Origin of the sequence: Streptomyces sp. NBC_01298 (genome assembly GCF_035978755.1) — a bacterium.
Lineage (GTDB): Bacteria > Actinomycetota > Actinomycetes > Streptomycetales > Streptomycetaceae > Streptomyces.
On record NZ_CP108414.1, the window covers coordinates 343190 to 400860 of the forward strand.

Annotated in this window: 42 protein-coding genes and 2 pseudogenes (2 of these 44 running past the window's edge); 24 read left to right on the plus strand and 20 right to left on the minus strand. The window is 73.5% G+C overall.

The features are described 5' to 3' along the window. Positions 1-2990, minus strand: the 5' portion of a protein-coding gene (locus OG730_RS01575; protein WP_327302394.1) for an endo-alpha-N-acetylgalactosaminidase family protein. 412 nt of this gene lie to the left of the window's left edge; only the first 2990 of its 3402 coding nucleotides appear in the window; its start codon is at positions 2988-2990; its stop codon lies beyond the left edge, outside the window. Positions 2991-3119: 129 nt separating this feature from the next. Continuing rightward, positions 3120-5135 (minus strand): hypothetical protein, encoded by a 2016-nt coding sequence (locus tag OG730_RS01580; protein ID WP_327302395.1) that lies wholly within the window; start codon positions 5133-5135, stop codon positions 3120-3122. 218 nt (positions 5136-5353) lie between these two features. Here OG730_RS01580 and OG730_RS01585 point away from each other — a divergent pair, with 218 nt between their 5' ends. Beyond that, entirely contained in the window at positions 5354-6673 is a 1320-nt protein-coding gene (locus OG730_RS01585; protein ID WP_327302396.1) for an ROK family protein, read from the plus strand. 140 nt (positions 6674-6813) lie between these two features. Here the strand turns inward: OG730_RS01585 and OG730_RS01590 are convergent, their stop codons facing one another. Beyond that, entirely contained in the window at positions 6814-7419 is a 606-nt protein-coding gene (locus OG730_RS01590) for a hypothetical protein (protein WP_327302397.1), read from the minus strand. Positions 7420-7721: 302 nt separating this feature from the next. Between OG730_RS01590 and OG730_RS01595 the strand changes: the two genes are divergently transcribed. Together OG730_RS01595 and OG730_RS01600 are read left to right on the plus strand one after the other, a co-directional pair. Beyond that, positions 7722-9479 (plus strand): glycosyltransferase family 2 protein, encoded by a 1758-nt coding sequence (locus OG730_RS01595; protein WP_327302398.1) that lies wholly within the window; start codon positions 7722-7724, stop codon positions 9477-9479. A gap of 17 nt (positions 9480-9496) precedes the next feature. After that, entirely contained in the window at positions 9497-12565 is a 3069-nt protein-coding gene (locus tag OG730_RS01600; protein WP_327309118.1) for an SGNH hydrolase domain-containing protein, read from the plus strand. Positions 12566-12606: 41 nt separating this feature from the next. On the opposite strand, the gene OG730_RS01605 is transcribed toward OG730_RS01600, so the two are convergent. After that, complete coding sequence (locus OG730_RS01605; protein WP_327309625.1) at positions 12607-12912, minus strand: hypothetical protein; 306 nt, start codon at positions 12910-12912, stop codon at positions 12607-12609. Continuing rightward, positions 12903-13172, minus strand: a pseudogene (locus OG730_RS01610) (class I SAM-dependent methyltransferase); the annotation flags it as partial. The pseudogene OG730_RS01610 and the gene OG730_RS01605, both read right to left, overlap by 10 nt. Before the next feature lie 110 nt (positions 13173-13282). Here OG730_RS01610 and OG730_RS01615 point away from each other — a divergent pair. Continuing rightward, positions 13283-14011, plus strand: coding sequence for an SOS response-associated peptidase (locus OG730_RS01615; protein WP_327302399.1), 729 nt, complete (start codon positions 13283-13285; stop codon positions 14009-14011). A 414-nt stretch (positions 14012-14425) separates the two neighbouring features. Then, positions 14426-16195 (plus strand): IPT/TIG domain-containing protein, encoded by a 1770-nt coding sequence (locus tag OG730_RS01620; RefSeq protein ID WP_327302400.1) that lies wholly within the window; start codon positions 14426-14428, stop codon positions 16193-16195. A gap of 109 nt (positions 16196-16304) precedes the next feature. Here the strand turns inward: OG730_RS01620 and OG730_RS01625 are convergent, their stop codons facing one another. Then, on the minus strand, positions 16305-16928 hold the full coding sequence (locus OG730_RS01625; RefSeq protein ID WP_327302401.1) for a TetR/AcrR family transcriptional regulator: 624 nt from the start codon (positions 16926-16928) through the stop codon (positions 16305-16307). A gap of 174 nt (positions 16929-17102) precedes the next feature. Between OG730_RS01625 and OG730_RS01630 the strand changes: the two genes are divergently transcribed. The 3 genes and pseudogenes from OG730_RS01630 to OG730_RS01640 all read left to right on the plus strand — a co-directional run bounded on the left by OG730_RS01630 (position 17103) and on the right by OG730_RS01640 (position 20413). Beyond that, positions 17103-18611, plus strand: coding sequence for an APC family permease (locus OG730_RS01630; protein WP_327302402.1), 1509 nt, complete (start codon positions 17103-17105; stop codon positions 18609-18611). Positions 18612-18618: 7 nt separating this feature from the next. Then, on the plus strand, positions 18619-19515 hold the full coding sequence (locus OG730_RS01635; RefSeq protein ID WP_327302403.1) for a carbon-nitrogen hydrolase family protein: 897 nt from the start codon (positions 18619-18621) through the stop codon (positions 19513-19515). 110 nt (positions 19516-19625) lie between these two features. Further along, a pseudogene (locus OG730_RS01640) lies at positions 19626-20413 on the plus strand (phosphotransferase). Between the two features lie 5 nt (positions 20414-20418). Here OG730_RS01640 and OG730_RS01645 read toward each other — a convergent pair. Next, positions 20419-21381, minus strand: coding sequence for an ABC transporter substrate-binding protein (locus OG730_RS01645; protein ID WP_327302404.1), 963 nt, complete (start codon positions 21379-21381; stop codon positions 20419-20421). After that, positions 21378-22598: an LLM class flavin-dependent oxidoreductase gene (locus OG730_RS01650; RefSeq protein ID WP_327302405.1), complete on the minus strand. Its 1221-nt coding sequence runs from the start codon at positions 22596-22598 to the stop codon at positions 21378-21380. The genes OG730_RS01645 and OG730_RS01650 overlap by 4 nt, the downstream gene beginning before the upstream one ends. A 619-nt stretch (positions 22599-23217) precedes the next feature. On the opposite strand from OG730_RS01650, the gene OG730_RS01655 reads away from it, so the two are divergent. From OG730_RS01655 to OG730_RS01700, 10 genes are all read left to right on the plus strand, one after another. Continuing rightward, entirely contained in the window at positions 23218-24282 is a 1065-nt protein-coding gene (locus OG730_RS01655; protein ID WP_442815168.1) for an amino acid ABC transporter permease, read from the plus strand. A gap of 200 nt (positions 24283-24482) precedes the next feature. Further along, positions 24483-25445, plus strand: coding sequence for an amino acid ABC transporter permease (locus OG730_RS01660; RefSeq protein ID WP_327302407.1), 963 nt, complete (start codon positions 24483-24485; stop codon positions 25443-25445). Beyond that, positions 25442-26242 (plus strand): amino acid ABC transporter ATP-binding protein, encoded by an 801-nt coding sequence (locus tag OG730_RS01665; protein WP_327302408.1) that lies wholly within the window; start codon positions 25442-25444, stop codon positions 26240-26242. The genes OG730_RS01660 and OG730_RS01665 overlap by 4 nt, the downstream gene beginning before the upstream one ends. 66 nt (positions 26243-26308) lie before the next feature. After that, entirely contained in the window at positions 26309-27337 is a 1029-nt protein-coding gene (locus tag OG730_RS01670; RefSeq protein WP_327302409.1) for a transporter substrate-binding domain-containing protein, read from the plus strand. Between the two features lie 59 nt (positions 27338-27396). Continuing rightward, entirely contained in the window at positions 27397-28179 is a 783-nt protein-coding gene (locus OG730_RS01675; protein WP_327302410.1) for a GNAT family N-acetyltransferase, read from the plus strand. A gap of 78 nt (positions 28180-28257) precedes the next feature. Further along, positions 28258-29298, plus strand: a complete 1041-nt coding sequence (locus tag OG730_RS01680) for an LLM class flavin-dependent oxidoreductase (RefSeq protein WP_327302411.1) — start codon at positions 28258-28260, stop codon at positions 29296-29298. Positions 29299-29377: 79 nt separating this feature from the next. Next, the gene (locus tag OG730_RS01685; protein ID WP_327302412.1) at positions 29378-29767 is read left to right on the plus strand and encodes a GntR family transcriptional regulator; all 390 of its coding nucleotides are present in this window, start codon (positions 29378-29380) and stop codon (positions 29765-29767) included. Continuing rightward, positions 29764-30651: an ABC transporter ATP-binding protein gene (locus OG730_RS01690; RefSeq protein ID WP_327302413.1), complete on the plus strand. Its 888-nt coding sequence runs from the start codon at positions 29764-29766 to the stop codon at positions 30649-30651. Before OG730_RS01685 ends, OG730_RS01690 begins: the two co-directional genes overlap by 4 nt. Beyond that, the gene (locus OG730_RS01695; RefSeq protein WP_327302414.1) at positions 30648-31580 is read left to right on the plus strand and encodes an ABC-2 membrane transporter-related protein; all 933 of its coding nucleotides are present in this window, start codon (positions 30648-30650) and stop codon (positions 31578-31580) included. Before OG730_RS01690 ends, OG730_RS01695 begins: the two co-directional genes overlap by 4 nt. Before the next feature lie 152 nt (positions 31581-31732). Continuing rightward, positions 31733-35146 carry a molybdopterin-dependent oxidoreductase gene (locus tag OG730_RS01700; RefSeq protein WP_327302415.1) on the plus strand — a complete coding sequence of 1138 codons (3414 nt, stop codon included), beginning with the start codon at positions 31733-31735 and terminating at the stop codon, positions 35144-35146. 138 nt (positions 35147-35284) lie between these two features. Here OG730_RS01700 and OG730_RS01705 read toward each other — a convergent pair whose 3' ends face one another. Both OG730_RS01705 and OG730_RS01710 read right to left on the minus strand, forming a co-directional pair. Next, positions 35285-36628, minus strand: a complete 1344-nt coding sequence (locus OG730_RS01705; protein ID WP_327302416.1) for a radical SAM protein — start codon at positions 36626-36628, stop codon at positions 35285-35287. Positions 36629-36767: 139 nt separating this feature from the next. After that, positions 36768-38315, minus strand: a complete 1548-nt coding sequence (locus OG730_RS01710) for an aldehyde dehydrogenase family protein (protein WP_327302417.1) — start codon at positions 38313-38315, stop codon at positions 36768-36770. A 474-nt stretch (positions 38316-38789) separates the two neighbouring features. Between OG730_RS01710 and OG730_RS01715 the strand changes: the two genes are divergently transcribed. Next, entirely contained in the window at positions 38790-40244 is a 1455-nt protein-coding gene (locus OG730_RS01715; protein ID WP_327302418.1) for a hypothetical protein, read from the plus strand. On the opposite strand, the gene OG730_RS01720 is transcribed toward OG730_RS01715, so the two are convergent. The 4 genes from OG730_RS01720 to OG730_RS01735 all read right to left on the minus strand — a co-directional run bounded on the left by OG730_RS01720 (position 40202) and on the right by OG730_RS01735 (position 44457). Continuing rightward, complete coding sequence (locus OG730_RS01720; RefSeq protein WP_327302419.1) at positions 40202-40708, minus strand: hypothetical protein; 507 nt, start codon at positions 40706-40708, stop codon at positions 40202-40204. The two genes, OG730_RS01715 and OG730_RS01720, sit on opposite strands and share 43 nt — an antisense overlap. Positions 40709-40714: 6 nt before the next feature. Continuing rightward, the gene (locus OG730_RS01725; protein ID WP_327302420.1) at positions 40715-41752 is read right to left on the minus strand and encodes an SCO0930 family lipoprotein; all 1038 of its coding nucleotides are present in this window, start codon (positions 41750-41752) and stop codon (positions 40715-40717) included. Positions 41753-41866: 114 nt separating this feature from the next. Then, positions 41867-43318, minus strand: coding sequence for an NADH-ubiquinone oxidoreductase-F iron-sulfur binding region domain-containing protein (locus OG730_RS01730; RefSeq protein ID WP_327302421.1), 1452 nt, complete (start codon positions 43316-43318; stop codon positions 41867-41869). Further along, positions 43315-44457, minus strand: a complete 1143-nt coding sequence (locus OG730_RS01735) for a ferric reductase-like transmembrane domain-containing protein (protein WP_327302422.1) — start codon at positions 44455-44457, stop codon at positions 43315-43317. The genes OG730_RS01730 and OG730_RS01735 overlap by 4 nt, the downstream gene beginning before the upstream one ends. Positions 44458-44837: 380 nt before the next feature. Between OG730_RS01735 and OG730_RS01740 the strand changes: the two genes are divergently transcribed. Continuing rightward, entirely contained in the window at positions 44838-46136 is a 1299-nt protein-coding gene (locus OG730_RS01740; RefSeq protein WP_327302423.1) for a PucR family transcriptional regulator, read from the plus strand. Between the two features lie 66 nt (positions 46137-46202). On the opposite strand, the gene OG730_RS01745 is transcribed toward OG730_RS01740, so the two are convergent. Beyond that, the gene (locus OG730_RS01745) at positions 46203-47600 is read right to left on the minus strand and encodes a DUF1996 domain-containing protein (protein ID WP_327302424.1); all 1398 of its coding nucleotides are present in this window, start codon (positions 47598-47600) and stop codon (positions 46203-46205) included. A gap of 9 nt (positions 47601-47609) precedes the next feature. Continuing rightward, a complete protein-coding gene (locus OG730_RS01750) occupies positions 47610-48353 on the minus strand; it encodes a DUF4142 domain-containing protein (RefSeq protein ID WP_327302425.1) in 744 nt (247 codons plus the stop codon). Positions 48354-48709: 356 nt separating this feature from the next. Here OG730_RS01750 and OG730_RS01755 point away from each other — a divergent pair, with 356 nt between their 5' ends. Next, a complete protein-coding gene (locus tag OG730_RS01755; protein ID WP_327302426.1) occupies positions 48710-50338 on the plus strand; it encodes an alpha/beta hydrolase in 1629 nt (542 codons plus the stop codon). Positions 50339-50424: 86 nt separating this feature from the next. On the opposite strand, the gene OG730_RS01760 is transcribed toward OG730_RS01755, so the two are convergent. Together OG730_RS01760 and OG730_RS01765 are read right to left on the minus strand one after the other, a co-directional pair. Further along, a complete protein-coding gene (locus OG730_RS01760) occupies positions 50425-50880 on the minus strand; it encodes an SRPBCC family protein (protein WP_327302427.1) in 456 nt (151 codons plus the stop codon). Positions 50881-50988: 108 nt separating this feature from the next. After that, entirely contained in the window at positions 50989-53133 is a 2145-nt protein-coding gene (locus OG730_RS01765; protein WP_327302428.1) for an FUSC family protein, read from the minus strand. A gap of 124 nt (positions 53134-53257) precedes the next feature. Between OG730_RS01765 and OG730_RS01770 the strand changes: the two genes are divergently transcribed. The 3 genes from OG730_RS01770 (at position 53258) to OG730_RS01780 (ending at position 56176) form a co-directional block, all read left to right on the plus strand. Continuing rightward, positions 53258-53899 carry a TetR/AcrR family transcriptional regulator gene (locus OG730_RS01770; RefSeq protein WP_327302429.1) on the plus strand — a complete coding sequence of 214 codons (642 nt, stop codon included), beginning with the start codon at positions 53258-53260 and terminating at the stop codon, positions 53897-53899. A gap of 146 nt (positions 53900-54045) precedes the next feature. Next, positions 54046-55263, plus strand: coding sequence for a cytochrome P450 (locus OG730_RS01775; protein WP_327302430.1), 1218 nt, complete (start codon positions 54046-54048; stop codon positions 55261-55263). Between the two features lie 328 nt (positions 55264-55591). Next, on the plus strand, positions 55592-56176 hold the full coding sequence (locus tag OG730_RS01780) for a TMEM165/GDT1 family protein (protein ID WP_327302431.1): 585 nt from the start codon (positions 55592-55594) through the stop codon (positions 56174-56176). Positions 56177-56197: 21 nt separating this feature from the next. Here OG730_RS01780 and OG730_RS01785 read toward each other — a convergent pair whose 3' ends face one another. Both OG730_RS01785 and OG730_RS01790 read right to left on the minus strand, forming a co-directional pair. Then, a complete protein-coding gene (locus OG730_RS01785) occupies positions 56198-56980 on the minus strand; it encodes a VOC family protein (RefSeq protein ID WP_327302432.1) in 783 nt (260 codons plus the stop codon). Positions 56981-57162: 182 nt separating this feature from the next. Beyond that, positions 57163-57671: the 3' portion of a hypothetical protein gene (locus OG730_RS01790; RefSeq protein ID WP_327302433.1), read on the minus strand. 169 nt of this gene lie beyond the right edge of the window; the window shows 509 of its 678 coding nt (coding positions 170-678); the start codon falls outside the window, past its right edge; its stop codon occupies positions 57163-57165.

Genomic DNA, 57671 nt, shown 5'->3' on the forward strand with positions numbered 1-57671 from the left:
ACGGCCAGGTCGTCGACGACCAGGTCCCGGTCGGAGTCGGAGGTCTCCGCCGTGAGCTTGCGCATGCCGATCCAGGCGTCCGCCCCGGCCGTGAAGGTCTTGGTGAAGGTGTTCGTGGTGCGGGCCTGCGGCAGCGTGTCGGAGGAGACCTGGGCCGTACCGGCGCCCAGGGTGAAGGCGTAGTCCCCGGCCACGGACTGCTGGTACTCGAAGGTCACCTTGTACTGGTGGCCGGGCTCGAAGCGCAGGGTCTGCGGGATGGTCTGGTAGAGCAGTCCGGGGCGTTCCTCGTGGGATTTGAGGGAGTTGGCGCCGGCGAGCACGTCGTCGATCAGCTTGCCGTTCCAGCCGGCCTGCGTGTACGGGGCGTTGAGCTGGGCCAGGTGCGTGCGCGGGTCGGCCGCAGCTCCGCCCGCCGGGCCGACGACGAAGGGGTACCAGCCGGAGTCGACGTGCTCGAAGTCCTCCGCGAAGGTGTGGCCGCCCTGCGGACCGCGGGCCGTGCGCACCACGCGCACGTCGTCGAAGCCGGCCGTTCCCGTCGCCGCGTCGGCGCGCAGGGCCAGGGTGGCGGTGGACTGGCCCGCCGGGACGTCGAACAGCACCCGCATCCGCTGCATGGTGCTGCCGTTCTTCTCGTCCGCCCCGACGTTGTTCCGGTACGGGGAACTCGTGGCGTAGGCGCTCTGCTCGGCGCCGCCCGCCGGGGTGACGGCCAGGGTGGCCTTGCGGCCGGTGGCGGTGGAGACGTACACGCTCGCCGCGTAGGTGCCCAGGGTCAGGCCCGTGAGCTGCTGCGACACGGAGGTGGCGCCCTGGCCGACGGTCAGCTGCGACTGGCCCACGGCGTTGCGGGTGACGGACGCGGAGCCGGCGACCGTCCACTTCGACAGGTCGCCGGAGGTGAAACCGGGGTCCCGGACCGGGCCGCCCTCACCGAATCCGGCGTCCGCCTGGACCGGCGCGGCCGAGGGGTAGACGACGTAGGGGGTCTTCGCGGTGGCGGTGACGGTGACCTTGCCGCCGGTCACCGGGAGGTCGGAGACCGGGACCCGGCCCTGGTCGGTGAGCTTGTACAGCTTGGCCGTGCCGTTCTGGGCCCAGGAGGTGGGCACGTTCCAGGTGGAGGTGCCGCCCGCGCCGCTCCAGTGGTACAGCTTCGACTCGCCGCTCTGGTTCCAGGGCAGCAAGTAGCTGTCGCCGATCAGGACGGGGTGGCCGTCCTTGCTGATGGTGCGGGTGGCGCCGCTGAGGGTGGCGCTGACCCCGCCGTCGAAGTTGATGCGGTTGGCGGCCCATTTGCGGATGGTGAAGCCCTGGAGGTACTTGGTGGGCAGGTTGGTGGTGAAGGTGGTGGAGATGAAGTTGGCGAAGTCCTTCGTGCCCTGCCAGCCCTCGTAGGCGGTCAGGGTGCCGCCGCCGAGCAGCGGGTCTCCGGCGATCCAGTCGTCGCGCTGCTGGTTGCGGATGAAGCGCACCACCTGGGAGTTGACCCCCTTGTAGTTGCTGCCTCCGTAGTTGAGGTCGTTGGCCCAGTGCGACCAGAGGGACTGGTCCTCGAACTTGTCGGGGAACTCGGTGGTGAGCTGGTAGCCGAGGCCGTTGATCTCGCGGGCCAGGGCCTGGGAGGTGTAGCCGTCCCCGTACCAGGTGTCCACGTAGAGGAACTTGAGGTCGGGGGCGACCGCTTTGAGTTCCTGGAGGCGGGCCAGGCGCTTGCCGCTGGTGCCGTCCAGGCGGTAGTTCAGGTGGTAGGACTGGTCCAGGTAGTCCCATCCCTTGTCCGCGCCCCCGCTGTTGAGGAGCGCCGGGTCGAAGCCGCGGGCGACCGGGTAGGCCTCGGTGTCGTTGATGTGCACGCCGATGTCGGCGTTGTAACCGGCGCCCGCCGCGATCAGGGTGTTCAGGTCGGCGGCGCCGCCCTGCCGGGTGCCGACCAGCCCGTAGTCGGGGTGGGCCGAGTCGTGGCCCTCGGAGCCGTAGCCCTTGAGCAGGACGAACTGGCCCAGCCCGTCCGTGGCCCGGGCCACGCGCTTGGTCTCGTCCAGGGTCTGGAGGAAGGGATGCGTGGCCTGGGAGGCGAAGTTGTACGGGATGCGCTGCACGACCCGGCGGGCGGTGTCCTGCCAGCCCTGGGGGCTGGTCATGATCGAGCGGAAGGCGACGGCTCCGTCCTGCCAGTCGACGGCGGCGTCGGCGTTGCGGTCGCCGGTCACCACGACCTTGGCGTACGGCAGCGGTTCGGTGCCCGGAGCTCCGGCCGCGCGGTGCAGCCAGTCGCCGCTCCACAGACCGGCCCGCCGGTAGCCGGACTTGGCCACCGTCTGCTTCTGGATCCGGCCGCTGTCCGCCGCGTTCTGGCCGGACGGACTGTCGTAGTACGAGTTGGTGGCGATCGAGGCGGCGAGGGAACCGGTGTTGAGGATCGCGTACATGGCGCCCTGCGGGGCGGCGTCCGCGGTCGTGCCGGAGGTGAGCGGGGTGAAGGTGTCCCCGGTGCCGGTGGTGTTGGTGTTCATCCGGGTGGTCTCCACGGCGGCTCCGGGCTGGGAGCTGCGCACCGAGACGAGGTTGTGCTGCGGGATCGAGAGCGAGGTGACGGGTACGGCGCTGTCGGCGATCGAGGTGACGGCGAAGGTGAGGGCGCTGCCGCTGACCGACAGGGTGGCCTTGACCGTGTCCCCGTTGGCGAAGGCCATCGTGTAGTCGACGTGGTCGGCGGCGACGGTGCTGGTCACGATCGGGGTCTGCGCGGAGCCGTTGAGGTTCACCTGGGTGAGGGGGTCCTCGTTGCCGTGGAGGACGGCGCCGGTGGCCTGGTCGGTGAACTGGACGACCCGGGGGAAGGCGGTGTCGACCTGGACCGCGAGGGCGGGTGAGGCGATGGTGACGGTTCCGGCGGCGGTGGCGGGCGCGATCCCGGCCACCAGCGTGGTGCCGAGGCCGAGGACGGCGGCGCAGAGGAGGGACGTGGGGCGGAGCGGTCTCATGGGGCTCCCTGGTGGCGGGTCCGGTACGGGGTCCTTGTGGGGCGGGGCGGTACGGGGCCTTGCGGGGGCGGGGCCTTGCGGGACGGCCGGTACGGGGCCTTGCGGGGCGGGGCGTCCCGGCCGGTGGGGTCACCAGCGCAGGACGGCCCAGCCCCGGTGCGGCAGTTCGGTGTCCGGCCGCACGGTCCGGCCCTGGCTGCCGGTGTCCGCGCGGCGGGGTTCGGCGAGGGGGGCCAGGAGGGTCGCCGCGACCACTGCCGCGTCCGGGAGGGCGGGCAGGTCCACCACGGGCCGGGCGGGGTCCTGGCAGCCGTTGGCCACGGTCAGGGTGGTGACACCGTCGGCGTGGGAGAGGTGCGGGATAAGGTGGGGGCCGCCGCTGACCAGCGGGAGGCGGGCGTCCTCCCCCTCCAGGAAGCGGACCGTGCGGTGCAGCAGAAGCTGCGCGTGGTCGTCGGCCGGCAGCGTGTGGGGCTCGGTCGCGGCGAGTACGGCGACGCGTCCGCCGAGGGCGTTGGTGAAGGCGGTGCGGCCCGCCCCCCAGGTGCGGCCGTCCGGAGTGCGGACCTCGCTCCACCGCCGCGTCCCGGGTGCTTCCCGGAGCCGGGCCAGGGCGGGTTGGGTGTTGACGCTGAGGAGCAGCCCCGCCAGGTCCTCGCCCGCCGCGCCGCACAGCCGCTCGGTGGCGTACGGGCCCGGCCCGCCGGTGGCGGCGGGAGCCTCGCGGTCCACCTGTTCGGCCCCGGTCAGCCCGATGAGGGGGCCGAAGCCGCGCCGGTGCAGGATCACCGCGGCGGTCCCGTCGAGCAGCAGACCGCCGGCGAGCATGGCCCGTACCGCCGGATCGCCGAAGGCCCAGGCCGACGGGCCGAACAGGGCTCGCACGGGAGCGGGTTCGGCCGTCACGGGTACTCCGTAGCGCAGCAGGAACTCGGCCGCCGGGCCCGGATCGACCGCCAGCTCGGTCAGGTCGCCGCCGTGTGCCCGTACGTGGGCCGCGGCGTCCTGGGCGAAGGGAAGGCCGACGCCGAGCGTGCGCTGCCCGCGCGGATGCTGCCGGCTGACGAGGTCCAGCGCGGGGCGGGCCCGGCGCAGGAGTTCCGCGGTCCGGGGGTGGTGGCCGGGGCGCGCTCCGTGCAGGGGGTAGAGGTTGAGCAGGAGGGCGTCCGCCCCGGAGAGCTGGGCGGCGACCATCTCCGACCAGGTCTGGACATCGGATTTGGACCAGGCGGTGTGCGGCCAGTTCTCGATCTCGGGTTCGCTGTCCACGAACTCCGGCCGCAGGGAGCGCTGCAGTTCCGGCATCCACACCTGCCGGGCGAGCTCGCGTCCGGGGGCGTCCGCGTACGGGGCGAAGTGCGGGCGGTGCGCGGCGCCCCCTCCGGGGGCCAGGGCCCCGAAGAGCGCGCTCCAGTCCCGGCCCTCCACGGAGGCGGCGTCCAGTCCGGAGCTCATCAGCCCGGTGCGGGAGCGGCCGGCCGAGCGCCGGTGCACCTCGCCGGCCACCTGCGCGGCCACCTCCTGCTGCGCGGTCCGCCACACCCGCTGCCACAGCTCGCGCAGTGGGTGCGGGGGGCCGGGGGCGGTGAGTGCGGCGACCAGTTCGGGGCGCGGGACCGGGCGTCCGGCGAGGGCGGCCAGCCGTTCCAGCATGAGGGGTTCGAAGCCGCCGCCCCAGTCCAGCGGGGCGTGGTTGTGGAAGCGGAAGTCGTCCTCCAGCCACAGCACGCGGAAGCCCAGCTCGGCGAAGCGCCCGTAGTGTCCGGTCAGCCAGGCGCGCCAGCGCGGGCAGGCGAAGGAGGCCTGGGCCGTGGCCACTTGTCCGGCCGGGGAGACCATCGGGGCGAAGCCGCGGGTGTCGCGGCGGCCCCGGTCGGCGTGTCCGGTGGTCACCCAGGGGTTGAGGCTCACCTCGAGTCCGGCGCCGAGGAGGACCTCCTGGGCGGTGGCCGCCGCTTCGAACCAGAGGTCCTCGTCGGGTCCGGAGAGGTGGCCGGTGAAGTGCTCCTCGGCCCCGAGGAGGAGCACCACTTCGGCAACGCCCGCGTCGGTGCAGGTCTTGGCCAGTTCGGCCGCCGTGGCCCTGACGGCGTCCGGGCCTTCGTACGGGTGGATCTGGAACCGCAGGTGGTACCGGGCACTCACGCCGTCGGCCTCCTCGCCGTCAGCTCGCGGCCGCACTCACTCACCGCCGAGCAATTAGTTTGGTTAGGATCTGAATTAATGAGAGCCGCGTCAACCCCGCGTGCCGCATCCACTCCGGACGCGTGCCGCATCCGCTCCCGAAGGGAAGCCGGGACGGGACGGGCGGGGCCCGGGTCCACGGGTGGCAGACTCTCGGGGGACGGCAGTGAGGAGTACCGGTGAGGACAGATCCGCGAAGCGTGCGGCGCGGCGGCGACGAGGGCGGGCAGGGGGATGCCGGCATCGGCCCCGTCGTGATCAACGGCCCGGCCAGGCCCGCCGGCCGGGCCTCCATCCGCCGCGCCAATCTCGGTCTCGTGCTGCGCCTCCTGCGCGACACCGGACCGCGTTCCCGGGCCCGGATCGCCGATGACGCGGGGCTGCCGCGGCCCACGGTCACCGGGCTGGTCACCGAGCTCATCGAACTCGGCCTGGTCCGCGAGGGGGACGCCGAGCGGGACGGCTCGGTCGGGCGCCCCGGCCAGAGCGTCCGGATCGACGGCCGCGCGCTGTGCGGGATCGGCCTGGAGATCAACGTCGACTACCTGGCCGCCGTGGCCCTGACCCTGGGCGGGGACACCGTCTTCGAGCGGCGGGTCGCCCTGGACGTCCGCGGCGCCGGGCCCGAGGCCGTCCTGGACTGCGCCGCCGGGCTGGTCCGCGAAGCCCTCGCCACCCTCGACGCGGCCGCGATCGCCACGGCCGGGGTCACCGTCGCCGCTCCCGGAGTCGTGGACATCGCGTCGGGCACCGTCGTCTACGCCGCGAACATCGGCTGGCGCGACATCGCCGCGGTCAGCGGGATCCGCGCCCGCCTGGGGCGCGGGGCGCCCCCGCTGCGCCTGGAGAACGACGCCAAACTCGGTGCCGTGGCCGAGTACTTGGAGGCCTCCGCGGCCGGCATCCACGACCTCATCTACGTCACCGGCGAGACGGGCGTGGGCGGCGGGATCATCAGCGGCGGCCGGCTCCACCGCGGCGCCGCCGGGTTCGCGGGGGAGATCGGCCACATGCCGCTCGACCCGGGCGGGGCGCTCTGCGCCTGCGGGCGCCGGGGCTGCTGGGAGACCATGGTCGGGCTCACGGCCCTGTTGCGGCACGCCGCCGCCCCGGAGGATCCCGTCCACGACCCCTCCCTCGACCTCGAGGCCCGGCTGACGGACCTCCAGGCGCGGGCGGCCGCCGGGGACTCCCGCACGCTGGAGGCCCTGGACCGGATCGCCGACGGCCTGGGCCTCGGGCTGGCGCTGCTGGCGGACGTCCTGAATCCGCGCGCCGTGGTGCTCGGCGGCTACTTCACCTACTTCGGCGACCGGCTGGGCCCACGGGTGGAGCGGCTGATGGCCGAGCGGGTCATGGCACCGGACACGGGCGGCTGCCGCCTGCTGCTCTCCACCCTGGGCTTCACCGCGCCGGCCCGCGGCGGGGCGCTGCTCGCCCTCGACCCGGTGTACGAGGACCCGGCCCGGACGGTGGCGGCGGCGGCGACGGGGGCCTGAGGGCCCGGGACCCCGACCCCGTGCGGCGGGGCCGGGGTTCCGCCGCCCGGGCAGCCGCCACGGGCCGCCTCTGGCTTCCGCGACCCGTCCGCGCCTCTGCCTCCCGACCGCGCCTCCGCCCCCTGCGTCCCGCCCGCGCCTCAGACCCCTGACGCCCCTGAGGCCCCTCCGGTCCAGAACGGCCGGGCAAGGAGGGCCGCGGCGCGCACCGCGGCCCCGTCCAGGACCAGCGCGGCATCCCGCAGTCCGCGTTCCGGCCAGGCGCACGCCACCGTGAGCGGGCCCGGCGGCGGCAGCGGCCAGGTCCACAGCGTCATGCGCACGTCCCCGCCGCCGTCCGGGCCGCCCCAGGAGCCCTCGTACCCGCTGACGACCATCACGGGTCCGCGCCCGTCCCGCAGCCCGGTCTCGTCGTCCTGCTCCACGACACCGCCGTCACCGAGCCGGAGGCGGAAAGCCGGCCAGGCGGGCCCGGTGGAATCCGCGGGGCCGTACGCCGGCCCGCCGGGAAACGGGGCGAGGCCGGGAGCCGAGGACGGGTCAGGAGGCGAGGAGGCACCGCGCGCGTGGGCCTCCACCTCGATCTCCAGCCCTGCCGGGTAGGCGAGTACGTGCCGGGCCACCACCACGACCCCGTCCGTCCGGGCGATCACCACCGGTCCCGCGACGTGTCCACCGACCATCCGCGGCGGCGCGTGCCACTCGGGCGGGTCGTACGCACTTTCCCTGTCCGGTTCCTCAAGCACGGGCAGAGCGTAGCTGGTTGGGGCCGGGGCGGGTATGGCCGGAGGAGAGGGAAACCGCGCGGCGGCCGGGCCACGCAAGTCTTCGGTGTCTGTTCACTCCCCCGTGACCTGCATCTTCCCGGCGGTAGGCGGCACTGCCGATGGAATGACCGAAGCAAAGGTCTAGACCGCTGGAGATGCGCCAATCCCGTGGCCGATTAACCGTGTTGGCCGTGCGGAAACAATTGGTCTATACCTCTGGCGCTATGGTGGCCATGGTCAGGCCATCCGAAACGGGCGCATAGACAGCCGTGGGGGGCTTTATGAGCTTTCATCATCTTCCGCAACCACCTTCCGACGAGGAGCTCTACTGGTACTTCGGCCCGCAACGACGCTGGGTCCTCATCAGCACGAGCCTCGCCTTCGTCTTCACCGCGGCGACCATGTTCACCTTCGCGCTGCGCACTCCGGCCCTGTGGGCCTTCCTCGCCGTCCTCGGGCTCAACCTCGTCGCCCTCGTCCTCTCCTCGGTGAACAGCCTGCGGCAGCGCAGGCTGACCCGGCCCTCGCACGAGGTGCTCGTGCGCGCCTGGCAGCCCGCCCGACTGCCCGGCGTGGACCTGTACCTGCCGACCTGCGGCGAGCCCCTCCCCGTTCTGGACAACGCCTACCGCGCCGTGGCATCGGTCGACTGGCCCGGCGCGCTGACCACATGGGTCCTGGACGACGCCGACCGGCCCGAAGTCGCCGCGCTGGCGGCCTCGTACGGGTACGAGTACGTCGTACGGCCCGACCGGGGACATCTGAAGAAGGCCGGGAACCTCAATCACGCGCTGACCCTGAGCAGCGCCGAGTTCATCGCCATCCTCGACGCCGACTTCGCACCCCGGCCGGACTTCCTGCGTCATCTCGTGCCCTATCTGGCCGACCCGGCCGTCGGGATCGTGCAGAGCCCGCAGTGCTTCGACACCGACGGGTCCATGGGCTGGATCCAGCGCGCCGCGGGCTCCGCCCAGGAGTGGTTCTTCCGCTGGATCCAGCCGTCCCGGGACGCGAGCGACGCCGCCATCTGCTGCGGCAGCAACGCCGTCTACCGGCGCGCCGCCATCGACCTGGCCGGCGGCTTCGCCCGCCTCGACCACAGTGAGGACCTGTACACCGGCCTCGCCCTGCACGCCCGGGGGTTCCGCACCCTGTACGTGCCGGTGCTGGTCGCCAAGGGCACCTCCCCCGATGAGGTCACCTCCTTCGTCAACCAGCAGTACCGGTGGGCGATGGGCAACCTCCACCTCCTCACCTCGCCCGTCCTGCGGAAGATGGGCGCGCCCTGGCGGATGCGCCTGTGCTTCTACGAGGGAGTCGTCGGCTACCTGGCCGCCGCCGTGAACACCTTCGCGGCGCCGCTGCCGCCCCTGGTGATGATGTTCTGGTACCCCGACGACATCCGGCCCTGGCACGTCCTGCCGCTCCTCGCCCCGCTGTGGCTCTGGCACGTGCTGCTGCCGCGGATCAGCAGGACCCGCTGGCGGGTGGAGGTCATCCGGGCGAACGTCCTGACGAGCGTCGCCGCCACCACCGCCTTCCTGCACACCCTGCGCGGCCGCAGCGCCGACTGGGTGCCCACCGGCACCCGGGGCCCCGCCCGCTCCGGCGGGATGGCCCGCCGGGTGGTGGGCGTCTCGCTGCTCTGGCTGGTCCTCTCCAACGGGGCTGCCGGGGCGGGCCTGGCGCTGGCCGTGGCCCGCAACGGCTGGGAGCCCAACTGGGGTCTGCTCCTCTACTTCCTGGTGCAGTGCCAGATCAACGGCCCGCTGGTCCGGGACCTGATCTCCGAGCTGCGGCCGGCGGCGGCCGCCGGGAAGTCCACCGGGGCCGCCCTCTCCGGGGACACCGCCGCCGGGCCCGGACCGGAGCCGCGCGGCGGCCGTCGCCGCAGCCTCGTACGGGCCTTCGGCGGCCACTCCCCCAGCGGCGTGCTGCCGCGCCGCTGGCCCGAGACCCTCGCCGCCTCGGCGGTGCTCCTGCTCACCGGCCTGCTGGCATCCGGGTGGGTCAACCCCATGCTTCCCTGGCTGAGTTGAAAGGCTCCACGACCACCATGCACTCCCCCGTCCCCTCCTCCCTTCCCGTCCCCGCACCGCCCCCCGAAGCCCCTGGAGCCCCAGGAGCCCCTGCGCCGTCCGCGCCGTCCGCCCCGCCGGCGAGCTCCGCGGGCGAGTCCGGGCCCAGTCCGCACCGGTCCGCGTTCCGGCCCGACATCGAGGGGCTGCGCGCCGTCGCCGTCCTCGCGGTCCTCGCCTTCCACGCCGGGGTGCCGGGGCTCGCGGGCGGATTCGTCGGCGTGGACGTCTTCTTCGTCGTGTCCGGCTACCTCATCACCGGCCTGCTCGTCCGCGAGGCGATCACCACCGGCCGGATCCGGCTCCTGGACTTCTTCTCCCGGCGGGCCCGCCGGCTCCTGCCCTCCGCCGCCGTCGTCCTCGGCGCGGTGGCGCTGGCCGGCGCCTGGCTGACCGTGCCCCTGCGCCGCGCCGACCTGGAGCACGACGTGGTCGCGGCGGCGCTCTCCGTCGCCAACTGGCGGTTCGTCGCCCAGCGGACCGACTACCTCGCCGCCGGGCACGAGCAGAGCCCGCTGCTGCACTTCTGGTCCCTCGCCGTCGAGGAGCAGTTCTACCTCCTCTGGGCGCCGCTGCTCGCCCTGATCGTGCTCGCCGCGGCCCGTGCCGTACGCCGCGGCCGCGCCGTGCGTGCCACCGTGGCACTGGCCGCCGTACCGCTGGTGCTGGCTTCGTTCGCGCTGTCGCTGCGCTGGACGGACCACTCACCTTCGCTCGCGTACCTCGCCACGCCCTCGCGGGTCTGGCAGTTCGGGGTCGGCGCGCTGGTGGCCCTGCTGCCCTGGCACCTCCTGCGCGGCCCGCGCCCGCTGCGGCTGCTGTGCGGCTGGGCCGGGGGCACGGCGATCGTCTGGAGCGCACTCGCCTACGACGCGTCCACGCCCTATCCCGGCTACCCGGCCCTGGTACCGACCCTGGGGGCCGCTGCCGTGATCCTCGCCGCGATACCCGGCCGGGGCGAACGCAGCGCGCCCGGCCACTACGGGATCGGCCGGCTCCTCGCGGGGCGGGCGCCCCGGGCGGTGGGGCGGCTCTCCTACACCCTGTACCTGTGGCACTGGCCGGTGCTCGTCCTCGCCGAGGCCCGCTTCGGCCCCCAGGACTGGCCGGTGAAGGCCGCCCTCACCCTGGCCGCCGCACTGCCCGCCTACGCCACCATGCGCTGGGTCGAGCAGCCGCTGCGCCGCAGCCGTACCGTCTCCGAACTCCCGCGCCGGGGGCTGTCGGTGGGCATCACGGCCGTGGTCCTGCCGTTGGTCCTCGCGCTCGTGGTGGGGACGACCACGCTGAACCTGCTGGGCCCGGCGACGCCCGTCCAGTCGGCCGGACTGCCCCCGGGCGCCGTCTCCGGCCCGCACCTGCTCGCCCGTACGGGCTCCGCGCCGCTGGAGGCGGGCCCGGTCGTGCCCGCCCCCGCGCAGGCGCGGGCCGACTTCCCCCCGGACGGCGCCTGCGAGGTGGCACCGGCCGTGACCCGCAGCCCGGACTGCCTGTTCGGCGCGGTGGACAGCCCGGACCGGATCGTGCTGCTCGGCGATTCGCACGCCGGCCAGTGGTTCTCCGCGATGCTCGCCATGGCCTCCCAACGCGGCTGGGCGCTACAGGAGTTGGTGAAACAGGGCTGCCCGCTGCCGCAGCTCGCGGTGGACAGCCCCCAGCTCGGCCGCGCCTATCGGGAGTGCGACACCTGGCGGGCCGACGCCCTGGAGCGGCTGCGGCGGCAGCCGAAGCCGCGGCTCATCGTGATCTCCTCGCTCAACCGCTACACCGACGATTCCGGACTGCTCGCCGAGGCCTGGGAGAAGACCCTCGAACCCCTGCGGGCCATCGGTGCGCCGATCGTCTACGTCGAAGACACGCCCGTGCCCGGTACGGACGTCCCCGCGTGCGTGTCCGGCAGCCCCGAGGACCCCGCCGCCTGCGCGTTCAGCCGTACGGACGCCCGGCAGCCCGACCCGCTGGCCCGGCGGATCGCCGCCGGCTCCCTGCCCGGCGTACGGGCCGTGAGCGTGAACCCGGTGCTGTGCCCGGGTGACGGGCCGACCTGCCCGGCCGTGCTGGACCGCATCATGCTCTACCGGGACGACGCGCACCTGACTAACGCGGCGGTCGTCGTGCTGACCCCCCGGCTCGAGCGGCTGCTCACGGACTCGGGGGCACTGCCCGCCGTGGGCGCGTCCGCCACCGCACCCGGACAGGCCCGGCCGACGGGGCCTACGGGGCCGACGGGGTGGACCGAGGTCTTCCGGGAGGAGTTCGACGGCCCCGCGGGCAGCCCGCCGTCCTCCGCGAACTGGCTGCACGACACCGGCACGTGCTACCCGGGCTGCCCCGCGGCCCAGTGGGGCACGGGTGAGATCGAGACGATGACCGACTCCACCGACAACGTCCGCCTCGACGGCAAGGGCGCGCTGGAGATCGTCCCCACCCGCACGGACGGCGCGTGGAAGTCGGGCCGCATCGAGACCCGGCGCTCCGATTTCGCGCCCCCGGCCGGCGGGACCCTGCGGATCGAGGCCGCGATCGCCCTGCCCGGGGTGACCGGCGCCGGGGCGGCGGGCTACTGGCCGGCGTTCTGGACGCTCGGGGCGCCGCTGCGCGACGGGTACACGGGCTGGCCGGGCGTCGGTGAGCTCGACATCATGGAATCGGTCAACGGCCGGGACAGCGTCTTCGCCACCATGCACTGCGGAACCCTGGAAGGCGGCCCGTGCCGCGAACCGGCGGGCCTGAGCTCGGGCCCGCGGCCGTGCGGGGACTGCCGTACGGGCTTCCACACGTACGCCGTCGAGGTTGACCTCTCCCCGGGCGCCGAGGAGGTGCGCTGGTACCTGGACGGTCGCGTGCACCACCGGGTGGCCGCCTCGGAGATGGACCCGGGCACCTGGAAGCGGGCGGTGGACCACGGCCTCTTCCTGATCCTCAACGTGGCCATCGGCGGCAACCTCCCCCTGGCCGACGGCGCGACCCCCGGCCCGGCCACCGAACCGGGCCACCCGATGCGGGTCGACCGGGTAACGGTCTCCACGCGGGCCCGGCCCGCCTGAGCGCGCGGGTCGGCCAATAGGCCCGTCGGCCCGGGAGCCCCTCAGCTCTGGGGGGCGGGGCCGACGGTCTGAGTGACGCGCCACAGCCTGCGCGGGAGGTCGCCTTCCTCGAAGGGGGCGACCTCCTCCAGGGTCCAGCTCTCGGCGAGGGCGTCGACCAGGTCGCGGGAGAAGAAGTGGACGGCGAAGCCGCCGTGTTCCCAGATGCCGTCCCCGTGCCCGGTACCGGCCCGGTAGTGGGCGTCCCCGGTGTGGCGGACGGTGTAGACGAAGGAACGCCCGGCCGCAGTACCCGTCGCACCTCGGCCACCAGGGCACGGATCTCCCGGGTGGACAAGGCCATGCACAGCAGCATGTGCGCGTCCACGGCGTCCATCGAGGCGTCCGCGAGCGGCAGCGGCTCGCGGACGTCGTGCACGGCCGTGGTGACCCGTCCGGACAGGCCCTGGGCCGCGGCGGCCGCGCGCAGTTGGTCCAGCCCCACCGGGCTGAAGTCGGTGGCCGTCACGGTGAAGCCCGCGCGGGCGAGGTACAGCGCGTCGCGACCGTGGCCGGCGCCCAGCTCCAGCACCGGGCCGGCATCGTGCCACCGGCCCCGTCGGGCCACCCTAGAAGGCTCGGGCCGTCACGGAACGCCCCGCATCGCCGCCCCGCCTACGGGCCACCCGTACGGCGAGCTCCGCCCCGCCCGCCCGGGAAGGGTGGGACAGTGGAGGCATGTGTGGTCGATATGCCTCCTCCCGCGCGCCGGAAGACCTCTCGGGACTCTTCGATGCCCGGCTCGATCCCGGACGGGAAATCGGGCCCTCGTGGAACGTCGCGCCCACCGACGAGGTGTGGGCGGTGCTGGAGCGGGCCGACCGGGACACCGGGGAGATCGGGCGGCAGCTGCGTCCGGTGCGGTGGGGTCTGGTGCCGTCCTGGGCCAAGGACCCAGCCGTGGGATCGCGGATGATCAACGCGCGGGTGGAGACCGTCCACGAGAAGCCGGCCTACCGCAAGGCCCTGGCAAAACGGCGCTGCCTGCTGCCCGCGGACGGCTTCTTCGAGTGGGTCGCCGTACCCGCCACCGGGTCGGCCAAGGCCTACAAGCAGCCCTATTTCATCCGCCCCGAGACGGGCTCCGTCATGGCCATGGCCGGTCTGTACGAATTCTGGCGCGACCCCGCCGTCGAGGACCGGGACGATCCGGCCGCCTGGCTCACCACGGCCACGATCATCACCACCGAGGCCACCGACGCGGCCGGCAGCATCCATCCCCGGATGCCGCTCGCCCTCGATCCCGGTGACTACGAGGCCTGGCTCGACCCCGCCCACGAGGACACGGCGGATCTCCGTGCCCTGCTCCACACCCCCGCCGGCGGGCGGCTCGCGGTGACCCCGGTCTCCACCGCCGTCAACAGCGTCCGCAACAACGGCCCCCACCTCGTCGATCCCGCCGGCTGACCACAGCACGACACCGCGGCATCTCGGCACCGCAGCAACACGGCACCGCGGCATCACGACGCGGCAACCCCCCATCTTGTCGGACATCCATACGAGTTCGGTGGCTGATTTCGGGGTTTCCAACGGTTTGGCGGGACGATCCGGCATTTGGTGCCCGCGGCGCCCCGGCCGCTGCGATGCTTCCGCCGGTATCACTGGGCGTCGTCTTCCAACGCGCCCTGGAATACCGGCGAACGGGCGGCACCGCCGGACGAGACCGCGTTCCGGTTCGTCGTACGGGAGCGTCCGGCCGCGGCTTCCCGGGAGTATGCGACTCCGGCCGCTGCCGGGCGGAGGCGAGAGGGGGAGACTTCGATGTCTTCGACTGCTGTGTTACATGGTCCGCGTTCCCCATGGCGGCGACGCCTGCTGGCGGTGGCCGCCTCCTCGGCCCTGGCCGCGGGCGGCCTGACGGTTCTGGCGCCCCCGGCTTCGGCCGAAGGGGTGTGCGCCGCCCCGGTCCTGGTGGGTGCCACGACCACGATCACCTGCTCCGCCGGCGGTTCCGGAAGCGTGACGGTGCCCGACGGCGTCGTGAGCGGTGTGGTGACCCTGGACGGTGCCGGGGGCGGGAACGCCGCCGACGGCACCGCCGGCGGCAGGGGCGCGCACCTCGTCGCGACCCTTCCCGCCACGCCCGGGCAGACCTTCAACGTCACGGTCGGCCGCCGCGGTGCCCATGGCACCCCGAGCGCGCAGTTCGGTGTGCCGGGATTCGGAGGCGCACTCGTCGCGGTGACCACGGCCACCAACGCATTGCTGCTGACGGCCGGTTCGGGTGGCGGAGCGGGCGGAGCGGGCATCGGATCGCCCGCCTTCCGGGGCGCTGCCGGAGGTGACAGCGGCAGCGCTGGAGCCCACGGCAACGGCCTGGTCCCCGACGCCGAGGGCGGTACGGGCGGCGGCCCGGGCAGCGACACCGCCGGCGGGGCCGCCGGCATCGGAGGGCCCGGCGCGGACAACGAGGGCCCGGACGGCTCCCCGGGCGCCTATCCGAACGGGGCCGGCGGCGCCGCCGGCCAGGGCGTGTTCAACCCGACGGGCGCGGGCGGCCGCGGCGGCGCCGGGTACGGCGGCGGAGGCCGGGGCGGGGCCGGCGGCAGATACGGCTCCACCGGTGGGGGCGGAGGAGGTGGCGGCGGAGGGTCCAGCCTGGTCTCCGGGACGGTTCCCGACTCCCCCGTCACCCTGACGGAGGGAGTCAACTCCGGTGACGGGCGGATCGTGTTCGCCTTCACCCTCCCGCCCACGGTCACGTCCGTCGGCCCGGCCGCCGGACCCACGGCCGGGGGTACGCCCGTGACGGTCACCGGCACCAACCTGACCGGCGCCGCACTCACCTTCGGCGCGGGCAACCCGGCCACCGACGTCACGTGCACGGCGAGCTCCTGCACCGCCACCGCTCCCGCCGGGACCGGCACCGTGGACGTCCAGGCCACCACCGCCGGCGGCACCAGCGCCCCGTCGCCCGGCGGCCGGTACACCTACGTCCCCGTCCCCGTGGTGACCTCCCTCAGCCCGTCCACGGGCACGACGGCCGGCGGTACGGTCGTCACCGTCACCGGCACCGGCCTGGACGGCGCCACCGCCATCGTCTTCGGTCCCGGCAACCCGGGCACCGGCCTCTCCTGCACCGCCACGAGCTGCACGGCCACCGCGCCCGCCCACGCCGCCGGCTCCGTGGACGTCCAGGTCACCACGCCCGGCGGCACCAGCGCGGTGACCGGCGCGGGCCGGTACACGTACCAGCTCCCGCCCGCCGACATCGACGTGGACCTGACGGCGCAGCCCGGACTCGGGCTGCTGGTCCCCTACCTCACCTACACCCTGACCACCCGCAACACCGGTCCCGGTACGGTCACTTCGGCCACCGTCAGCGCGAGCCTGCCGCCGGGCGCGTCCGCCAACACGCTGTCCCCGGGCTGCACGGCCGCCGGATCCACCGTGACCTGCGCCTACGGGAACATCGCCAACGGGGCCGCCGTCACCAAGACGTTCCGGGTACCGCTGGGGCTGCTCTCGCTGGGGCGCGTCTCGGTCTCCGCCACCCGTACGGCATCCTCGCCGACCGACCCCAACCCGCTCAACGACAGCGCGACCGCGAGCTGCACGGTCGTCTCCGTCCTCCTGGCCACCTGCCCCTGACCCGTAGCCTCCCTCCCGCACCAACGGGATTCCGTACCCGCCCGATCGCCGCCGGCCCGCCTCGTCACGAGGCGGGCCGGCGGTGCGTCCGGGCCGGGTCCGCCGGCGGTCAGGAGCCTTCCGCCGGCTCACCGTCGGTCAGTTCGTGCCCCGTGACCGCCCGGGCGTACGAGCGCAGGGCGGTGATCACCTCGGGCCGCGTGCGCCGTCCCGCGAGGACCTCCATCTGGTAGCCGTCCTCCATGGCGACGAAGTTCGCGGCGAGCAGCCGGGGCGGATCCTGGAGCAGGAAGTGCCCCTGGGCCTGGCCCAGCACCAAGATGCCGGAGTACACCGCGATCTGGCGCTCCGTCAGGGCGCTGTCGAGCGCCGCCGCGCGGGCGTCGCGCAGGCAGCGGGGCCAGTACTCGAAGAGCAGCCGGGTCAGTGCGTCGTCGGGGCCGCCGGCCACTCCGTGGTCGATGCAGGCCCGCAGTTTGTCGCGGGCGTCGGCGAAGCGGTCGGCGGCTTCCTCGCGCTCCTGGCTGTAGCGCTCGATGGCCTGCTGGTAGGTGGCGTGGACCAGGGCGTCGAGATCGCCGTAGTAGAGCACGGCGGCGGGGGTGACCCCGGCCTGGTCGGCGACATCGCGCAGCCGCAGGCCCTCCAGTCCGCGTACCAGTACGGCGCGCTCCACCGCCTTGCCCAGCTCGGTCCGGCGGTTCTCCTTGCCGGTCCCCTTCCTGGCTGCCACGCCGTCTCCTCCACAAGTTGATCATCTAAATCTGAGTTTAACGATATCGCTCGACCTATTGACGGTCCAGGACCCCGGGTCTTAAATCTCGGTTTAACGCAGGGGCTCCTCCTCACGCCCTGCCGGCTCCGCCCCACGCTCTGGGCACCACACCTGCGGCCTCCAGGAGGCATCATGACCAACCCGACCGACACCGGGGCCAGAACCGGGCCCGCGCCGGCGCCCGTCCCCGTCGGCAAGGGGCTGCGCGGCGGCTCCGTGGGCCTGCTCGCCTCGGTCACCCTCGGGCTCTCGTCCGTGGCCCCGGCCTACAGCATCGCGGTCACCCTCGGCTTCGTGACGCTCGCCGTGGGAGACCTGGCTCCGGCCGCCCTGCTCCTGGGCTTCCTACCGATCCTGCTCACCGCGTTCGCGTTCCGCGAGCTGAACCGCGAGATGCCGGACTGCGGCACCAATTTCGTCTGGACCACCCGCGCCTTCGGGCCGGTGGCCGGCTGGTTCACCGGGGGCTGGGTCGTGATCGTCGCCACCCTGATCGCGATGACCGCCCTGTCCCAGGTCGGCGCCGTGTACCTGCTGAACCTGCTCGGTCTGCACTCCCTCGCCGGGAACGACGCCGCCGTCACGGCGACCGCCCTCCTCCTGCTGGCCGCGTGCACCCTGGTCTCCGTCCGCGGGCTGCACCTGGCGGCCTCCGTGCAGTACGTGCTCCTCGGCCTGCAGATGACGGCCCTGGTCGGTTTCGGTGTGGCCGCCTTCGCCCGCGACGGCGCCGCCACCCCCTCCCTGGAGTGGCTCGACCCCAGCGCCTTCGACGGATTCGGGCCCTTCGCCGAAGCCGTCCTGCTCTGTCTGTTCATCTACTGGGGGTGGGACTCGCTGCTCGCCGCGAACGAGGAGACCCGGGACGGCGAGCGCGTGGCCGGGCAGGCCGCCGTCATCTCCACCCTCCTGCTCCTGGGCACCTACCTGTTCACCGCGTTCGCGGCGATCAGCTTCGCCGGCACCGGAACCGCGGGCCTGGGCCTCGGCAACCCGGAGAACGCAGCCGACGTCCTCACGACCCTCGCGCCTCCCGTGCTCGGCGGGCCGCTCGCCAAGGTGATGGAGCTCGCCGTCTGCGTCTCGGCGGTCTCGGCCCTGCTCACCTGTCTCGTCGGCAACTCCCGCGGCACCTTGTCCATGGCCTCCCACGGCGCCCTGCCCCGCGCCTTCGCCCGGGTCCACCCCCGGCACCGCACGCCCGCCTTCGGAACCCTGGCCTGCGGAGCGGCGGCGGCCGGCACCCTGATCCTGCTCCGGCTCGTCTCCGCGGACATCCTCGGCGACGCCGTCCTCTGCGTCGGGCTGCTCATCGCCTGCTACTACGGCACCACCGCCCTCAGCTGCGTCTGGTACTTCCGGCGCAGCCTTCGCGACTCCCCGCGCGACCTCTTCCTGCGCGGGCTCCTGCCCCTGCTGGGCGGTCTGCTGATGCTGGCGGCCTTCGCCCGCAGCGCCTACGACATGTACGACCCCGCCTACGGCAGCACCTCCTTCCACGGCGTCGGCGGGGTCTTCCTGCTCGGCGCCGGGTCCCTCGCCGCGGGCGCCCTGGCCCTGCTGATCGCCCGCACCCGCTTCAGCCGCTTCTTCCGCGAAGGCCGTACCTCGGTCGCGGCGCTCACCGTCACCGAGGACTGACCCCACCATGCGCACTCTCGCCATCGCCGCACTGCAGACCACTCCCGTGGCCCACGACCTCGAAGCGAGCTGGCAGCGCTTCAGCGATCAGGTCCGCGCCACGCACGAGCTCTTCCCCCACGTCCAGCTCGTCGTCGCCCCCGAACTGCTGCTCGCCGCCGAGGGCCCGCTGCTGCGTCCCGCGCCCGACGACTGGATGGAGCGGGCGGCCGTCACGATCCCCGGACCGCTCACCGACCGGATCTGCGCCCTCGCCAGGGAGACCGAGCTGTGGCTGGTCCCCGGCAGCCTCTACGAGCGCGCGCAGGACGGCCACGTCTACAACACGGCCCTCGCGGTCTCGCCCGAGGGCGAGATCGTCGCCCGCTACCGCAAGATCTTCCCCTGGCAGCCCTACGAAAGGGCCCGGCCCGGCCACGAGTTCACCGTCTTCGACCTCCCCGGCATCGGCCGGGCGGGCCTCGCCATCTGCTACGACGGCTCCTTCCCCGAGACGGTCCGCCAACTCGCCTGGCTGGGAGCGGAGATCGTCATCCAGCCCACCCTGACGCCCACCCGGGACCGGGAGATGGAACTCGTCTGCGCCCGCGCCAACGCCTGGACCAACCAGGTGTACGTGGTCAACGTCAACGCCGCCGACCCGGCGGGGGTCGGCGCCAGCACGATCGTCGACCCCGAAGGCCTCGTACGCCAGCAGGCCGGCCCCGGCGAGGAGGTGCTCGTCGACGTCCTGGACCTCGACGCCGTCACCCGGGTGCGCCGTTACGGCTCCACCGGGATCAACCGGCCCTGGAACCAGCTGGCCCGGTACGGGGAATCGATCGCGCTCCCGATGTACGGCGGCGCGTCCTTCCGCACACCGCACTGGCTGGAGGAGGAGAAGGAGGAGGACCCGGCCGGGTAGCCGTCAAGGGCCGGAAACACGGTCGACAGGCGGGCTCCGGCGCGGTGGGATGACTCCGAACGTCCGCCGTCCGGAGCGGGCCGGGCACGGGGGTGCTCTTGACGAGCGAGATGGCGGCGGACACGGCGGCGCAGGCGGCCACGCCGGACGGGGAAGCCCGCCCCGTCATCGACGCGGCGCTGGTCAGGCGCCTGGTCGACGCGCAGTTCCCGCACTGGGCGGGGCTTCCCCTCCGGCTCCTCGACCCGGCCGGATCCGACCACGTGATCTACCGGCTGGGCCGGGAGCTGTCCGTCCGGCTCCCCCGCGGGCCCGGAGTCGCCGGGCAGGCCGCGAAGGAGGCCGAGTGGCTGCCACGGCTCGCCCCGCACCTCCCGCTGGCCGTCCCCGTACCGGTGGCCGTGGGCCGGCCCGGCTTCGGGTATCCATGGCCGTGGTCGGTGTCCCGCTGGCTGGACGGCGAGGTGGCGACCGCCGCGGTACTGGCCGACTCCACCGCGGCCGCGCTCGCGGTGGCCCGGTTCCTGACCGACCTGCAGCGGTTCGCGGCCCCGGACCTCCCGGCCGGGACCGTCCCCGCGAACCTGCGCGGCGCTCCGCTGGCCGACCGGGACCGTGCGACGCGGGCCGCCATCGCGCGGGTCTCCGGCGTTTTCGACGCGGCGGCCATGACCGCACTGTGGGAGGCGGCTCTCGCCGCCCCCGGCTGGCACCGGCCACCGGTCTGGTTCCACGGGGACTTCCACACCGGCAACCTACTGACCGCCGACGGCGGCCTCAGCGCGGCCGCGGCTGGGCCCTGGCCACCGGCCTGAACGCCTACACCTTCCACGCCGCGACCGACCCCCGCGTCGCGGCGCAGACCACCCGGCAGATCACCGAGGCGCTCATCGGCTGATCCGCTCACGTGTGCTCGGCCGGGTTGATCCGCGAGGTGTCGATCGCGGAGGGCGCGGTGCCCCACTTCTTCAGGATCCGCGCGTAGGTGCCGTCCTTGATCAGCTCGTTGACGGCGGCCTGGAAGGCCGGGGTCAGCGCGGAGCCCTTCTTGAAGGCGAAGCCCACGTCGAGGCGGTGGTACTCACCGAGGAAGGTGGTCTGCGCGGCGGGCTGCGCCGCCTGGTGGCGCAGCCCGTTGATCGTCGACATGACGACGTCGATCCGGCCCTGCTGGAGGGCCGTGGTGACGGCCCCGCTCTCGGAGAAGGCCTTCACCTCGTACGGCTTCTTGCCCGCGTCGGCGCAGACCTCCTTCTTGGCGGTGAGCGTCTTCTCGAAGGTCGTGCCGGCGCCGGTGCCGATGGTCAGTCCGCACAGCTGGGTGAGGTCGGAGACCTGCCCGGTCAGCACGGTGCTGCCCGTCTTGACCGCGAAGCCCTGGCCGTCGTTGATGTAGGTGACGAAATCGACGGACTTCAGGCGTTCGGTGGTGACGCCGAAGTTGCCCGTGCCGACGTCGTACTTGCCGCTGCCGAGGGCGGGGAGGATCGTCTCGAAGGAGGCGTCCTGCCGCTCCAGCTTCAACCCGAGGACCTTCGCCACCCCGGCCGCGATGTCGATGTCCAGGCCGGCCGGCGGCTTGTCCTGCCCGTCGGGGTAGTACGCCGACGGCGGCGACCCGACGGAGCCGCCGAGCCGCAGGCTGCCCGCCTTGCGGACCTCGGCGGGGAGCAGGGCCGCGATCGGCTCCACGGCCCGTACGCCCGCGACCGGATCGTCGGCCGGCGCGGGAGAGGCGAGGGCTCCGGCCACGGGAGTGGATCCGTCACCGGATCCGCAGGCCGTCAGGGCCGCCAGCAGGGGAACGGGCAGGAGGACGAGTGCGGTGCGCAGCCGCCCGCGGCGCAGTCTCGCGCGCGGGCTCATCCGCGGACCGCCGTCAGGGTCTGGCGGGCAGACCCGGCCCCGGACCCGGCGCCGCCGCTCGCGGCTTCCCGTTCGGTGTCCCGTGCCGCGTCCCTCGCCGCGTCCCTCGCCGCGTCCCTCGCGGCATCCCGCTTCGCGACCTCCTCGCGGACGAGCGGGATCACGTACCGGCCGAAGTCGACGGCGTCGCCGAGCAGGTCGTAGCCGCGGGCCGACAGGATGTCCACGCCGAGGTCGTAGTAGTCCAGCAGTGCCTGCGCCACCGTCTCCGGGGTGCCGACCAGGGCGTTGGAGTTGCCCGCGCCCCCGGTGGCGGCGGCGGTCGGGGTCCACAGCGCCCGGTCGTAGCGCTCCCCCGCCTCGGCGATGGCGATCAGGCGCTGCGATCCGGTGTTCTGGGGCGCCGCGGCCTCCGACACCCCGTTGCGGTGGCGCTGTACGGTCCCCGCCCGCCTGCGCTCCCTGATGGCTCCCACCGTGCGGTGGGCCTTCTCCCAGGCCAGCTCCTCGGTCGGGGCGATGATCGGCCGGAACGCGACCTGGACGCGGGGCGCCTCGGTGCGTCCCGCGGCCCGCGCGGCGGCCTGTACGGCCTCGATCTGCTGGGCCGTCTGCTCCAGGGGCTCGCCCCACAGGCAGTAGATGTCGGCCTCGGCGGCGCCGGCCGCGTAGGCGGCGGGCGAGGATCCGCCGAACGAGACGTTCGGGCGCGGCTGCTGGACGGGAAAGACGTCGCTGACGAAGTCGTGGAAGCGGTAGTGCTCGCCCTCGTGGTCGAAGGCCTCGTGGGTGGTCCAGATCTTCTTGACGATGCGGATGTACTCGAGGGTGCGGGCGTAGCGCTCGTCCTTGCCGAGGACGTCGCCCTCGCGGCCCTGCTCGTGGTCGTTGCCGCCGGTGATGAAGTGCACGGCCAGCCGGCCGCCGCTGATCTGGTCGAGGGTCGCGAAGGTCTTCGCGGCGAAGGTGGGGTACGACACGTTGGGCCGGTGGGCCAGCAGGATCTGCAGCCGGTCCAGCTTGCTCGCGATGTACGCGGCGGCCGGCGCGGGGTCCGGAGTACCGGAGCCGTAGGCGAACAGCACCCGGTCCCAGCCGTGTTCCTCGTGCGCCCTGGCGAGGCGGAGCGTGTACTCCCGGTCGAAGGCGGTGCCGGATCGTGCGGTGGTTTCGGAGCCGTTGTTGGTGGCGGCTATGCCGAGGAACTCCACGGGCATGGGTGTGGCCTTTCGGAAGGTGCGGCGGATCGCCTCAGGGCAGGGTGAACCACCCCCGGTACGGCGGTGCGTGATGATCCGTCGGCCCTGTGGTCGCGGGACGGAACGGGACAGGGGTGGGCAAAGGCGCGATGGTGCGGACGTGACGACGCCGGGCGTCGGAGGCGGGGTGCGGCGGCAGCGCGCGTACGGGTTCGGAGCAGTCCGGCCTAGCGGCGGTCGTGGCCCGCAGGACGGTTGCGCGAAGGGAGATCTCGGCCCGCGACGGGGTCACCGAGGGAGGGAAGGGCCGGTCGGACAGCCCGCTGCCGCGTCAGGCGCAACAGGCCGCGGACCACACCCGACCGAAGTCGATGTAGTCGCGCGAGACCAGGCGCTGATGGGCGTTCATGCGACTACTTGAACAGTACGAAGCGCCCTTCGTCAAGCAACGGCCCGGATGCCGGACAGCCCCGACCTCCGCCGGACCGGGCGCTGTTGACACGTTCGTGTGGTGCGCGCATACGATCGGCGGCGTTCCGGCTCCGCCCCGCACGGGCGGTCGGTCCGGCCGTGTTGAGGGACACGGCGAGCGTGACGGCGCCCGTACCCGCGTCCGGCAGCCCATGCCGCGCCCGCGATCCCTCCCACACCCCGGAGCACCTCCATGACCTCCGCTTCCGACGTCTCCGACGCGCCCCGCGCGTCCGACACCTCTCCCGCTCCCGACGCCCCCGCGACCGACGCCTCTCCCGTATCCGACGCCTCTCCCGCCTACGCCCCCGGCGCCTCGCCGCCGCCGATCGTGCCGCGCCGGCGCCTCGGCCGTCAGGTGTCCGCTGCCGCGGCCCTGCTGGTCTTCGCGATGGTGCTGGCCTCCGTCGTCCGCAACGAGGCCTTCCAATGGGGCCTGGTGGTCCGGTACTTCACCACCTCCGCCGTGCTCGACGGACTCCTGCTGACCCTCTGGCTGACCGGCGTGGTGATGGTGCTGGGGTTCCTGTTCGGCACCGTCCTGGCCGTGATGCGACTGTCGGGCAACCCGGTGCTGCGCACCCTGAGCTGGGGGTACGTGTGGATCTTCCGGTCCACGCCGCTGCTGGTGCAGCTGCTGTTCTGGTTCAACATCGGCGCCCTGTACCCGACGCTCGGCCTGGGCATCCCCTACGGTCCCCAGCTCTTCACCGTCAGCACGGTCGACCTGCTCGGCCCGACCCTCACCGCCGTCATCGGCCTCACCCTGCACGAGAGCGCGTACGCCGCCGAGGTGGTGCGCGGCGGCATCCTCTCCGTGGACCCCGGCCAGACCGAGGCCGCGCAGGCGCTCGGGCTGAGCAGGCGCTGGACGCTGTACCGGATCGTGGTCCCCCAGGCGATGCGCTCGATCGTGCCGACCGCCGGGAACATGCTCATCGGCACGCTCAAGGGCACCAGCATCGTCAGCGTGCTGGCCGTGCACGACCTGCTGTACTCGGTGCAGTTGACCTACAACCAGAACTACCAGGTCATCCCGCTGCTGATGGTGGCCACGCTCTGGTACATCGCCGTCACCACCGTGCTGAGCGCGGGCCAGTACTACGTCGAGCGGTACTACGCGCGCGGCAGTTCGCGAAGCCTTCCGCCCACACCGCTACGGCTGCTGCGCGTCCGGCTCGCCGCCCTGCGCGGCCGCCTGAACTCGGCTACGGCGCCCGACGGCCACTGAGTTTCATTTCACGAAGAGGCGTTGTGTGTACGGCGGATGAAATCGGAACACGATTTCGCGCATCCCGATATCCAGGCCGTTGACACCACTTCTCCGGGCTGCCTAGCTTACGCCGCAGATAAAGAGATATCGGCGGCCTCTCCAGTCCTGCTTGACGGCTGCTTTTCGATTCTGCGCCTATTCGAAGCCGTGGAGTGTCCTTGACCGAATCACTGCTCCTCTCCGCGCCCGCCGGCCCCACCGGGCCGCCCGGGCCGGCCGAGCGGGTCCTCCCGCTGCGCCGGCCCGGGCGGTGGGTCGCCGGCCTCGTCGTCCTGGTGCTGGTCTCGCAGGCCGCCCACGGGCTGATCACCAATCCCTTTTACCAATGGGACCGGTTCGCGTACTGGTTCGCCCGCCCGGTGATCCTGGACGGGCTGCTCATCACCCTCCAGGTGGCCGCGTACAGCGCGGTCCTCGGCCTGGCCGGCGGCGTCCTGCTGGCCCTCGGACGGCTCTCGGGCAGTCCGGTGCTGCGGTCGGTGAGCTGGACCTACGTCTGGCTGCTGCGTTCCGTGCCGCTGATCGTCGTCCTGCTCTTCCTGTACAACCTCAGCGCCCTGTACCCCACGCTCAGCATCGGCGTGCCGTTCGGCCCCGCCTTCGTGACCTTCGACGAGTCGCGGCTCGCCACCGACATGGCGGTCGCCGTGGTCGGCCTGAGCCTGAGCGAGGCCGCCTACGCTGCCGAGATCGTCCGGGCCGGCGTGCTCTCCGTCGACCAGGGCCAGCACGAGGCGGCCGCGGCCCTCGGACTGCCCAAGCGGTACCAGTTCGCGAGCATCGTCTTCCCGCAGGCGCTCCGCTCGATCGTGCCCTCCTACGTCAACCAGCTGATCGGCCTCCTCAAGGCCACCTCACTGGTCTTCTACGTGTCCCTGCTCGACCTGTTCGGCTCGGTGCAGAGCCTGGGCAGCACCTACCCCGGGGACGTGGTGCCGCTGCTGCTGGTGGCGACCGTCTGGTACGTGGTCCTGACCAGCCTGGTCTCCGTCGTCCAGTACTACGTCGAGCGCCACTACGCCCGTGGAGCACTGCGCACCCCGGTGCCCACTCCCCTCCAGCGGGCCCGGGCGGGCCTGCGCGACCTGCGGATCCGCTACCGGAAGGAGACGGCCCGATGACCGGCAGCACGAACACCGCGACCGACACGAGCGCGCGGCCCGCCGCCATCGAGGTGCACGAGGTGCACAAGTGGTTCGGTGGCCGGCGGGTCCTGGACGGGGTGAGCCTGACCGTCGCGCCGGGCACGGTCACCGTGATCCTGGGCCGCTCCGGATCCGGCAAGTCGACCCTGCTGCGGGTGCTCAACCACCTGGAGCGGCCCGAGGCCGGACACGTCAGCATCGGCGGCGAGCTGATCGGCGTCGAGCGGCACGGGGGCCGGCTCAAGGAGCTGCGCGAACGCGCGATCCTCGCCCAGCGCGGCCGGATCGGCTTCGTCTTCCAGAACTTCAACCTCTTCCCGCACCTGACGGTCCTGGACAACATCGCCGCGGCCCCGGTGGCCACCGGCAGGCTGTCCCGGCCGCAGGCACAGGCCCTGGCACAGGATCTGCTGCGCCGCGTGGGCCTCGGGGACCGCGGCGGCGCCTACCCGCGGCAGCTGTCCGGAGGGCAGCAGCAGCGGGTGGCCATCGCCCGGGCCCTGGCCCTGCGGCCGGGGGTCATCCTCTTCGACGAACCCACGTCGGCGCTCGACCCCGAGCTGGTCGGCGAGGTGCTCTCCGTGATCAAGGACCTGGCCACCGGCGGCACCACCCTCGTGATCGTGACCCACGAGATCGGCTTCGCCCGCGAGGTCGCCGACGAGGTCGTCTTCCTCCACGAGGGCCGGATCGTCGAACAGGGCCCGCCCGCACAGGTGCTGGACCACCCCGCGCACCCGCGCACCCGGGAGTTCCTCAGCAAGGTGCTCTGAGCACCCTGACCCGGCCTGACCCGTTCAGGCCTTCTCCGCCTCACCGAACATCCGAAAGGCAACACCATGCAGCGCCCGTCCCTCCTTCGCACCAGACTCGTCCGCGGCCTCGGCGCCACGACCGCCGCCGTCGCCCTCGCCGCCGGACTCACCGCGTGCGGCGGTGACGCGAAGGCCACCGGCACCGCCTCGGGCTCCGGCTCGGACAAGGTGACCATCGGCGCCGTCTCCAACGGCGCCGCCCAGCAGGCGGAACTGTCCGTCCCGGTCGTCGAGTCCCTGCGCGCGCAGCTCCCGAAGGCCGTGCGCGACCGCGGTGAGCTGGTCATCGGCGTCGGCGCCCTGCCCGCGGGCTTCCCGCCGCTCGCCTACGTCGGCACCGACCAGAAGACCCTCACCGGCGCGGAGCCCGACCTCGGCCGTCTCGTCGCCGCGACCCTGGGCCTGAAGCCCGTGGTGAAGAACTCCACCTGGGAGAACCTCTTCGTCGGCATCGACAGCGGCAAGGTCGACGTGGCCTTCTCCAACGTCACGGTCACCGAGGAGCGCAAGAAGAAGTACGACTTCGCCTCCTACCGGCAGGACAACCTGGCCTTCGAGGCCCTGAAGGAGAACACCTGGGAGTTCGGCGGCGACTACCGCAAGCTGGCGGGCAAGACGGTGTCGGTCAGCAAGGGCACCAACCAGGAGAAGATCCTCCTGGAGTGGCAGAAGAAGCTCCAGTCCGAGGGCAAGGACATCACCGTCAAGTACTTCCCCGACGCCAACAGCGTCTACCTGGCGCTGAGCGGCAAGAAGATCGACCTCAACTTCGGCCCGAACCCCTCGATCGCCTACCACATCACCCAGACCGCGAGCGGCAACGCCCCGACGCGCAACGCCGGTTCGTTCTCCGGCGCCGGTGAGACCCTCCAGGGGCTGATCGCCGCGACCGCGAAGAAGGACAGCGGACTGGCCGAGCCCGTGGCCCAGGCCATCAACCACCTCGCCAAGAGCGGCCAGTACCCGCAGCTCCTCACCGCCTGGAACCTCTCCAACGAGGCCGTGCCCACCTCCCAGGTGAACCCGCCCGGGCTGCCCACGACCAACTCCTGACCCCGCGGCCGCCGTCCCCGGCCCTGTCAGGCACCCCACGGAAGGAGGGCTGCGCCGCCATGCCCACCACCAGCACCACCAGCACCACCAGCACCAGTCCGGCTCCCAGCCACGTGACCCCGGCGCCCCCGGTGGCCCCGCACGTCCTCGACAACCCGGCCTGGGCCTCGCTGTCCGGCGCGCACGCGGCCTTCGCCGTGCGGGCCGGCGCCCACGCCGCCCGCTACGAACCGGACGTCGCCGTCTTCTCCGCGATCGCGGATCCGGCCGACGCCCGCTCCTGGGAAGGGCTGCGCTCCCTGGCCGGCCCCGGCGGGACCGTCTCGCTCTCCGGGGTCCTGACCCCACCCCCCGGCTGGGAGACCGTCTGGTCGGGGCGGGGGGTCCAACTGGTCGACACCTCGCTGGGCGCCGAGCCCGCCCCCGAGGCGGTGCGGCTCGGGGCGGCGGACGTGCCCGAGGTCCTGGAGCTGATCGAGCTGACGAAGCCGGGGCCCTTCCTGCCCCGCACCATCGAGCTGGGCACGTACCTGGGCATCCGCCACCGGGGCCGGCTGGTCGCCATGGCCGGGGAGCGGCTGCGCCCGCCCGGCTGGACGGAGATCAGCGCCGTCTGCACCCATCCCGGCTTCCGCGGCAGGGGGCTGGCGACGCGGCTGGTCCGCGCCGTCGCGGCGGGCATCCGGGACCGGGGAGACGTGCCGTTCCTGCACACGGCCGCCGAGAACACCGATGCGGTACGCCTCTACGAGTCGATCGGTTTCACCGTGCGCCACCGGCCCTTCTTCCTGGCCTTCCGGGCGCCCGGCGGTGCGGATGATATCGCCGCCACACGCATTTAACAGTGCCGCATTCCTTTTCACACTCCCGCCATTTCCTCATCCCGTATTCCGGGCACGCAATTTCCCAGGAGAGCCGACGTGAAATTCCTGGCCATCACCCTGATCACGGACGGCACGGACCCGGCGACGGGCGCCCCGACCCCCACGCGCGAGCGGTTCCGCCAGGTGGTCTCCGCCGCCCTGCAGGCGGAGGAGCTCGGCTTCGACGGGTTCGGGGTCGGGGAGCGCCACGAGCGGCCGTTCCTGTCGTCCTCGCCGCCCGTGGTGCTCTCCCACATCGCGGCCCTGACCCGGCGCATCCGGCTGTACACCGCCGTGACCACCCTGAGCCTGCTCGACCCGGTGCGGGCGTACGAGGACTACGCGACGCTCGACCACCTCAGCGACGGCAGGCTCGAGCTGATGATCGGCAAGGGGAACGGCACCGCGCAGCGCGAGCTGTTCGACGTGAGCTCCGAGGACCAGTGGGAGCGCAACTCGGAGGGCTACGAGCTGTTCCGCCGGATCTGGAGCGAGGACAAGGTGACGGCGCGGCCCCGCTTCCGGCCCGCGCTGACCGGCGCCGAGGTGCTGCCCCGGCCGTACCAGCAGACGCTGCGGGTGTGGCACGGCAGTGCCACGAGCCGGGAGTCCGTGGATCTCGCGGCGCGCTACGGCGACCCGCTCTTCTCCGCGAACGTCACCCACCCGATCGGCCCGTACGCCGAGCTGATCCGCCACTACCGCGAGCGCTGGGAGCACTACGGGCACGATCCGGCCCACGCGGTCGTGGGCGCGGGCACCGCGGGCTTCCACACGGCGCCCACCTCACAGGGCGCGGTGGCCGCGTACCGGCCGGCCTTCGCGCGCTACCTCGCCGCCCACGCCGCCCAGGGCCTGGATCCGGTGTTCCCGACCCTGGAGGACTTCGTCGAGCGGAGCTCGGCCTTGATCGGCAGCCCCGGGCAGGTGATCGAGAAGGTGCACCGCTACCACGCGGAGTTCGGCCACACGGTCCTGCACCTCCAGGCCGAGCCGGGCGGGCTGACCGAGACCCAGCACCGCGACTCCCTCGCGCTGTTCCAGTCGGACATAGCGCCGACGCTGCGCCGCTCGATTCCGGACCCCGCCTTCACCTGAGCCGGCGAAGGAGAGTTGACAGAAGCACTCCCCTGCACCACCCTTTCACTACTTGCCTAGTGAAAGGGTGGTGTTTGTCGTGCTGGAGTACCGCATCGATCGTCGCAGCGGCATCGCCACGTACCTGCAGATCGTCCAGCAGACCAAACAGGCCCTGCGCCTGGGCCTGTTGGAGCCGGGCGACAAACTGCCGACCGCACGCGAGGTCGTCGAGGCCACCGCCATCAACCCGAACACCGTCCTGAAGGCCTACCGCGAGCTGGAGCGCGAAGGGCTCGTCGAGGCGAAGCGGGGCCTGGGCACCTTCATCCGCAAGTCCCTGGGCGGCGCTCCGGCGGAATCCCCGCTGCGCGCCGAACTCGCCGACTGGGCGCGGCGGGCACGGGAGGCGGGGATGGAGCGGGACGACGCGGCCGCGCTCTTCTCGGCCGTACTGGAAGAGCACTTCAAGGGGGACGAAGACGCATGACGCACATCGTGATCGAGGCGGACGGCCTCGGCCTGCGCTACGGACGCCGGGGAAAGTGGGCGCTGCGCGACTGCTCCTTCCGGCTGCCCGAGGGCCGGGTCTGTGCACTGGTGGGACCCAACGGGGCAGGAAAGTCCTCCCTGTTGACCATCGCCGCCGGGCTCGTCTCCCCGACGGAGGGTCACCTCCGCTCGGTGCCGCGAGAGGAACTGGCCTACGTGGCCCAGGACAAGCCGCTCTACCCGCAGCTCACCGTCGGCGAGACGCTGCGCATGGGCGGCGAGCTCAACCCCGGTCGCTGGGACGCGAGCAGGGCGGAGCAGATCGTGGAGGCGGGGGACCTCGACCCGCACGCGAAGGTCCGCTCCCTGTCCGGCGGCCAGCGCACCCGGGTCGCCCTCGCCCTGGCCCTCGGCAAACGCCCGTCCCTGCTCCTGCTCGACGAGCCGATGGCCGATCTCGACCCGCTCGCCCGGCACCGGCTCATGGGCACGCTGATGGCCGACGCCGCCGAGAACGGCACCTCCGTGGTGATGTCCTCGCACATCCTCACCGAGCTGGAGGGCGCCTGCGACCACCTCCTCCTGGTGGATGGCGGCCGCGTCCGCCTCTCCGGCCCCATCGAGGAGATCGGCGCGGCACACCTGCTGCTCACCGGCCCCGCCGCCGCCGGCGAGGAACTCGCCGCGTCCCACACCGTCGTCGAGGCCCGCACGACGGGCCGGCAGCTCACGGCGCTCGTCCGGCCGCGGGGCCCCGTCGACAGCACCACCTGGCAGACCACCCACCCGTCCCTGGAGGAACTCTTGCTCGCCCACCTGCGCGCGCCCGAAGCCCCGGCGTTCACCGTGGACGCCGATGCCGCCGAGGGGGTGGCGGCATGAGCGCGCTGACGCTGAAGGGGCCGTACTGGGTGACGGTCCGCCAGCACCGGCGGGTGCTGTGGGCGGTGCCCGCGCTCATCGGCGTAGGCCTCGTCGTGATGGTCGCGCTGCGCGTGTGGAGCGCGTACCCGACCTATGACCATCTGCACCGGCCGATCCTGACCCCCGGAGACGACATGCTCCGGGGCCTCATCCAGTCCGCGACAAAGAGCCTGCCGTTCCTCCCGCTGCTGGTGGGAGCCTTCGTCGCCGGCCCGATGGTCGCCCGCGAGCTGGAGAGCGGGACCTGGCGGCTCGCCCTCACCCAGTCGACGACGGCTAGAGCCTGGCTAGGCTCGAAGGTCCTGGTGGCGGCCGCGGTCTCTGTACTCGGCTCCCTCGCCCTGATCGGGATCTACCGCCTCGGCTGGGCCCGGGCCGCCGACACGTACGGGCTCCACTGGTACGACATCGGAGTGTACGAGTCCACTGGCCCGACGCTCGTCGCTTCCTGCCTACTGGGCGTTGCCGTCGCCGCCCTGGTCGGGCAGCTGGTCCGGCGGACCCTGCCCGCCATGGCCGTCACCGGTCTCCTGACGGGTCTGGTGCTGCTCATCATCGGCGCGCTCCGGTGGTCGTTCGTTCCCGTCGTGGGCGTTACCGCCCCTTACACCGTGGACGCGGAGTCGCTCTTGCCGCCTTCCTCAAAGCGGATGGGCACAGGGCTCGTCAGCACCACGGGCGAGCGCTTTTCCGGGTACTACTGCCCTCCGGAAGCCGGTACCCGGGGGATCTGCCGCGACGACGTGAACGTCACCGCTTCGTACGCCGATTTCCACCCGGCCTCCCGCTACTGGCCGATCCAGCTCATCGAGACCTCCATCCTCCTCGTCCTGGCCGCCGCCGTCCTCTACGCCGCCTTCCGCCTGGTACACAAGCGGCACCCCTGAACCTCCCGAGACCAGCGCGGACGACCCGTTCGGCCCAGGGCGAAGGTCCCGGCCGGGCGGGTCTTCCGGTGCTCCCTTCGCGACCATCGCCGGATGCCCGCTTGTCCACCCGGGAGTCCACTGGAAGGAGGTCCGCGAGCAGGGAGAACGTCGTGTCGGTATCCGAAGAGAAGCGAGGGTTCTGCACCCTCTGCAAGTCGCGCTGCGGCGCGATCTTCACCATCGAGGACGGCCGCCTGACCGGCGTGCGACCGGACCCCGACCATCCCACCGGCGCGGCGATGTGCCCCAAGGGCCGCTCCGCCCCCGAGCTCGCGCACAGTACGAACCGGCTGACCACCCCGCTGCGCCGGACCAACCCCAAGTCCGACCCGGACCCTGGCTGGGTGCCCGTCTCCTGGGACGAGGCGACGGTGGAGATCGCCGGGAAGATCGGGGCGATCGCCGCCGAGAACGGCCCCGAATCGGTCGCCTTCGCCGTGGCCACGCCCTCGGGGACCATGGTGTCGGACGCCACCGAGTGGATCGAGCGCTTCGTGCGCCTCTTCGGCAGCCCGAACACGGTGTACAGCGCGGAGATCTGCAACTGGCACAAGGACTTCGCGCACGCCTTCACCTTCGGATCCCCGATCCCGCCGCCCGACTACGCGAACGCCGGCCTCGCCCTCCTCTGGGGCTTCAACCCGGCCAAGACCTGGCTCGCCCAGTCCGCTGCCCTCTCCGCCGCCCAGGCGACCGGCACGAAGCTCGCCGTCGTGGACCCGCGCCGCTCCACCAGCGCGCTGCGGGCCGACCACTGGCTACGGGTCCGGCCCGGCACCGATGCCGCCCTCGCCCTGGGCCTGGCCCACCTGCTCATCGCCGACGAGGGCTACGACGCGGCCTTCGTCCGCGCCTGGACCAACGGCCCCCTCCTCGTCCGTGCCGACACCGGACGCTTCCTGCGCGCGGAAGAGCTCCCCGGAACACCCGAGGGGCTCACGGCCTTCGCCGTCTTCGACGAGGAGACCGGCCGGGCCGAGGCGTACGACACCGCGCGCCCCGCCGACCGCCCCGAGTGCTTCGCGCTGCGCGGCACCCGCCCGATCACCGTCCGCGACGGCTCCGTCGTCGACTGCGCGCCCGCCTTCGAGCGGTACGCCGCCGCCTGTGCGGCCTGGACTCCGGACCGGGTCGCGGCGACCACCTGGATCCCCGAGCGGGAGATCCGCGCCCTCGCAGCGGAGATCGCGGCCGCGCCCTCGGTCACCTATTACGGGTGGACCGGAGTGGGGCAGAGCGCGAACGCCGCGCAGACCGAGCGGGCGCTGGCCACCCTGTACGCGCTGACCGGCTCCTACGACGCCCCCGGCGGCAACCACGTGGTCCCCGCCCCGCCCTACAACCCGGCCGCTTCCTTCGGCCAGTTCGCCCCTGAACAGCGCGCCAAGGCCCTCGGCCTCGACAAGCACCCGCTGGGCCCGCCGGCCTTCGGCTACATCAACTCCGGCGACCTGTGCACCGCCATCGAGACGGGCGACCCGTACCCCGTCCGCGCCCTCATCGGCTTCGGGTCGAACCTCGTCGTCGCCCAGCCCGACTCGGACCGCACGGCGCGGGCCCTGGGCACGCTCGACTTCCAGGTCCACCTGGACCTCTTCCACAACCCCACCAGCAGCAGCGCCGACATCGTCCTGCCGGTCAACAGCTCCTACGAGCACGAGGCCCTGCGCTTCGGCTTCGAGGTCAGCCACCGGGCCCAGGAGCAGGTCCAGCTCCGGCCCCGGATGGTCGAGCCGCAGGGCGAGTCCCGCAGCGACACCGAGTTCGTCTTCGACCTCGCCTGCCGGCTGGGCATGGGCGCCGACTTCTTCGACGGGGACATCGAGGCCGCCTGGAACTGGCAGCTCGAACCCCTGGGCCTGACCGTCGAGGAACTGCGCCGGAGCCCCGGCGGCGTCCGGGTGCCCCGCGAGGAGTCCTACCGCAAGTACGCCGCCCCCGTAGCGGCCGAGACGGGCTCGGCGACCGGCTTCGCCACGCCCACCCGGCGCGTGGAGCTGTACTCCGAGCGGCTGCTGGAGCACGGCTACCCGGCGGTGCCCGAGCACCACGACCCCGCGCCCACGGACGCCGCGTACCCGCTCGTGCTGACCTGCGCCAAGCACGGGTACTTCGTCCACAGCCAGCAGCGGTCCCTTACCTCGCTGCGCCGCCGGGCCACCGACCCGTCGGTCGACCTGCACCCGCGGACGGCCGCCGCCCACGGCATCGGCGAGGGCCAGTGGGTCGAGCTCGCCACGCGCCTCGGCTCCATCCGGCTGCGCGCCCGCTTCGACGACTCCCTGCACCCCTCGGTCGTCGTCGGCGAGTACGGCTGGTGGCAGGAGGCCACCGACCTCGCCCTCCCGGGCGCCGACCCGACCGCCGCCACGGGCAGCAACTTCAACCGGCTCATCGACCACGCCGAGACCGACCCGCTCAGCGGCTCGGCACCGATGCGGGCGGCCGCCTGCCGGATCAGCCCCGTGAAGGGCGACGGCACCTGGACGGGGACCCGCCCCTTCACGGTCACGGCACTCACCGAGGTGAGCACCGGCATCCGCGCCCTGCGCCTGGCCCCCGAGGACGGCGGGGTCCTCCCCGACTACCGGCCCGGCCAGCACCTGACCGTGCGCGCCGAGCACCCGGACGGCACCCTCCAGGACCCCTCGGACGGCCGCAGCTACTCCCTGACCGGACCCGCCCTGGCGGCCGGCCGCGCCGATTACGGGCTCGCCGTACGCCACATCCCCGGCGGAGCCTTCTCCACCCGGGTCCACGAGGAGCTCCGGGTCGGCGACCGGCTCCACCTGGCGAGCCCGGGAGGTGTCTTCGCCATCCCGACGCACACCGGCAACCCGGTCGTGCTCCTGGCGGGCGGCATCGGCATCACGCCGTTCCTCAGCTACCTCGAAACCCTCGCGGCCACCGGCGGCACGGTCCCCGAGGTCGTCCTGCACTACGGCAACAACAACGCGGCCGACCATCCCTTCCGGGACCGGCTGCGCGAACTGGCCTCCCGCATACCGGCGTTGACGATCGTCGACCACTACGCCGCACCGGGGCCGGACGACGTGCTCGGCCGGGACCACGACCGCACCGGGTTCATCACCGCCGACGACATCGACCCCGGCCTCATCGAGCGCCGCGCCCGCTTCTACATGTGCGGACCGCAGCCCATGCTCGACGCCCTCACCACTGCCCTGATCGCGCGCGGTGTCCCCCGCTTCGAGGTGTTCAGCGAGAAGTTCCGCCCGGCCCGGCGGGAGGTGACCGTGCCCGACGACGCCGAGTACACCGTCACCTTCGCCCGGTCCGGACGCAGCGCCGTCTGGCGCAAGAACGACGGCCCGCTCCTCGCCCTCGGCGAGGCGGCCGGGGTCGCGATGCCGAGCGGCTGCCGGGTCGGGCAGTGCGAGAGCTGTGCGTGCGGCGTGCTCAAGGGCACGGCGGCGCACCTGGTGACCCCCTCGGAGGACCTGCCCGACACCGACGTCCTGACCTGCCAGTCCCTGCCCACCTCGGACCTGGTGCTCGACATCTGAGCGGGACCCGTCAGATGGCGGACCCGTCAGGTGGCGGACCCGTCGGACGGCGGACCCGTCAGGTGGCGGACCCGTCGGACGGCGGACCCGTCAGGTGGCGGACCCGTCGGACGGCGGACCCGTCAGGTGGCGGACCCGTCAGGTGGTGGTCTCCTCCTTCTGCTCCAGCCCCTCCAGGCTGTCCATGAAGGAGGAGACGGAGAACACCGCGCGCCCGGGGCCGGCCGGGCCGTAACCGGGCGGGGAGCTCAGGCCGAACTCCTCCAGCGTCGCGCGGTAGGTCTCCAGCAGGCGGACGTGGTACTCCAGGGGCGCGCCCAGCGGGTTGGCCTTGCCCAGCGGGGTCGTCGGCTCCGGGCACCAGGTGGTGAAGCGCGGGACGACTCCGTGCGACATGAAGAACCGCAGGCCCTCCTGGGTCGACGCGATCGCCTCGCTGACCTTGGTGAACCCGAAGGGCTCGGCCATCTCGATGCCCGCCACGAAGTTCGGGATCACGTTGCGCGGGCCGAACACCTCGGTGGAGTCCAGGATCCTGCGGTGCCATTCGTCGCGGCCGACGTAGCGCTCCTTGCCGGGGCAGTGGAGCTTGAACAGGTACTCGTCCCACACCTCGAAGTTGGGGTGGTAGATCTTCACGCCGTGGTCGTGGAAGCGCTGCACGGCGTCGCGGGGCAGGGCCTGCGCGACGACCTTGCCGGTCCAGCGGCCGGGGAAGCGCTCCTCGATGGCCTGGGCGTACTGGCCGTAGAAGTCGGCCTCGTCGCGGCCGCCGACCTGGGAGGTGATCGACCCGCCCGTGAGGGTGTAGGCCCGGGAGATGCCCGCCGTGTCGTACCGGTCGATGATCTCCAGCGCCTCCAGCACCTCCTCGACCGGCTTCACACCCGTGTAGGGGCGGCCGGCCGCCTTGTGCTGGCGCCAGTTGTGGTTGATGTCGCAGAACTGGCACTCCTCCTTGGCGCCGAAGTACTGGCACACCCGGAAGACCGTCAGGTAGATGAGGTAGCCCCACTGGATGGTCGGTGCGACCTCCATCACGGACTTGCCGTTCGACAGCTTGTGCCGGTAGTACTCCGGCATCGGCGGCAGGCCCACGTCCGAGATCCGTACGCCGTCCAGGTACAGGCCGAGCGTGCCGTCCTCCCCGCCGCGCACCACGTACGGGGAGTCCGGGTTGACCCGTACGGAGACCACGGTGCGGCGCAGCTCGTACGGGCCGCCCGTCAGCACGATCTCCTCCGGGGGCCGGTTCAGCGCGGCGGCGCCGAGCTCGGGGAGGGTGCGGTGGTCGAAGGAGAAGATGAAGTAGGACTTCGGCTTGACGTCGCCCGAAGTCCCGTCGGCGCCCCCGCTGAGCGCGGACTCGTCGAAGGCCATGCCGCCCCGCAGGAGGTCTTCCTTGATCACGGCTTCCCGGGGCACGTGCGGGAAGCGCCCCATCAGGTCCTCGATCAGCGCGGTACGGCTGGGACTCTCCATCTGCGGCTCCATTCCAGGCTCTTGCCGGACCGCGGCGGCCCGCCCCCTTGGCGTTCCGCGCGGTACGGCGGTGACCTCACTGTAATCAGAGCGTCCGGAGCCCGCCGCATCGCCTCCTCGGCGCCTTCCCGGTGCCCCCTCAGGGCATGAGCTGGTACTCCGGGAAGTTGCCCGGGAGCCGTTCGCCGGCCGGTCCGAGGGTGACCGCGCGGACCAGGAGCTCGCCGCCGACGAAGGCGCCCCGCCAGGAGGCGCCGAACCCGCCGAAGAGCTCCTCCCGGTCCCCGCGCGAGCGGGGCCTGCCGTGGCCGGTCTTGAAGGCGCGGATCTGGGGTGCGAGGCGGTCGAAGGTGGCGGGGTCGTCGGTGGAGAGGGTGGCGACCAGGGCTCCGTTGGAGGCGTTCATGGCGGCCAGCAGCTCGGCCTCGGTGTCGACGAGCACGATCGTGTCGACCGGCCCGAAGGGCTCCGCGTGGTAGAGGGGCGAGGAGGCCGGCGGGCTGAGAAGGGCCAGCGGGGCCACGTAGGCGGAGGTGTCCTGGCCGGGCAGGAAGCGGGCCGGGTCCAGCGTGCCGCGGAAGAGGGGGACGGCGCCGCGGTCCACGGCCTCCGCGGCGTGGGCGGTGAGCTCCGCGGCCTTGGCGGCGTTGATGAGGGGGCCGAAGTCGAGCTCGGGCAGCGGGTCCCCGGGGTGCGCGACCGCGAGGGGGTGTCCGGTGCGGACGGCGGAGACGGCGGGGAGGTAGGCGGCGAGGAAGGCGGCGAAGGCGGTGCGCTGGACGACGAACCGGGGGTACGCGGTGCAGCGCTGCTTGCCGTAGTCGAAGAGCTTGGGGATGGCGGCGCCCAGGGCGGTCCAGTCGGTGTGCTCCCAGACGCCCCAGGTGTTGAGCCCCTCCTGTTCGAGGATGTGGCGCTTGCCCAGGTCGGTGAGGGAGGTGGCGATGCGGGCCCCGGTGTCGCGGCCGCCGACGAAGGAGACGCAGCCGATCTCCGGGGAGCGGACGAGCGCCTCGGAGAGTTCGCCGCCGCTGCCGCTGACCAGGGTCACCGGGACGTTCTCGCGGTGGATGAGCGCACAGGCGAGGGTGAGGCAGGCCAGGCCCCCGTCGGTGGGGGTCTTGGCGATGACGGCGTTGCCCGCGAGGGCTTGCACCAGCATCGCGTGGACCAGGACGGACAGGGGGTAGTTCCAGCTGGCGATGTTGGACACCGGACCGTCGAGCGGCCTCCGGCCCTCCAGCATGGCGTCGATGTGGTCCACGTACCAGCGCACGCCCTCGATGGCCCGGTCCACGTCGGCGCACGCGAGGCGCCAGGGCTTGCCGATCTCCCACACCAGGAGCAGGGCGAGCAGATCGCGGTGTTCGGTGAGGGCGTCGAGGGCGGCGGTGACCCGGGCCCGTCGCTCCACGGGCGGAACCTGCCGCCAGGCGCGGTGCTGGTCGAGGGAGGCCCGTACCGCCTTGGCCGCGGTGCCCGCGTCGAGCCGGGGCGGGCCCGCGATCGGACCGCCGTCCACGGGGCTGGTGGCGGGCAGGGCATGGCCGTCGCTCTGCCAGTCGCCGGCCCAGAGGTTCAGGACGCGGTCCTCCCGGAAGGCCTCCGGGGCGGCGGCGAGCGCGCGGCGCCAGGCATCGGCCCAGGCCGTGCCGGGCTTCAGGGCGAGGGGGGTGGGCTGTGCCATCTGTGAGTCTCCGCTCAACGACGGGCGGGGCGAGGGGGGCTCGCGCGTACGGGTTCGGCAGCGGGGCGGCCGTGCGCGCGGGGCGGGGCGGGCGGGGTACTGCCGTCGCGTGCGGGCGGGGCGGGGTACTGCCGTCGCGTGGGGGTGGCGGGGCGTGGACGAGTGCTCCGACGGTACGTACCTCGCGTGCGGCATCCGTGTTCTGCGGCGTCGGCGGCGCGTCGCGCCCACGTTCCGCCCCCGGTGACGGCCGACTGTTTCGCGCGTACTGCGGGGGCATGAACATGGCATGCGGTGTGGGCGGGAGCCCTGGTCCGGCGGCGGGCGCACCGTTAGCGTCGCTGCTGGAGCCGTACCGGTGAGCCACGCCGTACGGAGCACGGCCCGGGCCACCACGACTGGCTGCCGCCGCGTCAGCTGACCGCATCCCACTCCCCCCTCGTCTCCTTTCCTCCTCGGCTCTAGGACTTCCCCATGCCGTTTTCCCTGCCCGCGGGCGGGCGCTTCGCCGCGCTCGCCCTCACCTTCGCCGTGGCGCTGAGCACGCTGGGCGGTACGGCCGCCTCCGCCGATGCCACGGTGTTCGGTCCGCTGCCGCCCCGGAACCCCGCCACCGCGGGCAACGGCACCGCCGGCATGCACGGGGACAGCGCGTCCAGCGACACCACGCCCTACCCGGGCCCCGGCACGGGGAAGATCGCCTATTCCCGGACCGCGCTGGCCTCCGCCTGCCCGACGATCGTGGTCGGCGCCGACGGCTACGTGGTCACCCTCTGCACGACCATTTTCGGGCAGACCCCGACCGTGCACCTGCTGGATCCCGCGAGCGGAGCCGACCTGGCCTCCCTGTCCCTGCCCAAGGGCAGCCTGTTCGGCGGTGTCTACTCCTACCTCGACAACGAGGACCGGCTGGTCGCCGTGGACGGCAACAGCAACCTCGTCCGCATCGGCCACCACCGCACCGCGAGCGGCGGCTGGGCGTTGACGGTCGATCAGTCCACCCCGCTCACGGGCGCCGTGCCGGCCGGTGACAACATCGTGGGCCTGGCCCCCGCCTGGAACGGCAAGGTCTGGTTCGCCACCGCGGGCGGCGTGATCGGCACCGCGGACACCGACACCGGGACGGTCCGCACCCTCGCCACCGGCGAAGGCGTGCAGAACAGCATCTCCACCGTTCCGGGCCACACCGCCGTCGCCACCGACCACGCGCTGTACCTCCTCTCCGAGGGACCCGACGGGAGCCCCGTCATCGACTGGCGCGCCCCGTACGACCGCGGCCCGGGCCGCAAGCCCGGCCAGCTCAGCTGGGGCACCGGCGCGACCCCGAGCTTCTTCGGGCCGGGCGACGGCACCGAGTACGTCACCATCACGGACAACGCCGCCCCGCACGAGAACCTGCTCGTCTACCGGGTGGACGGCGGGCCGGCGCCGATCTGCTCCACTCCGGTGCTCACCCAGTACGCCAACAGCGGCACCGAGGACGCCGTCATCGCCTCGGGCCGCAGCGTCTTCGTCACCAACACCTACGGCTACCCCTACCCGGCGCTGCCCGCCGGCGCTCCGGCGAGCAGTCCGGCGTCCGCGAACTTCGACGGCGGCCTCAGCCGGGTCGACGTCAACGCCGCGGGATCGGGCTGCACCCTGGTGTGGAACAGCTCGGTGAAGTCCGCGGCCCTGCCCCGGCTTTCGGTGGCCGACGGCAAGATCTACACCGTCTCCGTCACCGGGCCCACGGGCAGCGCGGGCCTCAACACCTTCGCCTCGTACCACCACGCGGTGCTCGACCCGGCGACGGGAGCGCAGCTCACCAGCTCGTTCCTGGGCATCGGGCTGGTCTACAACCCGCTGCAGATGACCGGCACCACGGGCCCGGACGGCACCCTCTATCAGGGCACCGAGACCGGCGTGGTCAGGATCACCAAGGGGTGAGCGCCGGCGCCGTGGGCGTGCGCGGGGGCCGAGCCCAGGGTCCCGCCAAGGCGGTCCCGGGCCGGGGTCAGGGCGTCCGCCGAGGGCGCCGTGATGACCCAGCGCTCGCCCACGAGGTACGTGCCCCCGTACTGCCGTGACTCCGCCAGCCAGGCGGCGCGGCCCTGCTCAGTGCTGAAGGTGGCGAGCCGGAAGGCCTGCGCACCCACCGCGCAGGCGCCCTCGCGGACCTCCTGCGCGTCAACCGTCACCTCGGGGCTGCCGCAGCCCAGGGCAGCCGCGATCCGGTCCAGCGGCTCGGGGGCGGGGCCGGGGGCGGGCGGCGGGGAGGCCGCCCGCCCCGCGGCCGCGCCGCCCGCGTCTGCCGTGCACCCCGCGCACCCCGCACAGAGGAGGGCGGCGAGCAGGACGATCGCGCGGAGGGCTCGGGGTGGGCGGGGCAGCCGCTTTCCCGTGCCGGGCACGGCCGGTCAGCCCTTCGCCGGGATCTTCTTGCCCGCGTCGTTCACCGCGAACCAGAGGCCCTGCAGGCCGTGCCCGTTGGTCTGGCCCGGTGCGGTGTCGCCGGTGAAGAGATAGACCGGCCAGCAGTCGATCGTCAATTGGCGCGTTCCGTCGGGGCGTTCGACGGAGCCGACCAGCTTCGCGGGAATTCCGACGGCCTTTTCCGCTTCCACGGGTGCGGCCGGCTTCCACGTGTTCAAGCAGGCGTCGAGGCAGCCGAATTTCATCGGCCAGGCGCTGTCCTTTCCGAACCGGTAGAGGGTGCGCCCCTGTCCGTCCACCATGAGCTTTCCGAGTTTCGCGTCGTCCACGGCCGAGAGCGGCGCAGAATCCTTTCCGGCACCATCCTCTCCGGCACCGCCCTTTCCGGCGCCGCCCTTTCCTGCGTCCACCGCCTTCTTGCCGTCCGCCGCCAGCGCGTGCCAGGTGCCGCCGACCCCCTCGCCCTTCGCCTCGCCCGGCAGGGTGTCCTTCGCGTAGCGGTACACGGGCCACCCCCCGAGGGTCAGCTGACGGGTGCCGTCGGGCCGCTCGACCGAGCCGAGCAGCCCCGCGTTCGCGCCGGCCGGGGCCTGGGCCCCGTCCGCCGGTACCGCGGGCCAGAGGTCGGCGCAGGCCCCCTCGCAGTTCGAGCGGGGCGGCTGGGCGGTGTCCTTGTCGAACCGGTAGAGGGTGACTCCGGCCGCGTCCGTGGCCACGCTGCCGACCTCGGAGATCTCCCGGACCGCCAGCGTGCCGGCCGGAGCCGGGTCCGCGTCCGTGTCGGCGCTCCCGTCCGCGTCCGCCTCCGACCCCGCGTCGTACTCCCCGCCCGCTTCCTCGCCGTACCCGGCTCCGGGTGCGGCCCCGGGCGCGGCGTCGTGGCCCACCGCCCGTTCCGCTCCCGCCGCCTGGACCGTCACCGTACGGGGGCCGTCGTCACCGCTACCGCATCCCGACGCGAGCAGAAGTACCGTCAGCACCGATCCCGCGGCGGCCGTGGTCGCCCGGTTCCTGTTGCCCATGGTTCTCTCCTTCGGTTTCCATCCGGAGCAATTCCGTCGGGATATTCATAAGGGCTGCGGGGGCCTCCGGATTCAAGGGAGCGGGAATTTGTCAGATCACGCCAAAGCGTGAACTCATTCCTGGATGCGGAGCGCGAGTGCCGGGCAACGGCGCACCGCGCGCAGTGCCTTCGGCCGCAGCGGACCGGGGACCGGCATCACTCCTTGTGCCGGATAGCCGTCCTCGTCGAGCCGCACCACGTCGGGCAGGAGATCCACGCACAGGCCGTGGCCCTTGCACAACGTCCAGTCCACGACGAGCCGTTCGGGGCTCTCGTCCGCGGGCAGCGGCAGGGCGCCGAGGACGCGGCGTCCGCAACCGCTGCCGAGCGCGTGGTCGCGGAACTCGTCGGGGAAGACGGCGAGCGCGGAGGCCACGAACGAGGAGGTGCCGTCCGGATGGGAGCAGGCTCCCCGGCCGCGCACCCCGCGCATCCGGGCCTGTACCGCGTCGAGGGCCGCCCCGCCTCCGCCGGCCACGAGCCGTTCCACGGCGTCGGCGAGCGAGGGCAGACCCCGTACGCACGGGCCGCACTGGCCCGCCGACTCCCGCGCCAGCCAGCGCGCGACCCGGGCCACCTCGCCCGCCGGACAGGTGTCCTCGGGCAGCGGCAGCACCGCCCCCGCGCCCAGCACGGCGTCGTACGCCGCCAGCGACTTACGCGAGATCAGCGCCTCGCGCGCCGCCCCCGGGTCCAGCCAGCGGCCGTGGAAGCCGCCGACCAGCACGCCCTGTCCGGGCACTGTGGCGCAGAGGTCCAGTACGTACGCCAGGGAGGTGCCCAGCGGTACCTCGACGACGGTCCTCCCGGCGACGGTCAGCAGGGTGGTGCCGGGCTCGTCGGGCAATCCTGCGGTGCCGTACGCGGGCGCGCCGAGGCGGGCTCCGACGGCGAGTTGGGCGTACGTCTCCGCGTTGGACAGCAGGGTGGGCAGGCCGCCGAGGCCCCGTTCGCTGGTCCGCGTCCGGTGCCCGGAGGGTACGGCGGGCCCGCCGTCCAGGCCGTTCACCAGGGCGCTGCCCTCACCCGTGACGAAGCGTTCCGGAAGTCGGACGACGCGCACCCGACGCCCGGACGGGCCCCGTTCCGCGACGGCCTCGGTGAGCGAGCGCTCCACGTCGGGCCGGGTGACGCCGACGACCACGTCCTCGGCGCCCAGGGCGGCGGCCGCCACCAGCGCGCCGTCGAGCACGAGGTGCGGAACGTAGAGGAGCAGGGCGGCGTCCTTGAGGCAACTCGGCTCACCCTCGGTCCCGTTGACGACCACCGCGGTGCGCCCGTCCTGGCCCCGGGCGGACCGGGTGACGGCCCGGAGCTTGCGGGCGAAGGGGAAGCCCGCTCCCCCGCGCCCGCCGAGGGCCATGCCCTCGGCGAGTTCGACGAGCCCTTCGGCGGGGTAGCGGGGCAGCGGGCCGTGCACGCTCAGATGGCCGGCCCGGTCGAGCCGCTCGGAGGTGTCGAGTCCGGCGAGCAGGCGCGGTCCTCCGACGCAGCCGAGCGCGGGCCGCGTCCCGGAGCCGCTCACCGTCCGCTCCGTACGCCGTCGAGCGGTTCGGCGGACGGCCCCGCGGACGGGTCCGCGGCCCTTCCCGGGGGTCCGGGGAACACCGTGGCGCCGGGCTGCCGGGTCAGGCGCGCGGTCAGCAGTTCCGCCGCCCATTCCGCCGGCCTGCGCACGAAGGGCGCCGGCCGGTGCGGCGGCGCCTGCCCGGGTGCCCGGGAGGGTACGGAGGGCACGTGCGGCGGGGACGGCGCGGGCGGCGGCGCCGGCGTCGCCGGTCCGCCCGAGGGCCGCACGGGGTCCGAGCGCAGCGGCGTACCGGGCCGCGTGCGCGGCCCCGCGCCGGCGAGCGTACGGAGCTTCGCGCGCAGCCGCAGCGCCAGCAGACCGGCGACGCCGAGCAGGCACAGGGCGTACCCGGCGGTCACCCAACCACTGGCGGGGCGACCGGATTTCAGCCCGTGGACGAGCGAGGCCCCCCAGGCCGGATACGCGGCCATGTGCAGGGCCCGCCACCAGAGCGAGCGCCCCCGGGCGGCGAAGGTGCCGCGGACGGCGCCGGAGACGGCCACGGCGACGAACCCGTAGCCGGCCAGGCTGCCGAGGCCGATGAGCAGGGGCTGCCGTCCGTCGGTGAAGGGCAGGACCACGGCGGCGGCGTCGGTCCGGGACCGCCCGACCTTGATCCACACGTGCAGCAGGAGGAAGCCCAGTCCGGCGACGGCCAGGCCCCGGTGCACGGCTTGGGCGACGAGCCGGTGCCCGGAGGCGAGCAGTCTGCGGTCGGTGGCCGCCAGGCCCCACAGGACGGCGCCGGTGAGGCAGACCAGCGAGAGCACCCCGGCGCCGTAGTCGAGGAAGTCCCACAGGCGGGTCAGTGCGCCGGCGCGGGCCGCCACCAACAGGGAGGCCGCGGCCGCGAGGGCCGCCGCTCCCAGGGCGGCGGGGTGCGGTCCCCCGGCGGCGGACAGCAGCGGCGGACGCCGCACCGCCCGCCGCCCGGAGGCGCTCGGCGCCGCGGGCTTCGACGCCGCCGGGGACACCGCCCGGGAGGCCGGGCCGGATGGTGCGGGAGCCGGCGCTCCGGCGTGGCGCCGGGTGCGGCCTCTCGTACGGCGGGCCCGGTGCGAGCGGCCGGACAGGCGGGGCTGGAGCAGGGGCATGTGGTCTCCCATACGTCCGGACCCGAGCACTTCCACCTCGCGCTCGGCGCCCGGGGGTCGACGTCGTAACCGCTCCTCGGCGGGCGGGAGATGGGCACCTGACCCACCGGGCCGGCCGGGAGCGGGGGCCGGAGTGCAGAAGCATCGTGGAGGTATGCAAGCCGTCCACGAGATTTATCGAAACGTGATAATTTCTGGCCCTCGCACAGCCATCGCATCGAACATCCCCGGAAGATTCCCTTCCAGTGGTGCGGTTGCGACGGGGTTGACACCTGATCCGCCGCCGCACCTCCCCGACGGCGATCGAGCCGATGCCGCGGGACTGCGGGCTTGCCACCGTCCCACGGTGCAGGCCATACCCCGGCTTGAACGAGGTAACAATGTGCGAACTTCTGAACCGCATCTGGTCCCGCCCCCGCGGCGAGTGGACCCGGGTCCTGCGCAAAGAACTGCCCACGGTGGCTTCGGGGTTGGTGGAGGAACTACGGGAGACCGTCCCCGGATTCTCGGCGCTCGTCGAGGACATCGGCGACGAGGTGGTCAGACGGAGGATGGAAGGGGCCCTGCTCACCGTCCTCGGTTACCGCGAGGGCGCCGCCGGCGCCGGCTGCCCGGGTATCGACGGGGCCGCCGAGACGGGGGCAGCCGGCGGAGCCGGCACGAGCCACGAACTGGAGCCTTCGGACCACCACGGGCAGGCCCGGTCCGGGTCCGGCACCGGCCCCGGACCCGCCACCCCGACCGCCGCCGACTTCGAGGCCGAGCACGCCCGGCCCCACCCCCACGCCCACGCTCACCCGCACCCGCACGCCGCTTTCCGGGGCGGGGAGTCGCCACCGCTCCAAGCCGTGCCCTTACAGCGGGTCGGCTCGGTCCGCGAGCACGCCCGGCGCGAGATCTTCGCCCTGCTCACGGGTGACGCCCCGCACCGCGAACCGGCCCTCGCCGAGTTGGCCGGTCCGGCCGGCTGGCCCCTCCCCGTCGCCGTACGGGCCGTCGCCCTGGCCTCGCCCGGCGAGACCCAGCAGCTCGCGGCCCTCCTCGACGACTGCCTCGGCGGAATGGTCGCGGGCCAGCCCTGCCTGCTCGTTCCCACCGCCGACCCGGAGGCCCGTACCGCCCTGGACGGCGCGCTGCGCGGCCGGCTCGCGGTGGTCGGCCACCCGGTGGCCCCCGGCGACACCGCTTCCTCCCTGCGCTGGGCGGTGCGCCTGCTCGCGCTGGTTCCGGCCCAGGCCCGGTCCGGCCCGGACGCCCGGACGGTCTTCGTGGACGACCACCTCTCGACCCTGCTGCTGCTCCAGGACGAGCCGCTGGCCCACGCGCTCGCCGCACGCTGGCTGCGGCCGCTGGCGGACCTCACCCCGCGCCAGAGCGAACGGCTCGAAGTGACCCTGCTCGCCTGGCTGGAAGGCGGTGGGGCACCCGAGGCGGCCAAGGCGCTGAGCGTGCACCCGCAGACGGTCCGTTACCGGATGCGCCAGCTGGAGAAGCTCTTCGGACCCGGCCTGCGGGACCCGCGCACCCGCTTCGAACTGGAACTGGCGCTGCGCAGCCGCCGATTGATGGCCCAGGTGCGACTGCGGCCGGTCCGGGGCGGCCGCCGGGCACGGCTGACGGCAGCCGATTTCCGCCCCACTCCGGGCGACGACCGCATCGCCCGGGTGAACGGCCTGTAGGGAAGCGGCACACGAGGCGGTGCCGGCCGGGAGCACGCTCCCGGCCGGCACCGCCTCTCCTTCCGCTCAGCGGCAGGCGCGTCCGCCGTTGACGCACCGCACCGCCCGGGCCATCAGTTCGTCCGGCATGACGTTGATGAAGTCCCCGTGGTCGGTCACCGGCTTGTGGAGCTGCTCGGGGAAGCTGTCCACCGCGAAGCGGGCTCCGGGGGGCGTCGCGTAGACGATCCGCTGCACCAGCTGCGGTACGGCCTTGAAGCCCGCCGGGCAGGAGCCGTCACGGCCGGCGAAGGCCACGTGCGTGCGGTGGTTGGCGCTGTCGGTGTTCTTCCCGTCCCAGCAGCTCTGGAAGGCGAACGTCCGCACCACGTCCGTGCCCTTGGGGCAGATCGGGTACTTGTCCTTGAGCTGCCGGTTCTCGAATCCGGTACAGCTCCACGAGGCGTTGGCGTTGGCCGGGCCGTTGGTGAAGGCCTTCGCGTCGCCCGTGATGATCCGCAGGAAGCGGGGCATGGCGGTGACGCGGGAGACGGGGCTCCCCTTGAACTCGATGGTCACCTGTTTCGGTCGCAGGATCGTGCCCACGTTGGCGTCCTGGCCGCCGCCGGGGGCTCCCGCGTCCTGCTCGGCCTTGCCGTCGCGCAGCCTCAGCACCGGCCAGTAGTAGGTGGACAGGTCGCCGTTCGTGCAGGTGGTCCCGGAAGCGGCGAGGCTGTTGTTGGTGGAGAAGGCGTCCGTGGTCCTGTTGCCGACGTAATCGTGCATGTGGTGGGCGCCGTTGCTCACGCCCGGGGCGACGATCACGTTGTCGGAGTTGAGGTGGCGCTCTTCGTTGCGGCCGCACTGCACCGAGAGGGAGCCTTTGGAGGCACCGGCCTTGGGGGCCGGGCGCCGCACGTTCGGCTTGACCGCGCCGATGGGGACGAAGTCGGCGCGGGCCGGGCCCCCCTTGAGGGCGGCGTCGCCCGCGCCGCCCCGGGCGGTTTCCTCCTCGGCGGCCGGCGCCTCCCGCATCGCGCAGGCGCTCAGCTCCGCCAGCCCGTCGGGGCGGGCGGCGGTGCGCCCGATCGCCTCGGAGACCCGGCCGATCGAGGCGTCGCGGTCCTCCTTCAATTCCCCGAGCAGCGCGTCCGCCGGAGCCCTGCCGGTGGCGAGCCGCTGGTAGGCATCGGCGATCTGGGTGTCGAGCCCGGCGAGTTCCCGGTCCACTTCTCCGCGCGCCTGGTCGGGGACCTCGCGCAGCCGCTCGCCCACGTCGGGGCAGTCGATGGTGGCCGTCACCGGCGCCCGGCGCGGCGAGTCCTGGCCCGCGGAGGCGGCCTGGCTCGCGATCACGACCCCGCCGCCGCCCAGGACCAGCGCGGAGGCGGCGGCGAGCGCCTTGTACAGGGGACGCGTCCTGCGTTTGTGTCCTCCTGCCCCGTCCCGGCGTGCCGGGCCTTCCGTGGAGTCGTTGTCGCGCATGTGATCACTTCACTTCCTCGGTCGGGTATCGGTGGGAGAGGGGTCCGCGGGAGGGACGGCGGCGGGCGGGCTGTCCGCGAGGCCTTCGAAATCGACCAGGCCGCTCGCTTCGAGGACCGCGATGTGGTCCAGGACCGTGGTGTTGGCGTCCGTGGCGAGCTCCCGGACCACGGAGTTGCGCGTCTGCGCCCGCACTTGGGCGACGAGCGTGAACACCTTGCCGTGGGCTCGCCGCAGCAACTGCACGAACAGCCGCTCGTACGTGGCTCCTTGGGCCCGGTCGAGCTGGTCGAGCCAGGCCTGCTGCTGGCCGGACGGCCGGTCCGGCAGTTCCACGCCGAGCGCCTCGCCGACTTCGACGACCCGCCGGTCCAGTTCGGTGTGTCCTTCCACGAGGTGCTCGCCGGCCGTCCGCACCGACCGGCGGGTCCCCCGCTCCTGGGCCTGCCGGCCCGCGGGGAGTTCCCACAGGCCGGCGAGTCGGACCTTGCGCACGAACTCGCGGTCCTGTGGGGTCAGCGGCCCGAAGGCCGTGTTCATCACCCCGGCGCCGTCGTCGTCCGCGGAAGCGGAGGCGGAGGCGGAGCCGGGGGCCGCGGCGGGCGGGCCGCTGGGGGCGGGCGACGGACCCGGGGCGGCAGCGGCGCTCGCAGCGCCGAAGCTCCGTACCGGGATCAGCAGCGCGATCAGCGTGAGGGCGAGGGCGCCGATGACGATGCCCGTGCCCATCACGTGCCGCGAAGCGACCGACATGCCGCCGAGGTTCGTCCGACGGATTGACAGCACTGTGCCTCCTTGACTCCCGGGACGGCCCGGGTGCCAAGGGACGCTAGCGCCGTCTCCGGCTCCCCCGCCGAAGGCCCATCCGGACCGGACAAACATCGGGGCGGGCCCCCGAAAGACTGCTACGGTGCCGCGCGCCCGGCCCCCGCACGGCCCAAGCCCTCGGATCTGACACGACGGCAAAAACTCCGGCGCGTCGGCCAGTTGTCCGGATTTCCGGTCATTCGCGAGGAGTAGAGGGCGCCGCCCCTCAGGTGGATTCGCCCGGACCGCGGGGTGACCCAGGGTGGGTGCGGACCACCGCCCACCCGAAAGGAACGGCCCCCGTGCGCAAGAAACGACTGGCGTCCCTCCTGGCCGCCGCAGGCCTCCTCGCGAGCACCGTGCCACTGCTCGCCGCCGCCCAGGCCTCCGCCACCGACACCACCACCGCCGTCAACACCGCCGCCGTCCAGGCGGACTCCGCGTACCTGCGGCAGAAGCCCGCCTGGCACCGGTGCAGCGCCGAGCAGCCGGCCTCGTACGAGTGCGCCACCATCAAGGTGCCGCTCGACTACCGGCGGCCCGCGGGACGCACCCTCGACCTGGCGATATCCCGGGTGCGGAGCACGAACCCGGCCAAACGCCACGGGGTCCTCCTGATGAATCCGGGCGGACCGGGCGGGCCCGGGCTCGATCTGCCGCTGGCCCTCGGCGAGGTGGTCCCCGCGGAGGTGGGCGAGCGGTACGACCTGATCGGCTTCGATCCGCGCGGGGTCGGCGCCAGCAGTCCCATCAGCTGCGGGCTGGCCGACGCCGAGCTGGGCATCGACCGGCCGTACCGGCCCGGTTCCTTCCCCTCCGACGTGACCTGGGCGCGCACCATCGCCGAGAAGTGCCGGCAGAAGGCCGGCTCGGTGCTCCCGTACATCACGACCCGCAACACCGCCCGCGACATGGACATCATCCGGGCCGTCCTGGGCGAGCGGAAGCTCTCCTACCTGGGCTACTCCTACGGGACGTACCTCGGCGCGGTGTACGCGCAGATGTTCCCCGGCCGGACCGACCGCTTCGTGCTCGACAGCGGCGTCGACCCGGAGCTGGTCTGGCGGGGCATGTTCCGGACCTGGGCCACGGAGGCCGAGCCGGCCTTCGCCCGGTGGACGCGGTGGGCGGCGGAACGCTCGGGCGAGTACCACCTCGGCGAGAGCCCGGCCGCCGTGTCGAAGACCTTCTGGGACCTGGTGGCGCGCGCCGACCGGGATCCGATCGTCTTCCAGGGGGAGAAGATCAGCGGTGACGACATCCGGCGAGCCCGCGCGCTGTTCTTCTATCCGGCGCAGGCCACCCCGCTGGTGGTGGCCCTGAAGGACGCCGCCGACGGAAAGCCCGCCGTCACTCCCGGCGCCTCCGGGCCGGACTTCTCCATGAAGCGGGCGCTCGCCGGCCGGTCCGGGGCCGCGGCGGAACCCGCCTCCGACAACGACGTCGCCGTCTTCTGGAGCGTGGTCTGCGGGGACACGGACAGCTGGCCGCGCGATCCCGAGCGCTACCGGCGCGACGCGGTCCGGGACAAGGCCGCGTACCCCCTGTACGGGGACTTCGCCTCGAACATCAAGCCCTGCGCCTTCTGGCCGCGGCCCCTCGAGGCGCAGACCCCGATGAGGACGCCGGCCCGGGTGCTGACCGTGCAGAACGAGTGGGACTCGCAGACCCCGCTGGCCAGCGGCCTGGGCCTGCACCGGGCGCTGAAGGGCTCGCGGATGGTACTGGCCCTGGGTGGTGAGGGCCACGGCGTGTACCTGGCCGATCCCTCCTCCTGCGCCGCCGCGCCGGTCACCGCGTACCTGGCCACGGGGCGGCTGCCGGCCGAGGACATCAGCTGCCGTACGTCGTCACCGGGCGCGGAGCGGAAGGGGGCGTCGCCGTCTCCGGTGAGGCCGCTGCCGATTCCGTCCGGACCCGGGCGCTTCTGATCGCGTGACGCTTCTGGCCGCGTGACCCCGGCGACCGCGTGACCCCGGGGACCGGGCGACCCCGCCCGGTCCCCGGTCCCCGGTCCTCACTCGGGCCGTGGGGACGCCTCCGCCGCCGCCTTGATCCGGCGGCCGAAGTCGGGGGCGTCCTTGCGCGCCGCGCTCAAGGCCAGGCCGACCAGGAGACGGCCGAACCCGTGCCCGGTCAAGGTGTTGAAGACGCGCAACCGCGTCCGTCCGCCGGGGAGTTCGGCCAGGTCGTAGCCGCCCTCGGCGGTGATCAGATTGCGGCTCAGTTCCGTCCAGCGGATCCGGCCCGGCGCGTCGAGTTCGGTGATCCGGAACTCCCTGCCGGTCTTCATCCCGGCGTCCTTCACCGTGCTGTGGAAGACCGTGCCGACGGCGGTGGGGCCGTCCGGGATCCGGGTGATCCGCTGGACCCGCGGGCTGAACTCCGGGTCGCCCCGCCCGTCCGCGAGGTACGCGAACACCTCGGCGACGGGCCGGTCGATCTCGACGCTCGCCTCGAACAGTCCGGACATCACCGCTCCTCACCACACGCCCCTGCCGGCGGAGCCGGTACCCCTGCTTCCACTGCTTCCACCGCTTCCACGATCGCAGAGCCCCGCCCCGGCCGCACCGCCGCGCGCTCAGGCCCGACCGGAGACCGCGGGCCCGCCACCGGCACCGGCCGCGGCCCCCCGGTCGAGCAGCGCCAGGTCCACGGTCAGCGCGTCCAGCCAGGCCATCGCGGTGTAGAACACCGGCGGCGCGCCCTCGGGCCCGGCCCGCCCCGGGGCGGGGCCGGCGGGACCGGGATCCGTGGGTCCCGCGGGGTGCACGGGATCGGCGGCCGCCGCCGCGCGGCGCAGGCCGGCCGCCACCCAGGCCCCGTACTCCCGGACCACCGCCTCCTCGCGCGGGCCGGGCGGCGCGCCGGGCGGTCTGCGGCCGCCCCAGAGGACGTGGTGGCCGGTCATCATGGCGGCCTGCCAGTCCTCGCCCGCGGCGGCGGCCGGATGCGGGCGCTCCGACTGGTACTGGGCGTACGCGCTCTCCGCCAAGGCGAGCGCGTGGCGCACCCGCTGGTCGGGCTGCACCGCGCGGGGCCGCCCGAAGGCGGCCGTGGCCGCCTGGACGTCGTCGGCCGCGGCGTGCAGCAGTTCGGCGACGGCGCGCCCCAGTTCGTCGTGGGCGCCGCGCGGCCAGGCCAGCAGCCCGCACACCACCCCGATCGCACTGCCGACCAGTACGTCCAGGAACCGGACCTCCGCCAACTCCCACGTGACGGGGGCGAGCTGGGCGAAGGCCATCGCCACCACCAGGGTGAACATGGCCTGCGCCCAGCCCACGCCGCGCACCGGCCCGACGCAGAACGCGAACAGCATCAGCGGAGGCAGCACGATCGCGTACACCGTGCTCGCCTCCCCGGCCAGCGCGAGGACCCCGCCGGCGGCGACCGCGCCGACCAGGGTGCCGATCAGCGCCAGCCGGACGGTGGCCCGGGTCTGCTCGGCGTTGGTGCGGGTCAGGCTGAGGACGGCGAGCATCGCCCAGAAGCCGTGCGGCAGCGAGTCCACCCCGGCGACGGCCCGGGCGACGGCGAGGGCCACGCCGATCCGGACCGCGTTCTGGAAGTGCACGGACCGGGGCCCGGAGTTCCCGGCCAGCCGGTACCACCACAGCCGCACCGGCCCCTCACCGGCGTACCAGAACCGGTCGGCGGGCCCGGCGACCGGCCCCGCCCCCGGCCCGGCCGCGTCCACGGCCCCGGCACGCCCCCCTACGGCGATCCCGGCGGCGCCGCGCAGTACGAGCGCGGCGTCCGCCAGCTCCACCAGGGCGGCGTTGCGGTATCCGGGCCCGGGTCCGGTCACGGGGGTCCGGGCCAGGGAAACCTGCAGGTTCCGCAGCCCGGTGGAGTCCGTCGCGGGCGGGGTCCCGGCCCCGAGCAGCCCGGCCGTCCCGGCGGCCGACTCGCGCACGGCCCGTACGAGGTCCGGCCCGCCCGGCGCTCCGGCCGGCGAGCCGGACTCCGGCGGGGGCAGGGACCGGAGCCGGGCCAGCAGGGTGCGGGCCGCCAGCCCGGTGTGGGCCAGCGCGCGTTCCCGTACGCCGGGTCCCGCGGGCCGCTGCGCCTCGTCGACGTGGGAGGGCCGCAGGGCCTGCGCCCGCTCCCCCGCACGGGCGACCTCCGCCGCGGGCAGGGTGTGGGGCGGCAGCTCCAGCACCTCGGCGCACCGGGCCGCCTCGGCGGCGGCCGAAGCGGCCAGGTCCCGGTAGCCGGGGACGGCCGGGTCGGGCAGCACGGTGGCCTCGGCGACGATCAGCAGCAGGATCCCCACGACGGTGCCCGTCAGCCGCTGGCCGAGGGTGTCGGGGGCGTACGGCGGGAAGCTGGGCAGGATGTACAGCAGTTGGAGCCCGGGCGCGGCGCCCCCCGGGCGGGGTCCCGCCGCCGAGGAGAAGGCCACGCAGAAGCCGATGACCAGCATGCCCGCCACGGCCGCCCAGGTCCGCACGGACAGGTAGGTGCCCAGGACCACCAGCGCGCAGGCGGCGGGGAGCACGCGGGCGACCATCCGGGCCCGGAGGTGTCCGCTGCCGGGGATCCGGGAGAGCCCGGCCAGCGCGACGGCGGCGAAGAGCGCGTAGGTGGCCTCTAGGGGCCGGTCCAGCCCGTAGAGGAACGCGTAGAAGCCGATGCCGGCGGCGAGGGTGACCCGCACGGCCCGCCGGGCGGCCGCCGGCCAGGGGCCGGTGCCCGTACGGAGCTCCTTCAGGACGGCGCGCACCCTCTCAGCGTCCCACCGGGCGCCCGGTGGGTCCTGCGGTATCGCTTGACACTTCGTCAGGGAGGGCGCAACTTATATCGGCGACCCGATATAACAGACCAGCGCCCAGGACCCAGGAGGCCCGGTGGAGCCGTCCCCCAAGGAGCCGGCGCGGCGCCGCGTCCCGCAGGCGCAGCGCAAGTCCGAGAGCCGCGCCCGCCTCATCGACGCGGCGGCCGACCTCTTCGCCCGCAAGGGGTTCCACGGCGTCTCCGCCGAAGCCGTCGCCGAGGCGGCCGGGCGCACCACGGGCGCGCTCTACAGCCACTTCGGCGGCAAGGAGGGGCTGCTGCTGGCGCTCCTGGAGGTCTGGAAGGAGCGCACCGGCGAGGAGCTGGCCGCCGAGATCGCGGCCGGGGACCCGGCCGACCCCGCCGTGCACTTCTCCGCGATGTGGGGCAGCCTCACCCGCCCGCACCCGGAGCACGGCGACTCCTGGCTGCTCCTGGAGACGGAGCTGTGGCTGCACGCCGCCCGCGGCCCCCTCATCGGAGACCGGCTCGCCCAGCGGTACACCGAGATCCGCGCCCAGCTCGGCGAGGGGCTGGCCGACTGGGCCGGGGCCACCGGCACCCCCTTGCCCCGTACGCCGGAGGAGACCGGCACCCTCGTCCTCGGCATCCTCCTGGGACTCGCCATGCAGCACCGCCTCGAACCGGCCGCCGTCCCCGACGGGCTCGTCGTCGAGGCCCTGGGCGCCGTCCTGGGACTCGGCGGAGCCCGCTGAGCCGCGCACCACGGCTCCGAACCGCGCCACCCCGAACCGCCGCCCCGGCGACCCGGCGACCCGGCGCCCGGCGACCCGCGCCGCGCCGAACCGTCCGACCCGACGATCCGCACCACCCCGAGCCGTCCGACGAAGGGAACCGCCCCGTGCTGCCCACCGGCGAGATAGACCTCCTCGAGGACACCTGGGCCCGTGAGGTCCCGCACGCCCAGTTCACCCGGCTGCGCCGGGAGGACCCGGTCCACTGGCACGAGGTGCCGGGCCGGCACGCCGGCTTCTACGCCGTCACCCGCCACGCCGACGTCAAGGCCGTCAGCCGCGACCCCGAGCTGTGGTCCACCGAACTCGGCTCGTTCATGATCCGGGACCAGAACCCGGAGTCCCTGGAGACCCTGCGCCTGGTCCTGCTGGGCATGGACGCCCCGCGCCACTCCCGGTACCGCTCGCTGGTCAGCGCGGGTTTCACGCCCCGGGTCGTACGAAGGCTCGCGGACCGGATCCAGGAGCGGGCTGTCGCCCTGGTGGAGCGGGCGGTCACCCCGGGGCGGGACATGGACTTCGTCGCGGAGGTCGCCGCCTGGCTGCCGATCCAGACGATCTGCGAGATGGTCGGCGTCCCCGAGGGGGACGAGCGGCTGATCTTCGACTGGAGCAACCGGATGGCCGGCTCCCAGGACCCCGAGCTGTCGGCCGGCAAACACGACAGCGATCTCGCGGCCGCCGAGATCTACGCGTACTGCGACGCACTGGCCGACGAGCGGCGGGCCCGCCCGCGGGAGGACATCCTCTCGACGCTGGTGCACGCCGAGGTCGACGGGGACCGGCTGTCGCCGGACGAGATCAACATGTTCTTCGTCCTGCTCTGCGTCGCCGGGAACGAGACCACCCGCAACCTCCTCTCCGGCGCCCTGATCGCCCTCATCGACCACCCCGCGGCGCGCGCCGAACTGGCCGCAGCCCCCGCGGACGAGGCCCTGTGGACCTCGGCGACGGAGGAGTTCCTGCGCTGGGGCGGCTCGATCCACAACTTCCGGCGCACCGCCACCCGTGACACCGTCCTGCACGGCCGGCCCGTCGCCGAGGGGCAGAAGGTGGTCACCTACTACACCTCCGCCAACCGGGACGAGGAGGTCTTCGCCGACCCCTTCGCCTTCGACATCCGCCGCACCCCGAACGACCACCTCACCTTCGGGGGCGGCGGCCCCCACTTCTGCCTGGGGGCCGGCCTCGCCCGCACCCAGATCAAGGCCCTGGTCCGGGAGCTCCTGCGCCGCCATCCCGAGGTCTCCCTCACGGGGGAGGTCCGCCGCCTGCGCTCGGACTTCATCAACGGGGTCAAATACCTCCCGGTGCGTTTCGGATAGCCACCGGCCACCGGCCGCCACCGCCGACCGCCCCCGGGACCTTCGCCCCTGCAAGGGCCCTCGCCGTCGCTGTTACAGTTGTGGGCAGCGAAGGGGAGTAGTCCCGAAAACCGCTGGTCGACATACTGGACGCCCCGACGGGTCCCGGCCACCGGGCCACCGCGCTTCAGGCGCGGGGCGGACGAGACCTTCGGCCAAGGCATGACCCGTCCCACATCACCGTGTGGGCCTCTTCGTCGTGCCGGGCCGAATGGTTCTTCCCGTCGCCTCCCGCTGGGTGCCGATCCGAGCCATGAGAGCCCGGCTCCAGCAGAAAGCAGCACCCGGAATGGCTCTCGACCCCGTGGCGATCTTCACCGCCTTCGGTCTGATCTTCCTTGCCGAGCTCCCCGACAAGACCATGTTCGCCTCGCTGGCCATGGGCACCCGGATGCGGCCGCTGTACGTATGGTTCGGCACCTCCACCGCGTTCATCGTGCACGTGGCCATCGCGGTCGGCGCCGGAAGTCTGCTGAGCATGCTGCCGAACATGGCCGTCAAGCTCACCTCCGCCGCCCTGTTCGCCTTCGGCGCCATCGTCATGATGCGCTCCGGCGGGGACGATGACGAGGCGGACTCGGCGGCCAAGTCCGTCACCGGCTTCTGGCCCGTCTTCACCACGGCGTTCATGGCCGTCTTCATCGGCGAATGGGGCGACCTGACGCAGATCACCACCGCCAACCTCGCCGCCACCAACGGCTGGCTGCCGACCGCCATCGGCTCCGCGGCGGCCCTCATGTCGGTGTCCGCCCTCGCCCTGATCGTGGGCCGGTTCATCGCCAAGCGGGTCCCGCTCAAGACCGTTCAGCGCTTCGGCGCCCTGTGCATGGCAGCGCTGGCCGTCTGGACGCTCATCGAAGCCTTCACCGGCTGACGCCGACCGTCCCGTTCGGCGTCAGCCCGCCTGCCGCGGCGCCGCCTCGAGCAGGGCGAACACCGCCCCGCTCGGGTCCGCCAGCCAGGCGATCCGCCCGACGTCGGGCACGTCCGCGCCCGGCAACAGCACCGCGCCGCCGCTGGTCCGCGCGGCGGCGACCACGGCGTCCACGTCCGCGACGGCGAAGTACGGCACCCAGCGCGCGTCCGTCTCCCCCTCCCGCAGGGGCGCCACCCCGCCGAAGGATGCGTCCTCCTGGTCCCCGTCGGCCGTGCTGAGGACCTGGTAGGTCATGCCGGGCGCATCCATCTCCCGTGAGCGCGTCCCGAAGAGGGCTCCGTAGAAGGCGAGCGCCGCCATCGGGTCCGGCACGTGCAGTTCGACCCAGCACAGCGCGTTGTCGACGGAGGTCAGCTCCAGTCCCGGTGTCCGGCCCGGCTTCCAGACGGCGAAGTCGGCGCCCTGCTGGTCGGTGTACTGCGCGAGCCATCCCTCCCCCATGACGTCCATCGGCTCGACGCGGACGGCGCCCCCGCCGTCGCGCACGCCGCGGGTGGCGGCCTCCGCGTCGTCGGTCCGGAAGTACACGGTCCACGCGGAGGTGGCCCCGGGGTCGAGCTGCCCCACCGCGGCGACGGTCTTCCCGTCCACCTGGAAGAACCCGTACCCGCCGGTATCGGGCCCGAGCAGGTGGAACTCCCAGCCGAAGACGGCCCGGTAGAAGGCCGCGGCCCGGGGGATGTCGGGGCTCCCGAGGTCGATCCAGTTGGGCGAGCCGGGGCGGTAGTCGGTACCGAGCACGGGTTCCTCCTGCGTTGGGGTTCGGATGCGAGGTACCCGCATCGCGCCCCCGCACCCCGGCTTCCCCTCCCAGCGCCACACGTACGGTCCCCACGGCGCACCGCATTCGGCCGGTGGCCGCGGCTGTCCGCCCGCCCGTCCACCCCGCCGGGCCGGCCGCGGACCGCGCCACCGGGCCGCTTCTAGTAGGGGCCGCCGCGGAACAGCACGCTGCCCTGGTGGCGCGGGCGGTCGCCCCGTTCGTGGGCGGCGTCGGAACGGTCGGCGGGGGCCGCGAGTCCGGCGAGGGTCCGCAGGGTCTCCAGACCGGCCATGACCTCGTCACGGCGTGCCGCGGACTTCATCCAGGCGGGCATCCGGGCGAACATCGACAGGGTCGGAGAGGTGTGCCGCTCGCGCAGCCGGGCGCCCACGTAGGCGGCGAGGGCTTCGACGTGCTCCTCGTCGTAGGCCCACAGGATCCGTCCCGCACAGCGGGTCTGCAGCCAGAGCGGACGCCGGAAGAAGGGGTCCTCGGTGCCCCCGACCGAGACCCCGACCAGCGCGGCGCCCCGCTCCTGGGCCGACCAGTCGGCCGTCGCCCCGCATGCCGCGCAGGCGAGCCGGCGGGGCTGGAAGAGCAGGGAGCTGAAGTACTTCGGCTTCGCGAGGCCGGGCCGCGGCAGGACGAGCGCGCGGCCGCCGCACCGCG

Coding starts and splice junctions, on each gene's coding strand:
- OG730_RS01595 (WP_327302398.1), top strand. CDS start 7,722: ATGAGCTTTCATCATCTTCCGCAACCACCTTCCGACGAGGAGCTCTAC.
- OG730_RS01600 (WP_327309118.1), top strand. CDS start 9,497: ATGCACTCCCCCGTCCCCTCCTCCCTTCCCGTCCCCGCACCGCCCCCC.
- OG730_RS01615 (WP_327302399.1), top strand. CDS start 13,283: ATGTGTGGTCGATATGCCTCCTCCCGCGCGCCGGAAGACCTCTCGGGA.
- OG730_RS01630 (WP_327302402.1), top strand. CDS start 17,103: ATGACCAACCCGACCGACACCGGGGCCAGAACCGGGCCCGCGCCGGCG.
- OG730_RS01635 (WP_327302403.1), top strand. CDS start 18,619: ATGCGCACTCTCGCCATCGCCGCACTGCAGACCACTCCCGTGGCCCAC.
- OG730_RS01645 (WP_327302404.1), bottom strand. CDS start 21,381: ATGAGCCCGCGCGCGAGACTGCGCCGCGGGCGGCTGCGCACCGCACTC.
- OG730_RS01650 (WP_327302405.1), bottom strand. CDS start 22,598: ATGCCCGTGGAGTTCCTCGGCATAGCCGCCACCAACAACGGCTCCGAA.
- OG730_RS01665 (WP_327302408.1), top strand. CDS start 25,442: ATGACCGGCAGCACGAACACCGCGACCGACACGAGCGCGCGGCCCGCC.
- OG730_RS01670 (WP_327302409.1), top strand. CDS start 26,309: ATGCAGCGCCCGTCCCTCCTTCGCACCAGACTCGTCCGCGGCCTCGGC.
- OG730_RS01675 (WP_327302410.1), top strand. CDS start 27,397: ATGCCCACCACCAGCACCACCAGCACCACCAGCACCAGTCCGGCTCCC.
- OG730_RS01690 (WP_327302413.1), top strand. CDS start 29,764: ATGACGCACATCGTGATCGAGGCGGACGGCCTCGGCCTGCGCTACGGA.
- OG730_RS01695 (WP_327302414.1), top strand. CDS start 30,648: ATGAGCGCGCTGACGCTGAAGGGGCCGTACTGGGTGACGGTCCGCCAG.
- OG730_RS01705 (WP_327302416.1), bottom strand. CDS start 36,628: ATGGAGAGTCCCAGCCGTACCGCGCTGATCGAGGACCTGATGGGGCGC.
- OG730_RS01710 (WP_327302417.1), bottom strand. CDS start 38,315: ATGGCACAGCCCACCCCCCTCGCCCTGAAGCCCGGCACGGCCTGGGCC.
- OG730_RS01715 (WP_327302418.1), top strand. CDS start 38,790: ATGCCGTTTTCCCTGCCCGCGGGCGGGCGCTTCGCCGCGCTCGCCCTC.
- OG730_RS01725 (WP_327302420.1), bottom strand. CDS start 41,752: ATGGGCAACAGGAACCGGGCGACCACGGCCGCCGCGGGATCGGTGCTG.
- OG730_RS01735 (WP_327302422.1), bottom strand. CDS start 44,457: ATGCCCCTGCTCCAGCCCCGCCTGTCCGGCCGCTCGCACCGGGCCCGC.
- OG730_RS01740 (WP_327302423.1), top strand. CDS start 44,838: ATGTGCGAACTTCTGAACCGCATCTGGTCCCGCCCCCGCGGCGAGTGG.
- OG730_RS01745 (WP_327302424.1), bottom strand. CDS start 47,600: ATGCGCGACAACGACTCCACGGAAGGCCCGGCACGCCGGGACGGGGCA.
- OG730_RS01750 (WP_327302425.1), bottom strand. CDS start 48,353: ATGTCGGTCGCTTCGCGGCACGTGATGGGCACGGGCATCGTCATCGGC.
- OG730_RS01760 (WP_327302427.1), bottom strand. CDS start 50,880: ATGTCCGGACTGTTCGAGGCGAGCGTCGAGATCGACCGGCCCGTCGCC.
- OG730_RS01780 (WP_327302431.1), top strand. CDS start 55,592: ATGGCTCTCGACCCCGTGGCGATCTTCACCGCCTTCGGTCTGATCTTC.